The sequence below is a fragment of the Streptomyces sp. SID5643 genome, from assembly GCF_009872555.1.
Classification (GTDB): domain Bacteria; phylum Actinomycetota; class Actinomycetes; order Streptomycetales; family Streptomycetaceae; genus Streptomyces; species Streptomyces iakyrus.
In genome coordinates this window covers 1-55,925 of the sequence record NZ_WWIC01000286.1, presented here as the reverse complement: position 1 = coordinate 55,925, position 55,925 = coordinate 1, and the positions used below count along the sequence as shown (strand labels likewise).

The following is a 55,925-nucleotide window of genomic DNA, read 5'->3' as shown; positions in this document are numbered from 1 at the left end:
GCCGACAGCGCCACCGACGTCCTCCACCCGCTGATCACGATCGCGCGGGGTCTGCGCCGGCTGGCAGCGGCCGGACGGCGCAGATGGACCGAGACGCCCAAGGAGCGACGGGGGGCGCTGCTGTTCCTGGCGGCCTCCGTGGTCCTGGTCGTGGCACTGGTGCCGTACGGACCTCTGCTCGCCGCCATCACCCTGATGGCGGCGGCTGCCTGGCAGGGCCGGGACCGCTCCCCCTCGGCGTCCGACGGGCCCGACGAGTCGCAGACCCAGCGGCTGAAGTCGCTGTACGAGGCGCTCGTGCCGTACTTCTCCGCCGCCGAGGACCCCGAGCCGCTGTACTCCCACGGCGGCGCCTGGGACAAGGCCTTCCCCACCTACGCCTTCGACGGCGGCGGCCGGATCTCGCAGCTGGTGATCCGCTACCCGGCGTACTTCACCGACGGCGAGCCCGAGGCCCGCGCCCGGATCGAGCACCTCCTCGCGGCCAAGTCCGGCCGGGGCCGCGAATACCACTTCACGTGGGACGAGGAGGGCAACCAGTTGACGGTGGGCGTACTCCTGCCGCTGCCCGTCGACATCGCAGCCCAGCGTTTCGTCACCACCCCCGGCGAGACGGTGCTCGGCTTCACCGACCCCACCCGGGTCCAGCGCACGCTCCCCCTCACCCACGGGGAACGGCAGCGGGACGTACCGCCGGTCATCTGGCGCACGGGCCTGCGCTCCACCGAGCCGCACCTGCTGGCCCTCGGCCAGCCCGGCAGCGGCACCTCCACCCTGCTGCGGTCCATCGCCCTCCAGGCTCTGCTCCACGGCGACGTGGTGATCATCGACGGCGGCGGCACCGGCGAGTACGCCTGCCTGACCGGCCGGGACGGCGTCCTGGCGGTCGAGGCGGGGCTCGCCGGGGTCACCGCCAGCCTGGAGTGGGCGGCGACCGAGACGGAGCGCCGCCTCATCGCCGCCAACCGGGCCCACCAGGCCGGCGATCCGCCGCCGGACGACACCAAGCGCCCGCTGTGGATCCTCCTCGACCGTCCGACGGCCTTCACCCACCTGGCCGCGACGGAGGGCCGCAAGGATCCGCAGTCCCTCCTCCAGGTCCCCCTCCGGCACGGCCGCCCGGCGAACGTGACGGTGGTCGTGGCCGACCAGCTGGACAGCATGGACGCCCTGATCGACCCGGTGCGCCAGCACACCCGCGCCCGTGTGGTCCTGGGCCCGGCGACGGCGGAGCAACTGGAGTCGGTTCTGGGCGCGCCCCCGCACACCACCCCGATCGACGAGCTTCCGCCCGGCCGGGGCTACGCCCGCCTCGGCTCGGGGCCGGTCCACCGCCTCCAGGTTCCGGCCACCCCGAACCCCTACGACGACGCGACCCCCGACGCGCTCTGCGAGGCGGTCCTCAGCCTTCTGCCGCCGCGCACGGCCCCGGCGGACGGCGAGACGATCCCTGGGCAGGACCCTTCGGAAGACGTACCGGAGCCGGTTCCGGCGGCGCAGGAACCGGAGCTGGAGCCGGTTCCGGCGGCGCAGGAACCGGAGCCGGAGCACGGAGCCCCGAAGACGCCGGAAGCGACTCCGGCGGCGGTGCCCGTCCTGACCAAGGAGACATAGCCGGGGCTCCGGCTTTCGCCCCCCGGCGGTCACACCCGTCCGGCGCTACGCCACGAACGTACGCGGCGCCTCCGCGTTCCCCACCGCACCGCTCTCCACCAGCGCCGCCGCAGCGGCCAGCCGCACGGCGGCCTCCTCGGCCACCGCGCCGCCCACGGTGAACGGCAGCCGCACGTACCCCTCGAAGGCCCCGTCCACCCCGAACCGCGGTCCGGACGGCACCCGCACGCCCACGCGCTCCCCCGCCTCGGCGAGCCGTGACCCGGACAGGCCGCCCGTGCGCACCCACAGCGTCAATCCGCCTTGGGGCACCTCGAACTCCCAGCCGGGCAGCTCCCGCCGCACCGCGGCCACCAGCTCGTCCCGGTTCGACCGCGCCTGCTCACGGCGCACCTGGACGGCCTGCTCCCAGCCCTCGGTACCGAAGAGCCAGTTGACCGCCAGCTGCTCCAGCACCGGCGTGCCCAGATCGGCGTAGGCCCGGGCGGCGACCAGGCTGCGGATCACGTCCGGCGCGGCCCGCACCCATCCGATCCGCATCCCGGCCCAGAACGCCTTGCTGGCCGACCCCACCGTGATCACCGTCGACCCGGCGGGATCGAACGCGCACACCGGTCGCGGCATCCGCACCTCCGCGTCGAGCCACAGCTCGCTCATCGTCTCGTCCGCGATCAGCACCGTCCCCGCGGACCGTGCGGCGTCCACCAGCCGCCGCCGCTGGTCCTCGTCGGCGAGCGCCCCGGTCGGATTGTGGAAGTCGGCCACGACGTACGCGATGCGGGGCGCGGCGTCCCGCAGGACCTGCCGCCAGCGGTCCATGTCCCACCCGGTGAGCCCCTCGGCCATGGCCACGGGCACCAGCCGGGCCCCGGCCTCGCGCATCAGCTGGAGGATGTTGGCGTACGAGGGCGACTCGACGGCGACGCGCTCACCCCGTCCCGCGAACAGGTGGCAGATGGCGTCGATCGCGCCCATCGCCCCGGTCGTCACCATGATCTGCTCGGGCATGGTCGGAATCCCGCGCGCGGTGTACCGCTCGGCGATCATCGCCCGCAGCGCGGGCAGCCCGGCGGGGTAGTCGCCGTGCGTGTGCGCGTAGGGGGGCAGTTCCTCCAGCGCGCCCTGGACGGCCCGGGTGAGCCAGGGTTCAGGAGCGGGAAGGGCGGCGCAGCCGAGGTCGATCAGCGAGCCGAGTGCCTCCGGAGGCAGAGGCTCGAGACCGCGCGCGGGCAGCGGGTTCCCGGCCGGGACCGCGGTCCAGCTGCCGGCTCCGCGCCGGGACTCCAGGAACCCCTCGCTGCGCAGCGCCTCGTACGCGGCGGCGACCGTCGTGCGACTGACGGACAGGGAGAGGGCGAGTTCCCGTTCGGCGGGCAGCCGGGCTGCCACCGGGACCCTCCCTTCGAGGACCAGCAGCCGGATGCCGTCGGCGAGGGCACGGTAGGCCGGCGGCCGGCGCGTGCCGGGGCCCGCCGGGCGGTCCTGCTGGGAGCTGAGGAGCCGGGCAAGCTGCGCCGCACCCACGGCCGAAGTCCACTCCGCCATCGAAATCAGTCCACCTTCCCCGGATTGGCCATGGATGGCCTCTCCATCCAAGCCACAGGGTGTCATGCAGCAGTCCACCACCGCCATACAGGGGGCGCATCATGTTCACGCGGGATCGGCTCACCCGGCGACTCGTCCAGCTCTACAGCGGTCTCGCGCTGTACGGCGCCAGTTCGGCACTGCTCGTCCGGTCGGGGCTCGGCCTGGAGCCGTGGAACGTGCTGCACCAGGGGCTGTCCGAGCGGACCGGCCTGTCGATCGGTGTCGTCCTGACCCTCATGGGCGCAGCGGTGCTGCTCGTGTGGATCCCGCTGCGCCAGCGGCCCGGGCTGGGCACGATCTCCAACGTGCTGGTCATCGGCATGGTGATGGACGGGGTCCTGGTCCTGGTGCCCGAGGCGCACGGCCTCCTGCCGCGCGTCACGCTGATGCTGGCGGGGATCGTCCTGAACGGCGCGGCGACCGGCCTGTACATCGCGGCCCGCTTCGGACCGGGCCCCCGCGACGGCCTCATGACCGGACTGCACCGGCTCACCGGCGTCTCGATCCGGCTGGTGCGCACGGGCATCGAGCTCACCGTGGTCGCGACCGGCTTCGCCCTCGGCGGCACCGTCGGGACGGGCACCCTGCTGTACGCCCTGACGATCGGCCCCCTCACGCAGACGTTCCTGCGTGTGTTCGCCGTCCCTGCGGCATCCGGCGTCAGCACCACCGTTGCCACCGGTCAACCCCGAGGGGCGATACTGCGTCCGTGACCCCGCGGATACGCCATCCCTACCTCGACCATCCCGGCCCGATCGCCTTCGCCCACCGGGGCGGAGCGGCGGACGGCCTGGAGAACACCGTGCGGCAGTTCCGGTGCGCGGTCGAGGCCGGTTACCGGTACATCGAGACCGACGTGCACACCACCCGGGACGGACGGCTCGTCGCCTTCCACGACGCGACCCTGGACCGGATGACGGACGGCGCGGGCCGGATCGCCGACCTGCCGTGGCAGGAGGTACGGCAGGCGCGCGTGGCGGGCGGGGAACCGCTGCCCCTCTTCGAGGAGCTCCTGGAGACCTTCCCCGGCGTGCGCTGGAACGTGGACGTCAAGGCGGAGGCCGCCCTGCTGCCCTTCCTCGACCTGGTCGGCCGGACGGACTCCTGGGACCGGATCTGCCTCGGCTCGTTCTCCGAGGCACGGGTGGTCCGCGCCCAGCGACTGGCCGGCCCCCGCCTGGCCACGTCGTACGGCACACGCGGTGTGCTGGGCCTGCGGCTGCGCTCCTTGGGGCTGCCGGCCGCGGTCCGCCACTCTGCGGTGGCCGCCCAGGTCCCCGAGGTCCAGTCCGGCATCCAGGTCGTGGACCGGCGCTTCCTGCACGCCGCCCATGTACGCGGGCTCCAGGTGCACGTCTGGACCGTCAACGACGGCGAGAGCATGCACCGGCTTCTCGACCTGGGCGTGGATGGCATCATGACCGATCACATCGACACGTTGCGCGAGGTCATGGAGGACCGCGGCGTCTGGGCCTGAGGCCCACGTCCGACCCCTCTGCGCGTTCACGGGGAAAGCGAGGGCACGGGTGGGCAACGGCACCGTGCGGACACCGCCGGCCGACGGATCGGCGGAGCTGAGGCGCGAGCAGCGCGGCTGGTACTTCTACGACTGGGCCTGCTCCGTCTACTCGACGAGCGTGCTGACCGTGTTCCTCGGCCCCTATCTGACCTCGGTCGCCAAGTCGGCCGCGGACGCCGACGGGTACGTCCACCCCCTCGGCATCCCGGTGCGGGCCGGCTCCTTCTTCGCCTATTCGGTGTCCCTGTCGGTGGTCGTGGCCGTGCTGGTGATGCCGCTGGTGGGCGCCGCCGCCGACCGCACGGGCCGCAAGAAGCCCCTGCTCGCGGCCGCCGCCTACACCGGTGCCACGGCCACGGCGGCCATGTTCTTCCTGGACGGCGACCGCTACCTGCTGGGCGGGGCCCTCCTGATCATCGCGAACGCCGCGCAGTCCGTGGCGATGATGCTCTACAACTCCTATCTGCCGCAGATCGCCCCGCCCGAGCAGCGGGACGCCGTCTCCTCCCGCGGCTGGGCCTTCGGTTACGCGGCGGGTTCACTGGTCCTCGTCGCGAACCTGGTCCTCTACACGGGGCACGAGGGTTTCGGCCTCTCCGAGAGCACGGCGGTCCGCATCTGTCTGGCCTCGGCGGGCCTGTGGTGGGGCGCGTTCGCCCTCATCCCGCTGCGGCGGCTGCGCGATCGCCGGGCGGCGGGGCGGGAGGCGGCCCTGCCGGGCTTCAAGCAGCTCGCGGCGACGGTCCGCGACATGCGCCGCCACCGGCTGACGCTGGCCTTCCTGCTCGCTTACCTCGTCTACAACGACGGCATCCAGACGGTGATCTCCCAGGCCTCCGTCTACGGCTCCGAGGAGCTCGGCCTCGGGCAGTCCACCCTCATCGGTGCCGTGCTGCTGGTGCAGGTACTGGCGGTGGCGGGCGCGCTGACCATGGGCCGGCTGGCCCGGGTCTACGGGGCCAAGCGCACGATCCTCGGTTCGCTCGTCGCGTGGACGGTGACGCTGGCGGCCGGGTACTTCCTGCCGGCCGGGGCGCCGGTGTGGTTCTTCGTCCTGGCCGCCGGGATCGGCCTGGTCCTGGGCGGCAGCCAGGCGCTGTCCCGCTCGCTGTTCTCCCATCTGATCCCGCCGGGCAAGGAGGCCGAATACTTCTCGGCGTACGAGATGAGCGACCGCGGCATGAGCTGGCTCGGGCCGCTGCTGTTCGGGGTCACCTACCAGCTGACCGGGAGCTACCGGGACGCGATCATCTCGCTGGTGGCCTTCTTCGTTCTCGGGTTCGTCCTACTCGCGCGGGTGCCGGTGCGGCGTGCGATCGGCGAAGCAGGGAATCCGGTTCCAGACAGGATTTAGCACTCGGAGCGAAAGGGCTGTAGTGTACGCGTTTGGCCTGCCAGGCGGACCGTTACTGCGCGTCAAAGATGCCGAAACGCTGGGTTATATCTGCTATCAGATGTGACAAACCGGGCGCTGGTGGGTACAACAAGGGCGGCTACGACGGCGACGCACGACCCGGAACGGGACTCGGAACGGGAATCTTTACCGCCGACCGGACGTTGACCGGATGACGACGACAGCGACACCTGTCCTGTGGGCGACAAGCCCGGGAGGCACGATTCATGAGTGAGCGAGCTCTTCGCGGCACGCGCCTCGTGGTGACCAGCTACGAGACGGACCGCGGCATCGACCTGGCCCCGCGCCAGGCCGTGGAGTACGCATGCGAGAAAGGGCACCGCTTCGAGATGCCCTTCTCGGTCGAGGCGGAGATCCCGCCGGAGTGGGAGTGCAAGGTCTGCGGGGCCCAGGCACTCCTGGTGGACGGCGACGGCCCGGAAGAAAAGAAGGCCAAGCCCGCGCGTACCCATTGGGACATGCTGATGGAGCGGCGCACCCGCGAGGAACTCGAAGAGGTCCTCGAGGAGCGCCTGGCGGTACTGCGATCCGGTGCGATGAACATCGCTGTTCATCCCCGCGACAGCCGCAAGTCGGCATAGTCCGCGAGGGCCTGGCCGAAGTAAAGCGCATCAGAAGACCGCGGGCGCCGTACGAGTAGTACGGCGCCCGCGGTCTTCCGCGTGTTCGTTGCACGGGCTGCCGAGTGTCCGGTGCCCGGGCAGCGACGTGTCCGGTGCCCGGGTGTGTACGCCCGGGCGTCCGGTGCCCGGGTGTGTACGCCCGGGCGTCCGGTGCCCGGGTGTGTGCGCCCGGGCGGGGCTCAGTGCGTCAGCGGCGGGCGGGGCGGTTGCGGCGCGTCCCGGGGTTCGTCCCTGATGACCTCGCCCCGGACGACCTTGCCGTCGGGCTGGTGCATCCGGGCCTGCTGGAAGGCGCCGCCCAGGGTGCCCGGGCGGGCCTCCCTGAGCTTGCGCTCGAAGGTGCGCTCCGCCGAGCGGCTCACCGCCTTCTGGACCGGCGGCAGCAGCAGGAGCAGGCCCACCGCGTCCGACGCCAGGCCGGGGATGATCAGGAGCAGGCCGCCCAGCATCATCAGGCCGTTGCCCTCGCTGCCCGGGCGGGCCGCGTCGGGCATCACACCGCTCTGCTGCTGTTGCAGCGCCTCGGAGAGCTTGCGGAAGGCCCGCCGGCCGGCCCGCTTGATGACGACCGAGCCGAGGACGAGCCCCGCCAGCAGGACGAGGAAGACCACCAGCCCGCTGGTCGCCCCCGCGACCAGCGTGAGCAGCCAGATCTCCAGCACGAACCACGCGGCGACACCCAGCGGCAGGAACGTACGCAGCCGGGAGCGCCGGGGCCGGGCAGGGGGCAGCGGGGTCTGAGCGCCAGTCGTCATGCCTCCAGTGTGCCTGGCCCCGGCTCAGCACGGGATAAGGCCACCATCAGCCCTTCCTGTGAGCGGTTGCCCCGGACGGAGTGCGCGACTACGGCTTGGAGGGCTTGCCGCCGCGCCCCGTGACCTTGCCGACCCGCTCCCCCACGCCCCAGGCCGTGACGCGCCACAGCGCCTCCACGAGGATGTCGCGGCTCATCTTGGAGTCGCCGAGTTCGCGCTCGACGAAGGTGATGGGCACTTCGACCACGTGGTAGCCGGCCCGGACCGCGCGGCGGGCGAGGTCGACCTGGAAGCAGTACCCCTGCGAGGCGACCTCGTCGAGGCCGAGGCCCTCCAGGGTCTCGCGGCGGAAGGCGCGGTAGCCGCCGGTGATGTCGCGCAGCGGCAGGTCGAGCGCCAGCCTGGAGTAGAGGCTGCCGCCCCGGGAGATCACCTCACGGGACTTCGGCCAGTTCACCACCCGGCCGCCCGGCACCCAGCGCGAGCCCAGCACCAGGTCGGCGCTCTTGAGGGCGGTGAGCAGACGGGGCAGTTCCTCGGGCTGGTGGGAGCCGTCGGCGTCCATCTCGACCAGCACGCCGTAGTCGCGCTCCAGGCCCCAGTGGAAGCCCGCGAGGTAGGCGGCGCCCAGACCCTCCTTGCCCTTGCGGTGCAGCACGTGGACGTGGTCGTCCTCGACGGCCGCTTCGTCGGCCAGCTTGCCCGTGCCGTCCGGGCTGTTGTCGTCGGCCACGAGCACGTGCGCCTCGGGGACGGCCTTGCGTACCCGGCCGACGATGCTCTTGATGTTCTCCGCCTCGTTGTAGGTCGGGATGATCACCAAGGCCGTACCGAGCGGGCCGAACTTCCTCACCTGGGCTTCTGCCGGGAGGGTTCCGTCGCCGTCGTTCACTGCTGCCCCTTCATCTTCATACGCAGGGGTCCACCATAGTGGGCCCGGCCTGCGATGACATGACAGGGCGTTCGAATCGTGGTGTCGAATCCGCACGACGCGGGTAGGGGCGCGCCTCCCAATGTGCGCGTACGGCGGATGGGGGCCCGGCGCCCTTCGGGCCGGCCTGGGATCCGCCGGCTGCGGATCGACCGAGAGCCGTTGTCTACTGAGCGCCCGGGCCCCACCCGGGTCACACCTCCCCGACCGGCCGGAACGTTCCCTCGGCGCTGCGCCGGCCTGAGCCTGGCTCCCAGTGGCGGTGCCCCGGTGCGGCACACCGTCCCTGACCCGGCGGCGCCGCGGCGAGTGCTCGGACGTTCCCGGTCGGGCGTCCGGTGGTGGACTCGGACGAACCTACCGGCCTCCTGCGGCCGCCTGTCAACAGCCGTCCGACCTGCACGTCTTGTGGCAATGCCCTGGTCAGGGCCGAGGATGCGCAGGTCGCGCGCCGGGGGTGCGGCGCACGACTTCATGCCCGCCACCCCCGTAGATCACTCGCCCGGCCCTACGAAGACCGTGCGACCGCCCACGACGGTGCGCAGACAGACGGGCAGGTCGCGGCCCGGGGTGAGGTCGGGCAGTCCCGGGGTGCCGGAGCGGGGGTCCGTGGACCAGCGGGCGACACGGTCGTCCGGGGCCTGGACGACGAGTTCACCGGTGCGCCAGACGGCGTAGTCGGCGGGGGCGCCGGGGACCAGCACGCCCGCGTCGTCCCGTCCGACGGCCCGCCAGCCGCCGCGCGTGTGCGCCGTGAACGCGGCGCGCACGGAGACGCGGTGCTCCGGCGTGCGGTGGAAGGCGGCGGCCCGGACCGTGCCCCACGGGTCGAGCGGGGTGACCGGGCTGTCGGAGCCGAACGCGAGCGGGACACCGGCGCGCAGCAGGGCCGCGAAGGGGTTCAGGGCCCGAGCCCGCTCCTTCCCGAGCCGCTGCGCGTACATGCCCCCCTCGCCGCCCCACAGGGCGTCGAACGCGGGCTGCACGGAAGCGGTGAGGCCGAGTTCGGCGAAGGCGGCGACACTCTCCGGGGTGAGCATCTCGGCGTGCTCGACGCGGTGCCGGGCGGCCCGGATCCGGCCGAGCCCGAGCTTGTCGGCGGCAGCGCGCACGCCCTCCACCACGGCGTCCACGGCGGCGTCGCCGATGGCGTGGAAACCCGCCTGAAGACCCGCCTCCGTGCACGCCACGACGTGCGCCGCGACCGCGGCGGCGTCCAGGTGGGCGATGCCGGTGTGCCCGGCGTCGTCGTACGGCTGGTGCAGACAGGCCGTGTGCGAGCCGAGGGCACCGTCGACGAACAGATCCCCCGCGGCGCCGGCCGCGCCCAGCTCCCGCGCCTTGGCGACATCCTGCTCGGCCCAGTAGCCGACGACCCGCGGTCCGGGCTCTTCCCCCGCGAGGCGCAGCAAGCCGGTGAAGTCGTCCTCGGAGGAGATCTCGGGCCCGGCGCACTCGTGGACCGTGCCGATCCCGAGGGAGACGGCGTGCGCGAGGGCGGCGCGTTGCGCCTCCGTGCGCTGTTGCGGCGTCACGGCGGCGAACGCCGCGCGCCGCACGGCGTGATGGGCGTCCGCGGTGAGCGGACCGTCCGCACGGGCGACATCGGGAACCTGGTCGAGCAGGGCGGAGCTCACGACCGCCGAGTGGACGTCGATCCGGCTGAGGTAGAGAGGCCGGTGTCCGGTGACCTCGTCGAGTTCGGCCCGCGTCGGGGGCCGGCCTCCGGGCCAGCGGGCGGCGTCCCACCCGTGCCCGAGCAGGACGCGGTCGCCCGGACGCGCGGCGGCGAAGTCCCGTACGAGGGCGAGGGCGGCTTCGAGAGAGGGGGCGCCGGACAGATCGAGCCCGGTGAGGGCGAGCCCCGTGGCGGTGGTGTGCACATGCGCGTCCGTGAACGCCGGAGTGACCAGCGCCCCATCGAGATCGACGACCTCGTCGACCCCGTCAGCGAAGGCGTCTGCGGCCCCTTCGGACCCCACCCAGGCGATCTGCCCCCGCTCCACGACCATCGCGGTGGCGAAGGGGTCGGCGGGGCTGTGGACCTCTCCACGGCGGAGAAGAACGGTCTTGGGCGGGGCGGCGGACTCACTCATGGAGCACAGTCTCACAGGGGCGGGGGCGGCACCGGAATCAGGGGCGCGGGGAACTGAGCGATCAGCCCCACATGACCCGCGGTCGCCGGAGCACCGGTCAGATCCGCGGCGGTCGTGCCTCGTACGGCGTGGACAGCACCACCGTCGTCCGCGTGGACACCCCGGCCAAGGACCGCAGCCGGGCCAGCAGCTCCTCCAGCTCGTGCGGCGTCGCCACCCGCACCTTCAGGATGTAGTTCTCGTCGCCCGCGACACTGTGGCACGCCTCGATCTCGGGCACGCCGGCCAGCCGGTCCGCGATGTCGTCCGGCGCGCTGGGATCGAACGGTTTCACCGAGATGAACGCCGTCATCGGCAGCCCCACGGCCTCCGGGTCCACGACCGCGGCATAGCCCCGGATGACACCCCGCTGTTCCAGCCGCCGCACCCGCTGGTGCACGGCCGACGTGGACAGCCCCGTGGCCTTGCCCAGGTCGGTGTAGCTCATCCGCCCGTCCTTGACGAGCAGCTGCACGATCTGTCGGTCCAGCTCCTCCATGGCGCAAGAACCTACAGGGCGGTTGATCTCCTCGGATACCTGAGCAGCCCAGGTCATGCCCGGTTCGTGATGTGGCCGGAAGCCGACGGTCAGCCGTCCGGGGGACAAATGCGCCGCAGTGGACACCTGCACGGGGCATGTGACGAACGCCACAGGCCTCGAACGGTCTCCGTGATGTTCTCGTGATTACCGCCCAGGGGTGACGGGAAGTGCTTGCTGTGGCCGAGGCCGCAGTGCCTGTTACGGCCCAGTCCGAGGGGGAGAACCCAATGCAGAGTCTTAAGCGCCCTGGTCGCACCGCACCCAAGCGGCAGCAGCTCGTCATCGAGCCCGAGCCGGAGGGCGTCGAACCCGACGCATTCGACGACGAACTCGACGCCTACGACACGTTCGAGATGTTCCGGGTCGTCTGCCCGGACTGCGCGCAGCCCATCGCCCTGCTGGCGGACGAGGAGGTTCTGCCGGAGCACGCGCTGTGCGCCTCGCCGTGGAACCCCTTCGGGCTCACGGTCTGCGCCGGGACCGGCCGCAGGGCCGCGGACGCCCGCGCCGCGGACGAGTCCGCGGAACCGCAGGAGCAGGACACCGCACTGCTGTTGACGCTCCCTCAGGGGCTCGACTGGCGGACCCAGCCCTTCTCGCACGTCGGCGGCCCGGGCTCACGGCCCATCAGGGTTCCGGTCATGCGCCGCGCGGCCTGAGCACGGGCTCTCCTGGCCCGTTCGCTCCACACCCGTAGCTGAACCGCACCACGGCTCGGATCGCCGTAGTGCGGTTCGGTGTGCCCGGAGCCGTGTGCGGCATTGAACGAACGCCCGATTCCGTCATCCGGTGACCTGTCCGGGCTTCGCCGCGTTGCCCTGGTATGACCCCCATCTCCTCAGCGACCGGGCGTCAGCGCCTCCTGTACGTCCCGCCGCCCGCAGAATCGGTTCGGCCGGCCCCGCCCCGCTACCAGGACCCGCCGATCTACCGCGACTTGATGCGGACCTGGGCCGAGGGCGGCCGCACCCTTCCGGGCCGGCACGACCCGGAGTGGATGCGGCTCGCGGCCCCCTGGCGGGGCCTCGACCAGTTCAGCGTTCCTCTGGACCCACGAGATGGCGGGCGATGACCATCCGCTGGATCTGGTTGGTGCCCTCCACGATCTGCAGCACCTTGGCCTCGCGCATGTAGCGCTCGGCCGGGAAGTCGGCGGTGTAGCCGTAGCCGCCGAGGATCTGCACGGCGTCGGTGGTGACCCGCATCGCCGTGTCGGTGCAGTGCAGCTTGGCCATGGCCGCCTGCCTCGCGAACGGCCGGCCCGCGTCCTTCAGCCGCGCCGCCGCGAGATAGAGCGCGCGGCCCGCCTCGATCTGCGTCGCCATGTCGGCGAGCATGAACCGCAGCCCCTGGAAGTCGGCGATCGGCTTGCCGAACTGGCGCCTTTCGGCCGCGTAGGCGAGTGCCTCGTCGAGCGCGGCCTGGGCCACACCGATCGCGCACGCCGAGATGCCGAGCCGCCCCGAGTCGAGCGACGACAGGGCGATCGCGAAGCCCTGCCCCTCCTCGCCGATGCGGCGGTCGTCCGAGACGCGGACGCCGTCGAAGTGCACCTGCGCGGTGGGCGAGCCCTTCATGCCCATCTTCTTCTCGGGCACCGCGGCGCTCAGCCCTTCGGCGTCGCCGGGCACCAGGAACGCGCTGATCCCGCGCGGACCCTCCTCGCCGGTGCGCGCCATCACCGTGTAGAAGTCCGCGATGCCGCCGTGCGTGATCCAGGCCTTGGTGCCGGTGATCACCCAGTCGTCGCCGTCCCGGACGGCCTTGGTACGCAGGGCCGCCGCGTCCGAGCCGGAGTGCGGCTCGGAGAGGCAGTAGGCGCCGAGCAGGCCGCCGCCGAGCATCGCGGGCAGGTGCTCGACCTGCTGCTCCTTGGTGCCGTACGCGGCCAGCGCGTAGGAGGCCAGGGAGTGGACGCTGACGCCGAGGCCCACGGTGAGGCGGGCCGCGGCGAGCTCCTCCAGGACCTGGAGGTAGACCTCGTAGGGCTGGTCGCCGCCGCCGTACTCGGAGTCGTACGGCAGGCCCAGCAGCCCGGAACGGGAGAGCAGTGTGAACAGCTCGCGGGGGAAGCGGCCGGCGTCCTCCTCCTCGGCCGCCTTCGGGGTGATCTCCTGCTGCGCGATGTCACGCACGAGTGAGATCAGGTCCCGGGCCTCCTCCGTGGGCAGTTGTCGGTCCACCGGCTGCGGGGCGCGGTCGGGCATGGCGACGCTCTCCTCCCTGTCGGGCACTGGCGGACGGGCCCATGGGTGGGGGCGGCTCCGCCGGGTCGTTCTGGTGCCTGGCCGATGCTTGCAGTCCCGGGTCTCGAGAGCTGCTGACCAGCGGCAGTGCGCTGTGAGTATGCCCGATCGGAGGCATCCCGTCACCAGTTAACGACCGCTCACTTCAAGAATAAGCCGCGCGCCCCAGGAGCGGCGAAATTGGTCCGCACCATTGACCCAACTGGTCTAGTCCTCCTACTGTTTCGCTCCACCGATTCACCGCGTTCATGCCAATCGGCGCGCGTTCCCCTCTCCCCACGAGGAGACACCGGATGCACACCCCCCACCGTTTTGGCTTCCGGGCCATCGTGTCCGCGGCCTGCTGCGCCGTCCTCGGCGCCGGTCTGCTGGCCGGCGTGGGCACCTCCGCCACCGCGGCGACCTCGGCTCAGGAGGCCGCCGCCGGTTCGAAGGCCGCCCCCGGCGCCCGGGCCGCCGGATCCAAGGTCATCGGGTACTTCACCGAATGGGGCACCTACGACCGCAAGTACCACGTCAAGAACATCGAGACGTCCGGGTCGGGCAGCAGGCTCACCCACATCAACTACGCCTTCGGCAACGTCACCGGCGGCAAGTGCGTCATGGGCGACGGCTACGCCGCCACGGACCGGGCCTACACTGCCGCCGAGTCCGTCGACGGCAAGGCCGACACCTGGGACCAGCCGCTGCGCGGCAACTTCAACCAGTTGCGCAAGCTGAAGCAGAAGCACCCGGATCTCAAGGTCCTGTGGTCCTTCGGCGGCTGGACGTGGTCGGGCGGCTTCGGTGAGGCCGCGAAGAACCCGGCCGCCTTCGCCCAGTCCTGCTACGACCTCGTCGAGAACTCCAAGTGGGCGGACGTGTTCGACGGCATCGACATCGACTGGGAGTACCCGAACACCTGCGGCGCCACCTGCGACACCAGCGGCAAGGCCGCCTTCAGGAACCTGATGCAGGCACTGCGGGCCAAGTTCGGCCAGCGCAACCTCGTGACCGCGGCGATCACCGCCGACGCCACCCCGGGCGGCAAGATCGACGCGGCGGACTACGCGGGCGCGGCCCGGTACGTCGACTGGTACAACCCGATGACGTACGACTTCTTCGGCGCCTGGGACGCGGCCGGCCCGACGGCCCCGCACTCGCCGCTGACCTCGTACAGCGGCATCCCGAAGGCGGACAACCACAGCGCGGCGACCATCGCCAAGCTCAAGGGCCTCGGCATCCCCGCGTCCAAGCTGCTGCTCGGCATCGGCTTCTACGGCCGCGGCTGGACGGGCGTCACCCAGGCGGCTCCGGGCGGCACCGCGACCGGTCCGGCGGCGGGCACGTACGAGCAGGGCATCGAGGACTACAAGGTGCTCAGGAACACCTGCCCGGCGACGGGGACGGTGGCCGGCACGGCGTACGCCAAGTGCGGCGGCAACTGGTGGAGTTACGACACCCCGGCGACCATCGGCACCAAGATGAACTACAAGAACCAGCAGGGACTGGGCGGCACGTTCTTCTGGGAGCTGAGCGGCGACACCTCGAACGGTGAGCTGATCAAGGCCATCCGGTAGCGCGCCGAGCGAGGGGCGGAGGTCCGCGGCGGACCCTCCGCCCCTTCCTCATGCGCCTCGGCGGGCGGGCTGCGGTGCCGGGTGGGCGGGGTCGAGCTCCTCGATCGCACGCAGGACACCCCCGAGGGTCTTCACGAGCAGCTCGCACATGGTGTCGCGGGGGAGCTCGGGGCGGTCGATCCATTCGAGCGTGGCGCCCTCGACACCGCACACCCAGGACAGCAGGCCCATCCGCGTCAGCGCGGCGACGTCGGCCCGGCCGTACGCACCCTCGGCGATGGTCGTCACGACGGCCTCGCGCACTCCGTCACGGATGGCGTGCACCTCGGTGTCGAAGCCGACTCCGCCGCTCACGATCGTGCGGTACGCGGCCTGGTTGTGCTCGGCGTAGCGCAGATAGCTGTCGATGGTGCGCTGGACCCGGTCGACGGCGGGCAGTTCCAGACCGCTCGCGGCCAGGGTGAGCAGCTCGGTGACCGAGTCCTGGATGATGGCGAGGTAGTAGCCGCGCTTGGACTGGAAGTAGTAGTAGATCAACCCCTTGGCGACGTGCGCCTGCCGGGCGATGTCGTCCATCGACAGCGCGTCGTAGGACGTGTCGGCGAACAACCTGCGCCCGATGGCGATGAGTTCGGCACGGCGCGCCATCGAGCGCTCGGTGCCGCGGGCCCTGGGACGCGCGGCGGGCTGGGGGCTGATATTCAATTTCGACCCTGGTCTCAACGGGCGGGGTGGGACCTCCGCAGTATGGCAGGCCCCACTCCCGGTCCGTGGGTCAGGTCACAGCAGCCCCAGCTGGGTCACGAGCATCGCCACGACCACGACGAGGGCCCAGCCCATGAGGTGCTCGACGACTTTCGGACCGTCGTCCTGAGGGCCGCCGGTGCGGACGCGTGGGGCGGTCGCTGCGTGTGCGGTCATGGCTTCTCGCTCATTCGGTGGTACGGATGGACTCCCCCGGAGTTCCGTCCACCTTGCCACCGGAAGCGGCTTTTGCGGCCGAGAGCTTGCTCACACGCGTACGCCCACGGCCGCCAGCGCCTTGGTCTGGGCCGCGCTCGGGCGCGCCGGGAAGTAGAGGTAGCAGACGCCCCCCGTGCCCGAGACGACCTTGCCGGAGGCGTTGAACCGCTTGGTGCGGAGCCAGATGTTCTCGAACTCGCGCCGCCGGTACACGCGCCGTACGGCCTCGTTGCTCGCCGAGAAGGGGTCGTTGGCGATCACGTCGCCGTCGGCGGTGAAGCCGATGACGGTCATCAGATGCCCGGCGGTGCCGTAGCCGGCGCCCGTGAGCTCCTCCTTCAGGAACGACTGGGACGTTATGGCCGGGACGCCCGCGGCGATCAGCGTCTCCAGGTCGGTGAGCGATCCGAGCCGGGTGACCACGCCCTGGAGGTCCTTGAACGTGGCCGCGTAGGCGGCGTTGAACGGCCAGTTGCCGCAGCCCCCGTACTGGTAGTCGTAGGTGAAGCGGGCCGCGTGGCAGACCTGCGGGTCGGCGTAGGAGGGGTCGACCCAGGCCAGCTGCCCGTCGGTGAGCCGGCCGCCCCAGTACTCGATGATCATCTGGGAGGACGTCGGGCTGCACCAGGCCTCGCCGCCGTTGTCGTACTCGGGGTACTGGCCCTTGTGGATCTCCTGCGAGTAGCGCGGGACGGCCAGTTCCTTCGCGAGGCCGGGCACGGACGCCGGGACGGTGAACCGGTCGGGCACGTCGGAGCCCATGACGCCGAGCCGCCACACGGTCGGGGTCGCCTTGGTGCCGGGCTTGCGGTAGAGGGTCAGGCGCAGCCGGTACGACCTGAGGCGCAGACCGGTGGACGCGTCGTCGATCGCCAGGGTGTCGGTCCAGACGGTGCTCTTGCCGTCGCTCTGGTCGTCGACCGAGGTACGCCGGATGTCCTGGTCGCCGGCCGCCCAGCGGGCCATCACGTACCAGGGGGTGCTGGTGCCGTCGGTATAGGTGCCCTTGATCTCGATCTGGATCCAGGTGCCGGCCAGGGTGCGCGCGTTCCAGGAGACGATCGCCTCGGTGGCGGGGGCGGTGAGCCGGTGGACGGGGGACGTCCAGGTGCCGAACTCCCAGTCTGCGGTCTTGCCGGTGTGCGGATCCGTGTAGGCGGCGGTTCCGGCGGGCTTCGCGATCTTCAGGCCCGGGCGGGTGCCCGCGACGGCCCCGGTGCCCTTGGCGGTGCCGCCGCGCCAGTCGCCGTACGAGACCCAGCCCCGGTTGTCGACGGTACGGGCCGGGAGGGCCCGGGCGGGATCTGTGGCGTCGGTCGTCACGGGGGCCTCGGGGTCGGCGGCCGCCGGGCCCACGCCCGCGGTGACGGCGGCGGCGACCGCGGCGGCCAGGACGGTGCGACGGGAGGGCGGTTCGGCTCTGCGCATGGCGGGGACCCCCGGATGTCGGAGTCGGGCAGGGGCGGGGCAGGTCCGTGCACGGTCGGTCGTATCCGTACGTGCGCCACATATGAGCACAGCCCGCCGTCTCCTGCCAGCACTTCGACGCGCGCCGCGCCCACCAATATTGGCGTCGACCAGTGGCATCCGCGCCGGATCCCGTCGTTAGAGTGCTGAGCGAGATGAATCCCTCCTTCCGCCCCGCCCCTGGCCCCGCCGTCCGCGACCTGGCCGCCCGCGTCCGGCGCCTCTCCCCCTCCTGCGGCCCGGTCCGGCTCGTCGGCGTCGACGGACACGCCGGGTCCGGAAAGAGCACGTTCGCCGGGCAGTTGGCCGCGGCGCTGGACGGTGCGCCGGTGCTGCGCCTCGACGACATCGCCAGCCACGACGCGCTGTTCGACTGGACAGGCCGGCTGCTGAAGCAGGTGATCGAGCCGCTCTCCCAGGGCCGGGCGGCGCACTACGTCCCCTATGACTGGCGGGCCCGCCGCTTCGGTCCGCCGCGTCCGCTCCCGCCGGCCCCGGTGCTCCTCGTGGAGGGCGTCGGCGCCGGGCGCCGGGCCCTGCGCTCCCATCTGGCCCTGCTGCTGTGGATGGAGCTGCCGCGCGAGGAGGCCTGGGCGCGAGGAAGGTCGCGTGACGGGGAGGAACAGCGGGAGTTCTGGGACGGGTGGGTTCCGGCGGAGCGCCGACATTTCGCCGACGATCCCTCGCGGCCGTTCGCCGACCTGCTGGTACGGCAGCGGGATGAGGGATACGAGGTGCTCGCGGGGCCGGCTGGGACCGTTGGATCGGACCAGCCCCTCACGCACGGTGACGGGCCGCCCGCTGTGTGCTGAACTTGTGAAGGCGCTTGCGGGACAAGTTGCCGGAGTGCTCCAACTCGGCTTGACCGCTGGGCCGTACAGGTCTTACGTTCTCAATGTGCGGCATCGGAGCCGCCCACAGACGCGAAGCCCCCGGTTGTTCCCCCGTGATCGGGGGCTTCGTTCTGCCTTCTTCCGGTTTTGCGGCCGTCCCGGTGCGCCGGGCGCTCACCCTGGGTCACCGTACGCGGGTGCGCCGCGCCCGCTCCCACCTCGCCGAACGGCCCGTGCGGCACCCTACGGGCGCGCCGCCCCCGCAGGTACGATGCCCTCGTCGCGACCTGCGGACGGTTGCTTCGCGCACCGTGCAACTCCGGTCCGTGGCACAGCGGTTCGAGCAGGGCAGCGCCGGCTGGGGGACGGCTCGTTGGCATACCGACGGGGGCACGCTTTGTGGGGGACGTGATGGACTTCGGCACGCAGGGCCCTCAGGCCCCGGCCGACCTGGCCTGGCTGCGAGGCGTGGACGCCTACACCATGGGCGCGTATCCGCAGGCGGAGGAGGAGTTCCGCGCGGCCGTGCGCATGGACCCCGGGATGGCCGACGGGTGGCTGGGGCTGCACGCGCTGCGTGTCGACACGACGACCGCGCTGCTGCGGATGTTCCGGCACCGGGACCGTTTCGGGGAGCAGCGCTCCCGCTACCGCCGCACGCTCAACTCCTGGTACTGGCTGGGCTGGTGGGTGCAGCCCGTGCTCGAGAGCCCCCGCGATCTGCTGCTCGCGCACGCCTCCCACTGGCTGGACGGCCGCCACGTCCCCGAACTGGACCAGGCCCTCGCCGGGCTGCCGCCCGTCGACACCGACCACCAGGTCCGTTTTCTGCACTCCTGCCGCGCCTACCTGGTCAAGGACTGGGAGCAACTGGTCCGCCACACCGACCCGCTGCTCGGCGATCCGATGCTCGGCATCGAGGCCGGCCTGTTCGGCGGCATGGCCCGGGTCCGCCTGGAGATGTACGGCCAGGCCGAACCGCTGCTGTCCGCCGCGCTGATGCGCTGCCGCAGCGAGCAGCCGCAGCGCAAGGAGCTGCGCTACTGGCTGGCCCGGGCGCACGAGGGCACGGGCCGCAGCGCCGCCGCACTCCCCCTGTACCGGGCCGTGCACCGCGTCGACCCGGCCTTCATGGACACCTCCGCCCGGCTCGCCGCCATCGCGGAGGGCGACGGGTACGACGACGTCACGGACCTCGCGGCGATCACACTCACCGGCGCGGGCCAGGACGCCGTGGACGGACCGGACGGGTTCGATCCGCTCTTCGGCATCGAGGGACGCGACCTGAGACTGCCCGACCCCGAGCCGCCGGTCGGTCCCCTGCCGCCGGTGACCGGCCCGCCGGTGCGTGAGCGGACCGGCCCCGTCCCCTCCCTGCCCGCCGGGCCCACCGACCCGGCGTTACTGGAGGAGGCACTCGCCGAACTGGAGCGCATGGTGGGTCTGGAGCCGGTGAAGCGCCAGGTCAAGGCGCTGTCGGCGCAGCTGAACATGGCCCGGCTGCGGGCCGGGCAGGGCCTTCCGGTCCAGCCGCCGAAGCGCCACTTCGTCTTCTCCGGTCCCTCCGGCACCGGCAAGACCACCGTCGCCCGCATCCTCGGCCGCGTCTTCTACGCCCTCGGGCTACTCGGCGGCGACCATCTCGTGGAGGCCCAGCGGGCCGACCTGGTCGGCGAGTACCTCGGGCAGACGGCGGTGAAGGCGAACGACCTGATCGACTCGGCCCTCGGCGGCGTCCTCTTCGTCGACGAGGCCTACTCGCTGTCCAACTCGGGCTACGGCAAGGGGGACGCGTACGGCGACGAGGCCTTGCAGGTGCTGCTGAAGCGTGCGGAGGACAACCGCGACCACCTCGTGGTGATCCTGGCCGGCTACCCGGAGGGCATGGACCGCCTGCTCACCGCGAACCCCGGGCTGTCGTCCCGGTTCACCACCCGCGTCGACTTCCCCTCGTACCGGCCGCTCGAACTCACCGAGATCGGCAAGGTGCTCGCCGCGGAGAACGGCGACCTGTGGGACGACGAGTCCCTCGACGAGCTGCGGTCCATCGCGGGGCACGTGGTGGACCAGGGGTGGATCGACGAGCTGGGGAACGGGCGGTTCCTGCGGACGCTGTACGAGAAGAGCTGCGCGTACCGGGATCTTCGGCTGTCCGTCTACCCGGGCGTTTTGGGCAGGGAGGACCTGGCGACGTTGCGGCTGCCGGATCTGATGCAGGCGTACGGGGAGGTGTTGTCGGGGCGGGGGCCGCAGGATCCGTCGGCTGGGTGAGTTCGTCGGCCGCGGGCCGGTGGGGGCCGGCCGCGCAGTTCCCCGAGCCCCTGAGTGGGTGCCGTGAAGGCCGGTCGAACTGCGCGACCGGCCCCCACGCGCCCGGAGCTGCACTGCTAGGTCGCCAGCACCTCTTCGCCGGACCTCGGCTCGGTCAGCCTCACCTCGCGCACCTCACGATGCGCGGGATCCCGCACCTCCCCCACCAGCAGCTCCAGCACGTCCTCCAGGGCGACCAGGCCGAGCACCTTGCCGGAGGCGTCCGCCACCTGGGCCAGGTGGGTCGCCGCCCGCCGCATCACCGTCAGCGCGTCGTCGAGCGGCAGCTCGGACCGCAGCGTGGTCATGGGACGCCACAGGTGCTGCGGGACGGCCCGGTCCGAGTCCTCCACGTCGAGGACGTCCTTGACGTGCAGGTACCCCATGAACGCGCCGGTGTCCGCGGCGACCGGGAACCGGGAGTACCCCGTGCGGGCGGTGAGCTCGACGATGCGCCCGGGCGTGACCGACGGGCTGACCGTGACCAGGGATTCCCGCTTCAGCAGGACGTCCGTCACCGGGCGGGAGCCCAGCTCCAGGGCGTCCTCCAGGCGTTCGGCCTCCTCGGGGTCGAGCAGGCCCGCCTGGCCAGCGTCCTCCACCAGCCGGTTGAGCTGCTCGCTGGTGAAGACCGCCTCGACCTCGTCCTTGGGCTCGACGTGGAAGAGTCGCAGGATGCCCTGCGAGACCGCGCCGAGGGCGGCGGTGATGGGCTTGCAGAAGCGCGCGAACCAGACCAGGCCGGGGCTGAGCCACAGCGCGGCCTTCTCCGGCGCCGCCATCGCCAGGTTCTTCGGGACCATCTCACCGATGACGAGGTGGAAGAAGACCACCGCGGCCAGCGCGATGACGTAGGTGAGCGGGTGGATCATGCCGTGCGGCAGGTGGATCCACTCGAAGACCGGCTCCAGCAGGTGGGCGACCGTCGGTTCGGCGACCGCGCCGAGGGTGAGGGAGCAGATGGTGATGCCGAACTGCGCCGCCGCCATCATCTGCGGCAACCGCTCAAGGCCGTACAGGACCTGCCGGGCGCGGGCGGTGCCGAGCGGTTCGATCTGGCTGCGGCGTACGGAGACCAGCGCGAACTCGGCGCCGACGAAGAAGCCGTTGGCGAGCACGAGCAGCGCGGCGAACAGGAGTTGGAGCACGCTCATCGGACGGCCTCCGCCATGGAGACCACGGGGGCGGTCCGCACCAGCCGGACCCGTTCCGCGCGGTAGTGGCCGACCTGGCGCACCGCCAGCCGCCAGCCGGGCAGCTCCGCCTTGTCGCCGACGGCCGGGATACGGCCCAGCAGGTCGGCGATGAGGCCGGCGACGGTCTCGTACGGGCCCTCGGGCACGTGGAGGCCTATGCGTTGCAGGACGTCGACCCGGCAGCTGCCGTCGACGTCCCAGGCGGGCCTGCCGTCCTCGGGCGGCGCGGCGGCCAGCTCGGGCAGGTCGTGTCCGTCGTGCTCGTCGCGGACCTCGCCGACGATCTCCTCGACGATGTCCTCCAGCGTGACGACACCGGCGGTGCCGCCGTACTCGTCGACGACGACCGCGATCGGCTGCTCGCTGCGCAGGCGGGCCAGGAGCGGCCGTACGGGCAGCGTCTCGGGGACGAGGAGCGCCGGGCGGGCGATGTGGCCGACGGGGGTGCGCAGCCGGTCCTGGACCGGCACGGCCAGGGCGTCCTTGAGGTGGGCCATGCCGACGACCTCGTCGATCTTCTCCCGGTAGACCGGGAAGCGGGACAGGCCGGTGGCGCGGGTCAGGTTGACGACGTCCTCGGCGGTGGCCGAGGACTGCAGGGCGCTGACCTTCACGCGCGGCGTCATCACGTGCTGCGCGGTGAGCTCGCCCAGCGACAGGGTCCGCACGAACAGATCGGCCGTGTCCTGCTCCAGGGCGCCCGCGCGAGCCGAGTGGCGGGCCAGGGAGACGAGCTCTCCCGGGGTGCGGGCGGAGGCCAGCTCCTCGGTGGGTTCGATGCCCAGGGCGCGCACGAGCCGGTTGGCGACGGCGTTGAGGCCGGCGATGACCGGGCGGAACAGCCGGGCGAAGACGTGCTGCGGGCCCGCGACGAAACGCGCGACCTGCAACGGCCGGGACACCGCCCAGTTCTTGGGCAGCAGCTCGCCGATCACCATCTGCACGGCGGAGGCCAGCAGCATGCCGACGACGACGGTGACACCGGAGACGGCTCCCTCGGGGATGCCGACCGAGGTGAACGGGCCGTGCAGCAGCTCGGCGAGCGCCGGTTCGGCGAGCATGCCGACGACGAGCGAGGTGATGGTGATGCCGAGCTGGGTGCCGGAGAGCTGGAAGGACAGTTCCCTGAGTGATTCGACGACCCGGTGGGCGCGCCGGTCGCCTTCGGCGGCGGCCTTCTCGGCCTCCGCCCGCTCGACCGTCACGAGTCCGAACTCGGCCGCCACGAAGAATCCGTTGGCGAGAATCAGCAGGAACGCGGCTGCCAGGAGCAGCAGGGGGGTGGTCATGGTGCCGCCGCCTCCGCACGGTGGCGTACCTCGGCTACGAGGTCCGCGCTATGTCGGCAGGGGGCGGCGCAGGTACTGCAGGACGATCCGTCCATCGCCGGAGGGGGTCACTCCTCGGTTAGCAGGAGCCTCTGCGCACCGGTCGGGGCGACAGAAGCGGAGGCGCATCCATCACGCCTCCGCCAACAGATTAATCAAGACATGGCCCGGTTCGGCAGTGGCGGCCGCCCGGAGGATCCCGCGAGTCAGCTCTCGCGCCGGTCGGGGCCGGCTGTGGAACGGGCCTCGACAAGGGCCCGCAGCGCCCGGGCGTCGGCGATCGCACGCTGCTTGGCCAGGCCCGGCTGGATGCCCAGAGCAGGCAGGCTGGTGCCGTCGCTGAGGTTGAGGAACACCCAGGGGTCGCCCGGCCGGAGGGCCACCTGGAGGATCTCCGCCCACTCCAGCCGGCGCTTGTTCGTGAGATTGACGACAGTGACGCCGTCCTCCTCGACGACGACCTTGGGACGCGCCAGGAGCAGCAGCACGCCGTCCAGCAGGAGCGCCGTGACGATGAAGCTGACGCGTTCGCCGGGGCTGAGCTGCTTCAGCAGCATCGCGACCGCCGTGATCACCACGAAAATGGCGACGGCCGCGGTGAGCAGCACCACGCGGGTGCTGCCCGGCCGGAACGTGACGGGCAGGGTGGGCAGATCGGACATCTCGTGTACGCCCCTCAGAGACGGCAGGCGTGGATGGCCGTGGTCAGGATGGCCCGGGCGCCGATGTCGTACAGGTCGTCCATGATCCGCTGGGCTTCCTTGGCCGGCACCATGGCGCGGACGGCGACCCAGCCCTCGTTGTGCAGCGGCGAGACGGTCGGGGACTCCAGGCCGGGCGTGAGGGCGACGGCCTTCTCCAGCTGCTCGACGCGGCAGTCGTAGTCCATCATCACGTAGGTCCGCGCGACCAGGACGCCCTGGAGGCGGCGCAGGAACTGCTGCACCTTGAGGTCGTCGGCGTCCGCGCCGGTGCGGCGGATCACCACGGCCTCGGACTTCATGATCGGCTCGCCGGCGACCTCCAGGCCCGCGTTGCGCAGCGAGGTGCCCGTCTCGACGACGTCGGCGATGACCTGGGCGACGCCGAGCTGGATGGCGGTCTCGACGGCACCGTCGAGGTGGACGACGGAGGCGTCGATGCCGTGCTCGGCGAGGTGCGCCGCGACGATGCCCTCGTAGGAGGTGGCGACGGTCTTGCCGGACAGGTCGGCCAGGCCGCTGATCGTGCCGGGCTTGGCGGCGTAGTGGAAGGTGGAGCGGGCGAAGCCGAGGGCGAGGATCTCCTCGGCTTCGGCGCCGGAGTCGATGAGCAGGTCCCGGCCGGTGAGGCCGATGTCCAGCTGTCCGGAGGCGACGTAGATCGCGATGTCGCGGGGGCGGAGGTAGAAGAACTCGACCTCGTTCACCGGGTCGACGATCCGCAGTTCCTTGGACTCCCGGCGCTGCTGGTAGCCGGCCTCATGCAGCATCTCCGCCGCAGGGCCGGACAGGGAACCCTTGTTGGGGACGGCGATGCGCAGCATGAGGTCGGCTTCCTTTGCGTGGAGTCGTACGGGGACGGGTGCGGCTTACAGGTGGGCGTAGACGTCGTCGAGGGAGATGCCGCGGGCGACCATCATCACCTGGACGTGGTACAGCAGCTGCGAGATCTCCTCGGCGGCGGCTTCCTTGCCCTCGTACTCGGCGGCCATCCACACCTCGGCGGCCTCTTCGACGACCTTCTTGCCGATGGCGTGAACGCCCTTCTCGACCAGTTCTGCGGTGCGGGAAGTGGCGGGATCGCCCTGGGCGGCCTTGTGCTGGAGCTCGGTGAAGAGCTCCTCGAACGTCTTCTTGGACATGGTGACGCTCAGCCTATGCCACAGGTGGCTTCCGTCAGCGCCAGGGTTCGGATACTGAGCGGAGGGTGGCCGCGGTCGCCACCGCCGCCGTCACCGCCTCGTGTCCCTTGTCCTCGTTGGAGCCCTCGATGCCGGCGCGGTCCAGGGCCTGCTCCTCGGTGTCGCAGGTGAGCACGCCGAAGCCGACGGGAACGCCGGTGTCGACGGAGACCTGGGTGAGGCCCTGGGTCACGCCCTGGCACACGTACTCGAAGTGGGGGGTTCCGCCGCGGATGACGACGCCGAGGGCGACGATCGCGTCGTAGCCGCGGCCCGCGAGGACCTTGGCGACGACCGGGAGCTCCCAGCTGCCGGGAACCCGGAGCAGCGTCGGCTCGTCGATGCCCAGGTCGTGCAGGGCGCGCAGGGCGCCGTCCACCAGTCCGTCCATCACCTTCTCGTGCCACTGTGCCGCGATGACGGCGACCCGGAGGTCACCCACATTGCGCACGGACAGCTCCGGTGCACCCTTGCCGCTCACGTTGCTCCTCTAGTGCTCTGTTACTGGTTGCCGCAGGCCGGCACGGTGGTCGTGTCCAGCCAGGGCAGGTCGTGGCCCATCCGGTCCCGCTTGGTGCGCAGGTAGCGGAGGTTGTGCTCGCCGGCGTTCACGGGCATCGGCACCCGGGCCTTGACCACGATGCCGTGGCGGACGAGCGCGTCGGTCTTGTCGGGGTTGTTGGTCAGCAGCCGGACGCCGCGCACGCCGAGGTCGGCGAGGATCTGCGCGCCGGCGGCGTAGTCGCGGGCGTCGGCGGGCAGTCCCAGTTCCAGGTTGGCGTCGAGCGTGTCGCGGCCGCGTTCCTGGAGTTCGTAGGCGCGCAGCTTGGACATCAGGCCGATGCCGCGGCCCTCGTGTCCGCGCAGGTAGACCACGACGCCGCGGCCCTCTTCCTGGATGCGGGCGAGGGAGGCGTCCAGCTGGGGGCCGCAGTCGCAGCGGGCCGATCCGAAGACGTCGCCGGTGAGGCATTCGGAGTGGACGCGGACGAGGACGTCCTGGCCGTCTCCGATCTCGCCGTGCACCAGAGCGACGTGCTCGACGCCGTCGACCGTGGAGCGGTAGCCGTGTGCGGTGAAGGTGCCGTGGGTGGTGGGCAGCTGGGTCCTGGCCTCGCGGCGGACGGTGGGTTCGCTGCTGCGGCGGTAGGCGATCAGGTCCTCGATGGAGATGATCGTCAGGCCGTGCTTGCGGGCGAAGGGGATCAGCTCGGGCAGGCGCAGCATGGTGCCGTCCTCGCCGGCGATCTCGACGATCGCGCCGGCCGGGCGCAGGCCCGCGAGCCGGGCGAGGTCGACGGCGGCCTCGGTGTGGCCGTTGCGGGTGAGGACCCCGCCGGGCCGGGCGCGCAGCGGGAAGATGTGGCCGGGGCGGACGAAGTCGTCGGGGCCGGAGACGCCGTCGGCGAGCAGCCGGAGCGTGGTGGCGCGGTCGGAGGCGGAGATGCCGGTGCTCACGCCGTGCGCGGCGGAGGCGTCGACGGAGACCGTGAACGCGGTCTTCATCGACTCGGTGTTGTCCTCGACCATCTGCGGGAGCCTCAGCCGGTCCAGTTCGTCGCCCTCCATGGGGGCGCAGATCAGACCGCGGCACTCGCTCATCATGAAGGCGACGATCTCGGGGGTCGCCTTCTCGGCGGCGATGACGAGGTCGCCCTCGTTCTCCCGGTCCTCGTCGTCGACGACCACGACGGGGCGGCCGGCCGCGATGTCGGCGATGGCCTGCTCGACGGGGTCGAGCGCGAACGTCTCGATGTCGTCGGTGCTGTACAGGGCGGTTGTGGCGCTCATGCCGGCGCTCCTTCCAGGGTCGGCCGCGCGGCCTGACGCGAGCGCAGCCACCAGTCGCGCAGGCCCCACAGGACGAGCGCGCCGTAGATGACGTAGACGAAGCCGGAGAAGGCGTAGCCGTTGGCGAAGTTGAGGGGAACGCCGACGACGTCGACGAGCAGCCAGGCGAACCAGAACTCGACCATGCCGCGGGCCTGGGCGTACATGGCGACGATCGTGCCGACGAAGATGTACGCGTCCGGCCACGGGTCCCAGGAGAGGGTCGGGTACGCCTTGAACAGCAGCGCCACCGCGACCGTGCCGACGGCGGCCGCCGCGGCCATGGCCGCGCGCTCGCGCCAGGTGGCGAACCGGACGGCGATGTGGCCGTCGCCCCCCTGCTCCTTGCCGCGCTGCCACTGCCACCAGCCGTACAGGGCGACGACCATGACGACCGCCTGCTTGCCCGCGCTGCCGGTCAGATGCCCGAAGAAGGCGCCGAAGAGGATGAGGCCGGCCAGGAACTGCACGGGCCAGGTCCAGATGGAGCGCCGCCAGCCGAGGGCGAGGGCGGCCAGGCCGAAGAGGTTGCCGACCATGTCGGCCCACTTGATGTGCTGGCCGAAGAGGACGAACGCCTCGGAGTTCAGCGTGTTCACTCGGCCGCTCCCCGCGCGCGGTCGCCCAGCATCCGCTCGACGTACTTGGCGATGACGTCCACTTCGAGGTTGACCGGGTCGCCGGGCTGCTTGTGGCCGAGCGTGGTCAGATCGAGGGTGGTGGGGATGAGGCTGACCGTGAAGTGGTCGGGGCCGGCGTCGACGACCGTGAGGCTGATGCCGTCGACGGTGATGGAGCCCTTCTCGACGACGTAGCGGGTGAGGTCGGCGGGCAGGGAGATCTTGACGATCTCCCAGTGCTCGGAGGGCTTGCGCTCCAGGATTTCGCCGGTGCCGTCGACATGGCCCTGGACGATGTGCCCGCCGAGGCGGTCGCCGACGGCCATGGGGCGTTCGAGGTTGACCCGGGTGCCGGCCTTGAGGGCTCCGAGGCTGGAGCGGTTCAGCGTCTCGGCCATGACGTCGGCGGTGAATTCGTCGCCTTCGTGGTCGACGACCGTGAGGCAGACGCCGTTCACGGCGATCGAATCACCGTGCTTGGCGCCTTCGGTGACGACCGGGCCTCGCAGGCGGAAGCGACAGGCGTCGTCGAGGGTCTCGACGGCGGTGACCTCGCCCAGCTCTTCGACGATTCCGGTGAACACTTCCCGGGTCCTCCTGCCTCTTCGGGCACGGACTCCGGGGCTGTCGATGACGACAGAAGTACGAGCAAGGACACCGGGGACGACGCCGGACGGAGTCCGCCACGGGGACGGACTTCTCGGCGGCGCGCACGAATGCCCGCTCGCCGCGCACTGCCTCCCATCCGGACTTTAACCGTCGGTCCAGGAATTTCACCTGGTCAACCGGCCGCTGGAGGCGACCGGGTCGCGGACTGTAACCGCCGGTTCGGACTTTCACCGACCCCGGAGTGCGCTGCTACTGGTACACGGCCAGTGTGCCACGCCTGATCGCGGTTCAGAGGGGCCCGACGTGTGGGCTGTCTCACAGACTGTGTCGCACCCCTTCCCGAGCGCGACCGGCACCCCAACTCGCCCGTCGGACCGACCTCTTGCGATCTCGCACTGGTACATACCTATTGACGATGTGGTCTAGTCCTTTCTAGGGTCATCGCCAGGGTCGGCTCAACCCCCTGACCGGCCCGGCGGCGGTGACGACGGCCCTTGCCCGCCGTCGGGCCTTCCCACCCCGGGCCCCACGGCGGGCTCCCGGCGCCGGGCGGGCCGCCCTCTGGCAGGGTGAGTCGTATGACCACGACCGCCGCCGAGGAGTTCGAAGTCCACCGGCCCAGGCTGTTCTCGCTCGCCTACCGGCTGCTGGGCTCCGCCGAGGAGGCCGAGGACGCGGTCCAGGACGCCTACCTGCGCTACAGCGGCGCCGACCGGGCGGGGATCGAGCACCCGGCGGCCTGGCTGGCCAAGGTCGTCACCAACCTCTGCCTGAACCGGCTCACCTCCGCGCGGGCCCGGCACGAGCGGTACGTCGGTACCTGGCTGCCCGAGCCCGTGGTCACCTCGGACGGCACACTCGGCCCGCTGGAGTCCATGGAGCAGCGGGACGCCGTGTCGATGGCGATGCTGGTGCTGCTGGAGCGGCTGACGCCGACCGAACGGGCCGTGTACGTGCTGCGGGAGGCGTTCGGCTACGGGCACCGGGAGATCGCCGGCGTGCTGGACCTGAGCGAGGCCAACTGCCGTCAGCTGTACCGGCGTGCCGTGCGGCGGGTGGGCGAACCGCAGGCCCGGTTCGAGCCCGCCTCCGAGCGGCAGGAAGAGCTGGTCACATCGTTCATCACGGCGGCCCGTGACGGGGACCTGGCCGGACTGGAGAAGTTGCTCGCGGCCGACGCGACCTGGTGGAGCGACGGTGGTGGCAAGGTCACCGCCGCGCGGTGGCCCATCGAGGGCGGACCGGCGATCGCCCGCTTCCTGGCGGGCGGGGGGCCGAAGTTCGCGCGGGGCCTGGACTTCGTGCCGACGGAGGTCAACGGCCAGCCGGGGCTGGCCGGCTGGGCGGGCGACACGCTCGTCGGGCTGTCGGTGGTCGAGGTACGCGACGGGCTGGTCACGGGGGTGCGGGCCGTGGTCAACCCGGAGAAGCTGGCATTCGCACGCCGCCAGCTCACCCGGCCGTAGGACCGCAGGGCGCGCCTGTCACATTCGGCGGGGGCTGTTCGGTCTGAGTCGGCGAGGGGCGCTCCACCCGGGAGCGCCCGGTTCCCGAAGGGGCTGAACAGCATGACCACGATGCTGGTGACCGGCGGCACCGGAACGCTGGGGCGGCTCGTCGTCGAGCGGTTGCGCGCGGGCGGGCACGAGGTGCGGGTGCTCAGCCGGCACAGCGAGCCGTACGCGGCGGATCTGCGGGCGGGCGGAGCCGCGCTGGACGCGGCCGTCGCCGGTGTGGACACGATCGTGCACTGCGCGACGGCACAGAAGGGGGACGAGCAGGCGGCTCGGAACCTGATCAGGGCGGCGCGCGGTGCGGGCGTGCGTCATCTTGTCTACATCTCGATCGTGGGTGTCGACGAGGTGCCGTTCCCGTATTACCGGACAAAGCTCGCGGTGGAGAGGCTGGTCGAGGAGTCCGGGATCGGCTGGACCGTGCTGCGGGCGACGCAGTTCCACGATCTGCTGATCATGATGTTCCAGGGACTGTCGAAGCTGCCGGTGATGTTCCTCCCGGCGGGCGTGCGGGACCAGCCGGTGGAGGTGGCCGAGGTCGCGGACCGGCTGGCCGAGCTGGCGGCGGCCGGGCCGGCGGGGCGGGTCGCGGACATGGGCGGGCCGGAGGTACGGCCTCTGGACTCCTTCGCCCGTGCGTATCTGAAGGCGTCGGGCCGCCGGCGAGCGGTGGTGAACGTACCGCTGTGGGGGGCGGCCTACCGGGGCTTCCGGAGCGGGGGCCATCTGGCGCCGCGACGGGCGGTGGGCAAGGGGTCGTTCGAGGAGCACCTGAAGAGGCGGTTCGGGGGCGGTCGCGTCCGGTCGGGAAACGGGCGGTCCGGCGTCTGAGGGAGGAGGACGGAAGGGGGCGGTTCCGGGCCTGACGGCCTACCAGCCCGGGGCGGGCCGGGGTGGGGGCTCTCCAGGCGTGAACAGTTCCTCCTGGGCGCGGTCCCGGGCCGTCAGCAGTGCGCCGCGCAGGACTGCGCCACCGCCCAGGGTGGTCGCTCGTACCTCCGTCGGCAGGGGCGCCATCCGCGCGATGCGGTCCCGCACCCGTGAGGCGAGTTCCTCGCCACCGGCCTGACCGACCTCACCGCCGAGCACCACGCACCCGGGATCGAGGATCGCCACGACGGAGGCGACCCCGACGGCGAGACGATCGGCGAGGGCGTCCAGAAAGCGGGCGGCGGGGGCAGGGGCGGGAGGTGCGGGTGCCTCGGCTCCGAGGGCGCGGGACCCGGCCCCGGACCCGGGCGCGGCCCCTCCCGGCAGCAGCGGCGCCCCACGCCCGGATGTGGGCACGCGCCCTCCCGGCGCCGGCGTGGAGCCCACGGTTCCGCTCGCCGGCCCCGCTCCCCCCACGCTCGCGGCCGGCTCCTCCCCCGGCCTCCCGTCCGCCGCCGACCGCACCAGGGCGACGGCCGCCCGTACCACCGCCACCGCGGACGTCTGCTCCCCCGGCGTCGCCGGAATCCCGCACTCGGCCGCGAGGGACACGACCGCCGCCGCCGAGGCCAGCGAATGGAAGCCGCCCTCGCAGTCCGTGGCCGACGGCAGTGCGGTGGTACCCGGGACCGGGAGGAAGCCGATCTCTCCCGTGCCGCCGGAGGCGCCCCGCCGCAGGGCGCCGTCGAGGACGACGGCCGCCCCCGTTCCATGACCCAGCCACAGCAGGACGAACGTGTCCCGGTCCCGGGCCGCCCCGTCGCGCTGCTCGGCAAGCGCCGCAAGGTTGGTCTCGTTCTCGACGCTGACACGGGCCTCGGGCAGCCGCTCCTGGAGGGTGGCGACGAGCCGGCGGTGCCACTCCGGCAGCCCGGTGGAGTCGCGGAGTTCGCCGCTGGACGGGTCGATCAGACCGGGCGCCCCGATCCCCACGGTGTGCAGGCGGTCGGCGCCGGCCTCCTTCGCCACGCGCTCGACCAGGGTGACCGCCTGCTCCACGGCGGGACCCGTTCCGGTGTCTCCGCCGATCGGCACCGACGCCTCGGCCAGTACCCGCCCCACCAGGTCCGCGACGGCCACGGCGACACCTTCGGTGCGGACGTCGAGGGCGGCCAGGTGGGCCCGGTCGGCGACGATGCCGTAGACCTTCGCGTTGGGGCCGCGCCGCTGCTTCCCCGCCTCGCCGACCACCGCGATCAGTCCGGCGGCGGTGAGGCGTTCGACGAGGTCGGCGACGGTCGGCCGGGACAGGCCGGTCAGCTGCTTCAACTGCCCTGCCGTCAACGGGCCTTCCTGCTGGAGCAGACGCAGGGCGAGCCGGTCGTTGATGGCCCGGGCGGTGCTCGGGGATGCGGGCATGCCGGGATCCTTCCAGATCGGCGGAGCCGTTCAGCGGGGCCCGCCGGGAGACCCTCTTATTATCAGGCAGGGTTCCTGATAGTTTACGCCCGCACCGGACACGAGCACGGCAGAGACCTGGAGGGGGACCGCAGAATGGGCAAGGTGGTCGACGAACAGCGCGAGGTGAAGCGGTCCCGGTACGCCGTCGCCGCCGTCTTCGCCGTGCACGGCGCCGTGACCGGCTCGTTCGCGACCCGCGTGCCGTGGATCCAGGACCACGCGGGCGTGAGCGCGGGTCAGCTGGGCATCGCTCTCGCCTTCCCCGCGCTCGGCGCGTCCGTGGCGATGCCGGTCGCCGGCAGCATCAGTCACCGCTTCGGCGCCCGCAACGCGCTGCGCGGGCTGATCGCCCTGTGGACGCTGTCGCTGGTCCTGCCGTCCCTCGCCCCGAACCTCCTGACGCTGTGCCTGGCCCTGTTCACGTACGGCGCGACGGCGGGCATGGCGGATGTGGCGATGAACGCGCTGGGGGTCGAGGTGGAGAATCGCCTCGGCCGGTCGATCATGTCCGGGCTGCACGGTATGTGGAGCGCGGGCGCGCTGGTCGGCTCGGCGGCCGGCACCCTCGCCGCGCACCTCGGCTCGGACGCCCGGCTGCACCACGTCCTGGCCGCCGCGGTCCTCACCGTCGTCGGCGTGGCGTCCTGCCAGTGGGTGCTCGACCTCCAGCCCGCCGAGGACGAGGAGCCACCGCCGCGCTTCGCGCTGCCGCCCCGCTCTGCACTGCTCATCGGCGCCATCGGGTTCTGCGCGGTGTTCGCGGAGGGCGCGAGCCTGGACTGGTCGGCGGTCTACCTGCGCGAGCAGCTGGAGACCTCGGCCGGTCTCGCCGCGGCCTGCACGACGGGCTTCACGCTCACCATGGCCGTGGCCCGGCTGGCCGGTGACCGGATCGTGGACCGCTTCGGTGCCGTGCGGACGGTGCGGGCCAGCGGTGTGTTCGCCGTCCTCGGAGGCCTGCTGATCGTCGTCGCGGACCATCCGGCGGTGGCCATGAGCGGGTTCGCGCTGATGGGCCTGGGCATCGCCGTCGTAGTGCCGCTGTGCTTCGCTGCGGCCGGCCGCAGCGGATCCAACCCGAGCCTGGCGATCGCGGGCGTCGCCACCATCACCTACACCTCGGGGCTGATCGCGCCGAGCGCGATCGGCATGCTGGCGCAGGCGACGAGCCTGATGGTGTCCTTCTGCCTGGTGACGGCGCTGTCGTGCGGCCTGGTGGCGTTCGCGGGCGTACTGCGCCCCGGCGAGCGGACGAAGGTCGGCCGGACGGACGCGGTGGTTCCCGACCGGCGGCCCTGAAGCCGCTGCACGGCCGGAAAGAGGGCCGGGCGCCCCGATGCCCGCAGCGTCGGTGACACTCAGCCGGTCACCATGATCGGCGAGTCGGGTGGGCCGTCTCTCAGCAAGGGGGGCAGCAGCTCCGGCAGTTCGGTCGGCCGCAGCACATCCGAGGTCGTGACCAGCTCCGCCGCGGTCCACCAGCGGTGCCCTGTGATCGCGGCCTTCTCCACGTCCTCGAAGGACGAGGTATCGACCTCGAACGCAGGCACCCGGGCCATGTAGTAACGCTGGCGAACCTCGTAGGCCACGCCGCCCCGGACCGTTGTCCACGGACGCCCTCGCCATATCTCCGGCCCCAGCCGGACATGCGTCAGCCCGGTCTCCTCCCGCAACTCCCGCAGGGCTGCCTGTTCATGGCTTTCGCCTGGTGCGAGTCCGCCTCCAGGGGCGAACCAGCGGACGGAACCGTCCTCTTTGTTCCCGGCTGAGAAAAGCAACAGCCGATCGGCGTCGTCCAGCAGCACCACGCGCGCTCGGGCGCGGCACCAGCCTTCCCTCCGGCATCACCATCTCGTCAGGTTAGAGCCACGCCAGGCGACCGCCCGGAGGGGCGCCCGGGTCGGCAGTGACGGGTGCGGAGCACTTCCGGTCATCCCTGACAATGGTCCGGACATAAACAGTCCCACGATGAAAGCGACACCCGATGGATCTCGGCGTCCGCTGGAAACTGCACGGCGACGGACGCACCCCCGCGCCCGGCGCGGTGGTCCGCCCCGACGAGCGGCTCTCCTGGCCCCGTACGGCCGGGCTCGGCGCCCAGCACGTCGTGGCGATGTTCGGGGCGTCCTTCGTGGCGCCGGTCCTGATGGGGCTGGACCCGAACCTCGCGATCATGATGTCCGGCGTCGCGACCGTCGTGTTCCTGCTGGCCACCCGCGGCAGCGTGCCCAGCTACCTGGGATGCTCGCTCTCCTTCGTCGGTGTGGCGGCGGTGATCCGCGCGCAGGGCGGCAGCAGCGCGACCGTCACGGGAGCGGTGTTCGTCGTCGGGGTCGCGCTGTTCCTGGTGGGGCTGGCCGTGCGGCGCTTCGGGGCGCGGATCATCCACGCCGCCATGCCGCCCGTCGTGACCGGCGCGGTGGTGATGCTGATCGGCTTCAACCTGGCGCCGGTGACGGCCTCGACGTACTGGCCGCAGGACCAGTGGACGGCCCTGCTGGTGATGCTGTTCACCGGTCTGGCGGTGGTCTGCCTGCGCGGCTTCTGGTCCCGGATCGCGATCTTCCTCGGCCTGGTCTTCGGATACGGCATCTCCTGGGTGTTCGACCTGGTCTTCGGCAAGATCCACTCCGTGGACGCGAGCGGCAAGCCGACCGACCACTGGCGCCTCGACCTGTCCGGCGTCGGCCAGGCCGACTGGATCGGGCTGCCGACCCTGCACGCCCCGTCGTTCGAGTGGTCGGCGATCCTGGTCGCCCTGCCGGTCGTCATCGCGCTGGTCGCGGAGAACGCCGGGCACGTGAAGGCGGTCGGCGAGATGACCGGCGACTCGCTGGACGACAAGCTCGGCACGGCGATCGCGGCCGACGGCGTCGGGTCGATGCTGTCCACCGCGGTCGGTGGCCCGCCCAACACCACGTACTCCGAGAACATCGGCGTGATGGCCGCGACCCGCGTGTACTCGACGGCCGCCTACTGGGCCGCCGCCGGCTTCGCCCTGCTGTTCGGCCTCTGCCCGAAGTTCGGCGCGGTCGTGGCGGCGATCCCGGGCGGGGTGCTCGGCGGCATCACCGTCATCCTGTACGGCATGATCGGCCTGCTCGGGGCGCAGATCTGGATCAACGCCAAGGTGGATCTGCGCAATCCGCTGAACCTGGTCCCGGCCGCCGCGGGCATCATCATCGGGGTCGGCAACGTCTCCCTGACATTCTCGGACATGTTCTCGCTGAGCGGCATCGCGCTCGGCACGATCGTCGTCATCACCGGCTACCACGCCCTGCGGGCCTTCGCCCCGGCCCACTTGAAGACACAGGCGCCCCTGCTCGACGAGGGCACCTCCTCCTACGACGACGCCAAGTCGTAGGCGTACGAAGCCGTGAAGGTCCCCGGCCTGCCCTTGCAGCCGTCCGACTCCCCCGGCAGCTTCACCCACAGGTAGGCGTCGATCCGGGCCTCGCCCGTGCTCAGGGTCGGGGCCCGGCCCAGGGTGCGGCCCGCCGGGTCGCACCACTCGCCGTCGGCCGGGGCGCCGTTGCCGTTGCGGCTGGTGTCGATGACCGCGCCGAGGTCCGCCGGGCCGCCGAGCGCGTCGAGGACCCGCCGGTCGTGGGCGACTTCGTCGGCGGTGGTGTGGAAGTTGGAGACGTTGCTGAAGACGCCGTCGGACGACTCGGATGAGGCGGCGCCGGCCTGCCTGAGCCAGGCCGCCTGCTTGCCGGGTGCGTTCCAGCCCGAGTGCCCCGCGTCGAAGTAGACCCGGGCGCGGGGGTTGGCGTCCTTCAGGACACGGCCGGCCCGGGCCAGCGAGGCGAAGCGGTCCGCGCGTTCACCGGCGGAGAGGCACTCGGCCTGGGCGACGGAGTCGGGCTCCAGGACGACGATGACCTCGTCCGAGCCCAGCCCGGCCGCGAACCGGTCGATCCAGGCGTCGTAGGCGTCCAGGCCGGGCGCCCCGCCCTGGGAGTGACCGCCGCAGTCCCGGCCGGGGATCGTGTACGGCACGACGACGGGCACCCGGCCGAGCGCGGCCCCGCCCGCGGTCACGGCGGCGACCCGGGCGGTGACGGTGTCCGGGGAGTAGTCGGCGAACCAGACGGCCGCGGGCTGCTCGGCGATACGGGACGCGATGACCGCGTGCCGGGGGTCGCCGGAGTGGGAGCGGACCCAGTCCAGGACCTGGGATTCGGGATGACGGTAGAGCCGTCCGGCCGCAGTGGTGGTGCTCTCCTGCCTCTTCTTCTCGGGCTTCACCGGCGCGGGACTCCGGGTCCGGCGGGCCGACGGAGACGGCGAGGCGGAAGCGGACCCGGCGGCGGCGGTCGGGGACGGCGACGGCACGGCCGGCAGGGGGGCCAGACGGGGCGAGGCCGTCACCTCTGGGGGCCCGGCTTCGTCCGAGGGCCGCCGTCCTCCGTCGTCGAACGCGGCGAGGACCCCCGCGACCGCGCCGGCCACGACGACGAGCGAGGCCGCCACGACCATCGCGCCACGCCGGGCGGCGCGCCTGCGCCCGGCCCTGCGAGCGGCCAGGCGCTGGGCACGCGAGCCTGCCACGGTGGTGCTCCCCCCTCCCCCTGCGGCGGGCACTGTTTCCCCCGTTTCGGGGAAGCGCCGGGCCCGCCGGTGCTGCCGCCAGCCTAGAGCTGCGACTCTGCCCGCATGCCGCGATGCGAACAAGTCACCCCAGCCGTGGACACTCCGGTCGACGCCGTCATCTCCCGAATGCGCGCGCTCGACGCGGCCCTGCATCCGCGGGACGGGGTGGCGGTGTTCAACCGTGTCTACCTCGCCGTGACGGAGGCGGTGGACCGGTACGTCGACGCCGGGAGGTTCGCGGACGTCCATGCCGCGATCACGCTGGACGTACGGTTCGCGCAGCGGTACCTGGCGGCCGTCGGGACGGCGGCGGACGAGGGGCGCCCGCCGGCCTGCTGGCGGCCGCTGTTCCAGCTGCGCCGCCATCCCGGGGTACGTCCGGTGCAGTTCGCGCTGGCGGGCATCAACGCGCACATCGGGCACGATCTCGCGCTGGCCGTCGTGGACACCTGCCGTACGCTCGGCTGCGCTCCCGCCGATCTGGAGGACGAGTTCGACATGGTGGGCGACCTCCTCGTCTCGCTGGAGGAGCGCATCCGCGACGATCTGATGCCGGGCCCCGACCTGTTCCGGATCGCCGACCCGCTGACCCACCTGCTCGGCTCCTGGAGCCTGGACCGCGCCCGGGACGCCGCGTGGACGGCGGCCCGGGCCCTGTGGGCACTGCGTGAACTCCCCGATGTGGCCGACGAGTTCATGGAGCGCCTGGACACGGCGGTCGGCTTCGCGGGGCGCATGCTGCTCACGCCCCTGGCCGAGCCCGGGTGCCGCTAGTCGATGAGGGCTCGGCGCGAGAGGTACCCCATCTCAACGGCGACGTGGGGCATGGGTTGGGTCCGGCACAGCTTCACGGGCCGCCTACAGCCCTCGACGCTCAGGGACGCATTCGCGTGGGGTACTCGTCGTCCTCTCGAAGTCAGACGAGGGCAGGCGCGACACCTACCGTGGGCGCCTGCCGCAGTGCGGCCTTTCAGCCCCGCGGCGCGACGCGGATACGGTTCCCGTCAGGATCGGCTGCGAGGAAGGTCAGCCCGAACCCCGCATCATGGGGCCGGCGCAGGACCGTGACCCCCTTGGACTTCCACTGCTCGAAGATCGCGGTGAGCTCCTCGGGTCCACCGCCGATGGCCAGGCACACCTCGCTGGTACGCGGGACGTCCGGTGACAGATCCTCGAACTGGCCGGACCACAGAGCGAGGTCAGCGCCCGGCCCGAGGTCGAAGGTGATGTATCCCGCAGTCTCGAACGAGGGGCTCATGCCGAGGAGGTCGCCGTAGAAACGAGCTGCGGCGGGAGCGTCGTTCACGTAGACGATGGACACGACGGATCTGGTCATGGCTGTTCCTTTTCACGGGTGGCAGGTACGCAGCCACCAGCCTGACCGGGATTTGCGCCGCATCATGTCGCAATTCCCTGAAAAAATCGGTGGGTGACCCCGGACCGCTTCTTCACCCTGATGCTGCTCCTCACAGCGAGGGACGCCGTGACCACACAGGAACTCGCCTCGGCGCTCGGGGTGTCCCTTCGAACCATCACCCGGGATCTGAACTGGCTCCGCGACGCCGGTCTGCCGGTGACCGCACACCGGGGCCGCCTCGGAGGCGTGACCATGCTGCCCGGACCCGGACTCGACCTCACGCGACTCACACCGGGCGAGTGTGATCACCTGTCGCTCACTGGGCTGGATGAAAGGCAACGAGCGGAGCTCGACGCATCGGTCGAGAGCCGGCGTGCGCTCTCCAAGATCGCCGCTGCACAGCCTCGTCGAGGACATGAGCTCCTGCCGCTCACCGACGTAGTGCACGTGGACAGTCGCCCGTGGTGTCAGACACGAGCCTCCGGCACGACTCCGGCTTCGCTGATCGGCGTGGTGCGGCGAGGCCGCCGGCTACGGATCGAGTACGACAGCCCGCGTGAGTCAGGCCCACGCGACCTGGTCGTGGATCCCTACGGGCTCCTCGCCAAGGCCGGCATCTGGTACCTCGTCGCCGACCGTGCCCGGGAGCCCCGGATGTACCGACTCGAACGGATCACGACGTGGAAGGAAGTCGACCAGCCACGACGGATCCGCGAGCACCAGACCCTGGCCACCGTCGCCGCAGCGCTCGTCGACCAGTGGGAACACAACCACGCGACAGAGGTCAGCGCCACCATCGACCAGACCCAGATCGAGCGAGCGCAACGGATCTTCGGCCTACGACTCGTCCGGGACGACCATGAGGACTCCTCCACCGGCCACAAGGTGACGATCCGCTTCCAGCATCTGGAGGACGTGCGAGCGCTCCTGCCGTTCGGAAACGCCGTCACTGTGCACGGCCCCACCGAAGCCAGGGCTCACCTCCACGCACTCGCCACCCGTCTCGCCCACCACCATGCGCCGTCACCAACGTCCTGACCAGCAACAGCTAGTCCTCCGGCAGTTCCACGGGAGCGATCTCGTCGTAGACGTCGCCGGGGCCCGGGTTGGTCGGGTCGGTCGTGCCGCCGAGGTGGTGCATGACGCCCCAGACCGCGTTGAGGGCGGTCTGGATGGCACCCTCGGCCCAGCCGGCCGTCCAGGAGATGTCGTCGCCGGCGAGGAAGATGCCGCGCTTGTCCTCGGGCAGCCGGTCCTGCATGAAGTGCGTGAACAGGCGCCGCTGGTAGCGGTAGTGGCCGGGGAGGTTGGCCTTGAACGCGCCCATGAAGTAGGGCTCGTTCTCCCAGGAGACCGTCACCGGGTTGCCGATGATGTGCCCGCGGATGTCGACCTTGGGATAGATCTCGCCGAGCGACTTCAGCATGACCTCCATCCGCTCGTTCGCGGACAGCGGCAGCCACTTCAGGCTGTCGTCGCACCAGGTGTAGGAGAGGCAGATGACGGCGGGCTTGTCCGGGCCGTCGTCGAGCAGGTAAGTACCGCGCGTCATACGGTCGGTGAGCGTCATCGACATGACGTCACGGCCCGTCTCCTCGTCCTTGTCGAGCCAGAACGGCCGGTCCACCGGCACGAACAGCTTGGAGGACTCCATGTAGTGCGTGCGCTCGATCGCCGTCCAGTGGTCGATCGGGAAGAGCGAGTCGTCGCAGGCGATCTTCGACAGCAGCATCCAGGACTGGGCGGTGAAGATCGCCGCCTGGAAGGTGCGGATGTCGCCGTCCGCGTCGGTCACCGTGATGCGGTTGCCGGCGGTGCGGTGCAGCCGGGTCACGGCCGGTCGGGGCTCGCCGCCCGCGTGCAGCGTCGCGAGCGAGGTCCCGAGCGGCCAGTGGACGATCTTCTGCGGCTCGCGCTCCCACAGGCGCAGCGGCAGCTGCTGCGAGCCGCCGACGATGCCGCGGTGGTGGTCGTCGGCCTCGGTGTAGACGACGCGCAGGATCTCCAGGATGGAGTTGGGGAAGTCGGTGTCCCAGCCGCCCGTGCCGAAGCCGACCTGGCCGAAGATCTCGCGGTGCCGGAAGGACTTGAACGCCTCGGAGTCGCAGAGGAAGCCGTAGAACGTCTGGTTGTCGAGCTTCTCGACGAGCCGGGACCAGATCTCGCGGATGCGCGGGACGTCCCGCTCGCGCAGGGCGCGGTTCATGTCGGAGAAGTCGGCGCCCTCCTCCAGGCACCGGTTCCAGGCCTCGGCGACGTCCCGGTAGACCTGGGGCAGGTCGGCGATCGTCTCGGCGTAGTGCGACTCGCCCTTGAGGTCGACGACGGTCGACGGGGTCGCCTCGGAGAGGGGGTTGGGGAAGGCCCGGGTCTCCAGGCCGACGAGGTCGATGTAGTGCTGGAGGGCCGTGGAGGAGGGCGGGAAGCGCATCGCGCCCATCTCGGCGGTGAGGGAGTCGTCGCAGCCGTCGAAGCCGACCGTCCGCAGCCGGCCGCCGATCTGGTCGGCCTCGTACACGACCGGCTTGAGGCCCATCTTCATCAGCTCGTACGCGGCGACGATGCCGGACAGGCCCCCTCCGATGATCGCGACCTCCGTGCCGTGCCCGGTCGCGGGTATCTGCCCGAGGCCCGCCGGGTGGGCGAGGAAGTCGTCGTACGCGTACGGGAAGTCCGGGCCGAACATGGTGATCGGCGGCTGCTGCGCGTCTGCGTGCTCGACGGCGTTGGGCACGGTGGACGTCATGGGGTACGGACTCCTTGCACGGGTGTGAACGGGCGGTTCGGCGGGGGTGGTCAGACGAGCGGCGTGTAAAGGCCGGGCCGCCGGTCGAGCAGATACGGGTTGGCCTCGCGCGAGGCGGCGAGGAAGGCGGGGTCGACGTCGGCGAGGACGAGGTCCTCACCGCGGCCGGCCCGGGTGCGGGCGATCCCGTCGGGCCCGGCGAGCGTGGACAGGCCCACGAACTCGAACTCGCCCTCCTGGCCGGCCCGGTTGACGTACGCGACGTACATCTGGTTCTCGAAGGCCCGCACCGGGATCATCGACTCGGCCACGAACTGGAACGGGTGCATCTGCGCGGTCGGCACGACCAGCAGGTCGGTACCGGCGAGGGCGTGGGCGCGGACGTTCTCCGGGAACTCCACGTCGTAGCAGATGAGGATGCCGACGCGTACGCCGTCGATCTCGGCCTGGACCACCTGCTGGTCGCCGGGCGTGAAGTGGTCACGCTCGAAGCAGCCGAAGAGGTGGGTCTTGCGGTAGTTCGCGAGCCGGGTGCCGTCGGCGGAGATCAGCTGGGCGGAGTTGAACACGGCGTCGCCGTCGCGCTCGGGGTACGCGTAGGCGATCGCCAGGCCGTGGTGCGTCGCGATCTCGGCGATCGCGTCCGCGCACTCGCCGTCGGCGGGCTCGGCGAGGCGGCCGATGGCGTCGCCGATCGCGTACCCGGTCAGGAACATCTCCGGCGTCACGAGCAGCCCCGCCCCCGCGGCGGCGGCCCGGCCCGCGGCCTCGTCGAGGACCTTGAGGTTCTCGACGGTGGAGCCGGGTCGGCCGGAGCTCTGGAGCAGGGCGGTGCGCATGCGTGTTCCTCACCGGGCGGAAGAGTCGTTGGAGGGGCCACGTAGACGGTACGGGCGGCTGACCAGGGCGGACAAGAAGGAGCCGTTGCGCGTCGGTGAACGGTTCGTTGCGTGCGTCCGGGGGCGGGCGGCGATTCGTTGCGCGCCCTGAGTCGTAGCCCGGCTCCTCCTCGGAGCCCGGGGGCGTCCCCCTCTCCCCCGCCTCGCGGCGGAGACGGAGTCCCGCCCTGCGCGCGATGGCCTGGACGCACCGGGCCGGGAGAGTAGGGGCTGTCCAGTCGACCTGCGGAAAGGCCCGAAAATGAAGCGCCGTACGAAGATCGTCGTGCTCGGCTCCGCGCTGCTGCTCACCGCCGGGGCGGCCTCGGCCGCGACCGCGTCGGACGCGCCCCGGCCGCGGGAGGCCGCGGCCCTCACCGGCACCGCCAAGCTGTACCGCTCGGCCGGGGACGACATCACGTTCTCGTTCGACGCGCATCTGGCCGCGAAGGACAAGGCCGATCCGATGAAAGCCACCGGCACCTTCCGGTTCAGCCACTACCTGAACGGCTCCGGCGCCCGGGCGGAGGTCGCGGTCGACTGTCTGCTCACCGGCGGCAAGGTGGCCGTCGTCTCCGGTGTGATCACCGAGTCGGACCTGCCGGGCGCCGAGGGCGAGCGCGTCGGCGTCACCGTCCACGACCTGGGCCGTCATGACCGGCTCGGCTACAGCTGGGCCTCGACGGGCCGTCCCGGCGAGGGCGACGAACCGCCCGAGTGCGTGAGCTCCGCCCCCTTCGAGAAGGTGAAGAAGGGGACGGGCGACTTCACGGTCGTCCCGTGGCAGCCCGAGCTCTAGCCAGCGCCAGGGCTGTCACGAGGTAGGGCAACGCCAGCACCGCGAAGACCGTGCCGTGCGGCAGGTCCGTGCCGAGCAGCGCGTACACCCCGAACGTGGCGACGGTGGCCAGCTCGGTGCCCAGGTTCGCCACGGACGTCAGCGTGGCCCGGCGGGACTCGTCAATGCGGTGCTGGAGACGGACGTCGGCGAGTACCTCCGCCAGCTGGAACCCGGCGAAGGCGAGGCTCACGAGGGCGATTCCGGCCAGGGAGCGGGACACGGCTCCCACCGCCAGGGCGAGGGCGGCGCCCGCGAGCAGCATCGCGAGCCCGCTCGTGCCGAGGCGTTCGGCCGGTCCGGCCAGGAGGCTGCCGAGGGTGACGCCGGCCCAGATCAGCATGATCAGGTAGGGCACCGTCGCCTCGGCGACGCCGATGTCGCGGACCAGCAGGGGGGTGTACTCGTCGAGCGCGCCCCACACCGCCGCCACGGCCGGGACCAGCAGCAGGGCGCCGCGCACCGAACGGTCCCCGCGGACCTCGGCCAGTCCGGTCCGCAGGGTCGTCGCCCAGGTGTCACCCGCCGCGTCGTCCGCCCGCACCCGGTGCTCGGGGAACCGGGTCGCGGTGACCGCGGTCAGCACACAGGCCAGGAAGCTCGCGGCTCCGACGGCCGCGTAGCCGCCCTGCGCGAAGACCGGCCCTGCCAGGCCGATGGACGCCACGGTGCCCAGCAGTCGCGCGGCCCGGGCCCGGCCCATGATCCGCGCGTACCGGCCGGCGGCCCCGAGCCGGTCCAGCTCGTCGTAGACCAGCGCCTCCAGAGCGCCGGAGCCGAGGGCACCGCCCGCGCCCCACAGGATGAAGCCCACCGCGAAGGCCCCGTACGACGGCACGGCCACCCACAGCGCGAAGCCGGCGGCCGTGAGCAGGGGACCGATCCACAGGAGCCTTCGACGCGACACGGCGTCGGCCCAGGCGCCGGAGGGCACTTCGAGCACCACACCGGTGATCGACCACAGGGCGAACAGGGAGGAGATCTGCCAGAGCGACATGCCGGTGTCGGCGAACAGCAGCGCGTACACCGGATAGAGCAGGACGAAGTCGTCGAGGAACGCGTAGCCGTACAGCGTGCGGGTCAGACGGCGGACGCCGATGGCGGGCACGCGCGCGGGTGAGAGTGTCATGAGGCCTTCCCGGAAGGACGGATCGGACGCCGGAGGTACGGCGTCCGAGGCGGTCCTCGGGAGGCGCGGCTGGTGGATCAATGTCGCCAGGTCATGACACCCAGGCTAGAGAGGTCGCGCGGAGCGGGCCACGGAGTTACGTGGGCGACCCGGACGAGAAGCGCCGCAGCAGCGGCGAGAGCACGAGCACGGACTTGGTCCGCTCGACGAACGGCTCCCCGGCGATCCGCTCCAGGACCCGTTCGAAGTGGCGCATGTCGGAGGCGAAGACCTGGACGATCGCGTCCGCGTCCCCGGTGACGGTGGACGCGGCCACGACCTCCTGGTAGCGCTCCAGACCCCGCTGGATGGTCTCCGGGGAGGTGTTCCCGCGGCAGTAGATCTCGACGAACCCCTCGGTCTCCCAGCCGAGGGCACCCGGGTCCACCCGTACGGTGAAGCCGGTGATGGCTCCGGTGGCCCGCAGCCGGTCCACGCGCCGTTTCACGGCGGGCGCGGACAGGCCGACGAGCGAGCCGATGTCGGCGTAGGAGCGGCGGGCGTCCTCGGCGAGGGCGTGCACGATGCGTTCGTCGAGATCGTTCAGCACAGTGGGTCGATCACTTCTCGGATGGTGCCAGTCGGGAGCGGCGGAAGCCGTACACGAAGTAGAACACGAGCCCGGCGGCCATCCAGACACCGAAGACGACCCAGGTCACGGTCGACAGGCTGCCCATCATCCAGATGCAGAAGGCGAAGCCCAGCGCGGGCAGGACCGGGGAGAGCGGCACCCGGAAGGTGCGGGGCATGTCCGGCTTGGTCCGGCGCAGTACGACGACGGCCACGTTGACGAGGGCGAAGGCGAACAGGGTGCCGATGCTGGTGGCGTCGGCGAGCTGGCCGAGCGGGATCGCCGCGGCCAGGACACCGCAGAACAGCGACACGATCAGGGTGTTGGCGCGCGGGGCACCGGTCTTCGGGTGGACCCTGGCGAATACCTTGGGCACGAGCCCGTCGCGGGACATGGCGAACAGGATGCGGGTCTGGCCGTACAGCACGGTCAGGACGACGCTCGCGATGGCGATGACGGCGCAGAAGGCGAGCAGCGTGCCCCAGAAGGTCTGGCCGGTGACCTCGCGCATGATCTGGGCGAGGGCGGCCTCGGAGTCGGTGAAGTTCTCCCAGGGCTTGGCGCCGACGGCGACGGCGGCGACGAGGACGTACAGCGCGGTGACGACGACCAGCGAGAGCATGATCGCGCGGGGCAGGTCGCGCTGGGCGTTCTTCGCCTCCTCACCGGCGGTGGAGGCGGCGTCGAAGCCGATGTAGGAGAAGAACAGGGTGGCACCGGCGGCGCTGACGCCCGCCATGCCGAGCGGCATGAAGTTCTCGTAGTTGCCGGAGCGGAAGCCCTGTACGCCGATGGCGCAGAACATCACCAGCGCGGCGATCTTCACGATGACCATGACGGTGTTGGCGCGGGCCGACTCGCGGGCGCCGCCCAGCAGGAACGCCATCGCGAGCAGCACGACGATCAGGGCCGGCAGGTTGAACACGCCGCCGTCGCCGGGCGGGGCGGACAGCGCGGCCGGGATGGTGACGCCGATGGTGCCGTCGAGCAGTTCGTTGAGGTACTCGCCCCAGCCGACGGCGACGGCGGCCACCGACACGCCGTACTCCAGAACCAGGCACCAGCCGCATATCCAGGCGATCAGCTCGCCCATCGTTGCGTACGCATACGAGTACGAGGAGCCGGAGACCGGGATGGAGCCGGCCAGCTCGGCGTAGGACAGCGCCGAGAAGAGGGCGGTGAGGCCGGCGATGACGAAGGCGAGCGTGACGGCCGGGCCCGCCTTGGGGACGGCCTCGCCGAGCACGACGAAGATGCCGGTGCCGAGGGTGGCACCGATGCTGATCATGGTGAGCTGCCACAGCCCGAGGGTGCGGCGCAGCGAGCCTCCCTCGCCCTGGCCACCCTCTGCCACCAGGCGTTCCACCGGCTTGCGGCGCATGAGGCGCGCACCGATGCCGGGGGACGCGGATGCGGCTGTCTGGCCTGGGTTCTGCGGGGGTGCGCCTTGGTCGAGCACGCGCTGGCTCCTTTTCGCTGCCGGTCAGGGCGGCAGGGACCGCGGGCACCCTTGAGCAGGGACCCACCGAGCGGAGTCCCCGCCACGCCACGTACGAGGCGACAGCCTATGAGCAACGGCGTTGCTGGTGAAATGCAGCAACCTTGCGCGTGACCGAAAGATCATTGCGTTCCTCGCGGTCGGCCGGAGGTTCGTTGCGCTGCTGCTTCGGTCCGTTGCGCACGGCTCGTTCAGGGGAGCTCTTTCACGAGGAACGTCAGCTTCTCGACACATTCGTGCGTGACGCCCTCGTGGTCCTCGAACGACCAGCGGCCGATGTACGAGGCGACGGCCCGGTAGCCGAGCCGGGCGTACAGGGCGGCGGCGCGCGGATTGTCGTCGGCGACACCGAGGCCGACGGCCGTGCACCCCCGCGCACGGGCACGTTCCTCGGCCGCCCGGACCAGGGCGCTGCCGATGCCGCGCGAGCGCAGCGCCTCGGGCCACACGGTCAGCGCGTTGATCTCGGGGCAGCCGGGCCACGCCGCCCGCACCTTCGCGTCGTCGCAGCCGTCCCAGCGCACCTCCGTATGACCGACGGGCCGTCGGCCGTGCCAGGCGACGAGATAGGTGCTCGAACCCCCTTCCTGGCGCTCGAAGCGGCGGGCGTGGAACGAGGTGGCGCCCGGGGAGCCGAGGCACCGGTCGAGCACGGCGACATCGGCGGCTCGGCATACGGTGATCTCCATGGCGTACGACGGTAGGCCGTCCGCATGCGCAAAGCCCCCGATTTTCATCGGGGGCTCCAGGCAAGGGCGTTGGGCGCGTCAGCTCCAGCTGGCGTGCAGCGGCTTGCCCTCGGCGTAGCCGGCCGCGCTCTGGATGCCGACGATGGCCTTCTCGGCGAACTCCTCCAGGGAGCCCGCGCCGGCGTAGGTGCAGGAGGAGCGGACGCCCGCGATGATCGAGTCGATCAGGTCCTCGACGCCGGGGCGGGCCGGGTCGAGGAACATGCGGGAGGTGGAGATGCCCTCCTCGAACAGCGCCTTGCGGGCACGGTCGTACGCCGACTCCTCCGAGGTGCGGTTGCGGACGGCACGCGCGGAGGCCATGCCGAAGGACTCCTTGTAGGGGCGGCCCTGGGCGTCGTGCTGGAGGTCGCCCGGGGACTCGTAGGTGCCCGCGAACCAGGAGCCGACCATCACGTTGGACGCGCCGGCCGCGAGGGCCATGGCCACGTCGCGCGGGTGGCGGACACCGCCGTCGGCCCACACGTGCTTGCCGTACTTCTTCGCCTCGGCTGCGCACTCCAGGACGGCGGAGAACTGCGGCCGGCCGACGCCGGTCATCATGCGCGTGGTGCACATGGCGCCGGGGCCGACACCCACCTTGACGATGTCCGCGCCGGCTTCGATCAGGTCGCGCACGCCCGCGGCGGCGACCACGTTGCCCGCGACGACCGGCACCTGCGGGTCGAGGTCGCGCACCAGCTTCAGGGCGCTGATCATCGACTCCTGGTGGCCGTGCGCCGTGTCGATGACGAGCGCGTCGACGCCCGCGTCCAGCAGCTGCTGCGCCTTGCCCGCGACGTCGCCGTTGATGCCGACGGCGGCGGCGATGCGCAGCCGCCCCTGCGCGTCGGTGGCCGGCGTGTAGAGCGTGGCCCGCAGGGCGCCCTTGCGGGTCAGGATGCCGGCGAGCGTGCCGTCCTGGTTCACCGCGGGGGCGTAGCGGCGGTTGGCGTGGTCCAGGGTGTTGAAGGCCTGGCCCGGGTCCATGTCCGCGTCGATGAGCAGCAGGTCCCGGGACATGACCTCGGCGAGCTGCGTGAAGCGGTCCACGCCGGACAGGTCGGCGTCGGTGACCACGCCGACCGGCTTGTGGTCCCCGTCGACGACGACGCCGGCGTTGTGCGCACGCTTGGGCAGCAGGGCCAGCGCGTCCGCGACGGTCTGGTGCGGGGACAGGACGATCGGGGTGTCCAGCACCAGATGCCGGCTCTTCACCCACGAGACGACGTCGGTGACCACGTCGTTCGGAATGTCCTGCGGTATCACCACGAGGCCGCCGCGGCGGGCCACGGTCTCGGCCATGCGGCGGCCGGCGATGGCGGTCATGTTGGCGACGACGAGCGGGATGGTGGTGCCCGTGCCGTCCGGGGAGCTGAGGTCGACGGCCTGCCGCGAGCCCACCGAGGAGCGGCTGGGCACCATGAAGACGTCGTCGTACGTCAGGTCGTACCCGGGCTGGATGTCATTGAGGAAACGCACGTGCTGCACATCCCAGTCGATCAGAGGTGACCCCCGGACCGGCCGGCCAGGGGGAAAGAGCACGTACTTCATTCTCCCATGACCGACGCCCGAACCGCCCCCAGCGGATCATCCAGGCTGGTCAGGGGCGCTCTCGGAGGATTATCCAAGGCCGAGGGTCACGAACAGCCCAGGGCCCCGGTCCGTCGCCTCGGCGAAGATCTCCTCGGCGACCTGCCACTCCTCGGGCCGCGTCTCGGCGTACGTCCGCCAGCCCTGGACGACGACCAGCAGGCCCCGCTCGCCGGCCCCGTCGGGCCAGAGGGCGGGGTCGGCCATGGAGTCGGCGAGGGCGTCCCAGTTGCGGCCGAACCAGTCGGGCAGGGCCAGGTCACGGGCGCAGCGGTCCATGAAGGCCGCCTTGTCCGTGACCCCGCCCAGATCCAGGACGATCACGATCCGGCCCGCCGGGTCGTCCGGGACGCCCCGCGGCTCCCCCGCCATCGGTCAGGCCCCGTCCGGGTCGGACCGGTTGAGCGCGGACTTCGGCGCCGGGCCGGCCGTCATCAGGTAGTCCGCGGCCGAGGTGTCCGTCACCAGGCTGGTGACGAGCCCGGACCGCAGCACGGCGTCGATCGCGGGTCCCTTGCGCTGCCCGCCCGCGATGGCGACGACCTCGGGGATCCGGCGGAGCTGGTCGGCCTTCACCGTGATGCACCGCTCGCCCAGATCCCGGCCGACCCGGCGGCCCTCGGCGTCGAAGAGGTGCGCGGACATCTCGGCGGCGACCCCGAGGGACGCGTAGTGCGCCCGCTCCTCGTCACTGAGCATGTCGTGCACCGTGGAGATGCCCGGCTCCCAGGACCCGATGGAGACACAGGCGACGGTGACCTTGTCGAAGTGCTCGAAGGCCCGGGCGATGCCCGTCTGGTTGCGCAGCGCCGCGGCCGTGGCCGCGTCGGGCAGCAGCATCGGGGCGTAGATGGGGTGGGCGTCCCCGCCGGCCACCTGGGCGGCGCGGCGCACGGCCTCGACCGAGCCGCGTTCGGCGGTCCCGGCGTCGTACACGCCCGTCAGCTGCACCACCGTGCACGGTGGCAGCCGGTCGAGCGCCGCCGCCATGTGGATGGTGGAACGGCCCCAGGCCAGGCCCAGCACATCCCCTTCGTTGACCAGTTCGCCGAGCAGGTCGGCGGCCACCTCTCCCAGGTTCTCGGGGTCGGGCGTCTCCTCGGCCTCGGCCGGGGACTCGACCACGACGGCGTGCCTGAGGCCGTAGCGGGCGCGGAGCGCGTCCGAGCGCTCGGCGTCCAGCTCCGCAGGCACACGGATCTCGATACGTACGAGATCCCGTTCGAGGGCGGTCTCCAGGACCCGGGCCACCTTGAAGCGGCTGACGCCGAACTCCTCCGCGATCTGGATCTTGGACTTGCCCTCGAGGTAGAAGCGGCGGGCCATGGCCGCCGCCTGCACCAGCTCAGCGGGTCCCATCCGCATGGCTGACCGGCCCGCCGACATACCCGACACGGCGATCTCCTCACTGCTGTTCACACTCTGGATTCGCCGTTCATCCTTGCAGATCCGGCGCGGATGATCAGCCCTGATGAAGGCCGTTCACTTTGCTGTGGCTCAGTGGTCGCAGGCCCAGGAGGCCTTGGCCGTCGCCGCCTCGGCCCGGGTGCGTAGTGCACGTACCGCTTCTGCCGGGTCGTTTGCCCCGTAGACCGCCGATCCGGCCACGAAGACGTCGGCTCCGGCGTCGGCGCAGCGCTCGATGGTGGACGCGGAAACTCCGCCGTCGACCTGGAGCCAGAGCTCCAGTCCGTGCTTGCTGATCAACTCGCGGGTGCGGCGAATCTTCGGAAGCATGATGTCGAGGAAGGCCTGTCCCCCGAAGCCCGGTTCGACCGTCATGATCAGCAGCATGTCGAGCTCGGGGAGCAGGTCCTCGTACGGCTCGATGGGGGTCGCGGGCTTCAGCGCCATGGAGGCGCGGGCGCCCTTGGCCCGGATCTCCCGCGCGAGCCGGACGGGAGCGGCGGCGGCCTCGACGTGGAAGGTGACGGAACCGGCCCCCGCTTCCACGTACTGGGGCGCCCAGCGATCGGGGGCCTCGATCATCAGGTGGCAGTCCAGCGGGGTGTCCGTCGCACGGGCGAGAGACTCTACGACCGGCACGCCGAGCGTGAGGTTCGGGACGAAATGGTTGTCCATGACGTCGACGTGGAGCCAGTCGGCTCCTTCCACGGCCTTCGCCTCGTCCGCGAGGCGGGCGAAGTCTGCGGACAGGATGCTGGGGTTGATCTGCGCGGCCATGTCCTAAGACTGCCATGCCCTCCGGGGGTTGTGGGCATCGGTCCCGGGTGGTCATGGTTGTCCGCCGGCTGCGGGCCGCCTGTGGCTGGTCGCGCCGTTCCCCGCGCCCCCTATCGGGTGGCCCCGCGGAGGGGGTGGTCATGAAACAGGGTGTTGCGCATCTCGTGTGCGGGCGGCGGGCCAAGTGGCTCGTGCTGGTCTTCTGGGTGGTCGTGCTGTTCGTCGCCGCGCCGTTCGCCATGAAGCTCACCGACGCCCAGGACAACGACGCCGCGTCCTGGCTGCCGGGGTCCGCGGAGTCGACGCAGGTGCTGGAGATCTCCCAGGACTTCCGGCCGGAGCAGATCCCGGCGGTGGTGATCTACGCGCGGGAGAGCGGCCTGACGGCGCAGGACCGTGCCGAGATCACCGAGGACGTCGCGCAGCTCAAGCAGCTGCGCGACCACGGCATCATCGGTGAGCGGACACGGGGGCCGGTGTTCGACCGGCAGACCGATCCGCGGGCCGCGCAGGTCTTCGTGCCGATCATGATGGACGAGGAGGGCTGGGAGCGGATCTCCCCGGCCGTGGAGTCCATCCGCGACGACGTCGGCACGGGCGGCGGCGGACTGAGCGTGCACATCACCGGCCCGGGCGGCACGTCGGCGGACTTCGCAGAGGCCTTCGAGGGCATCGACTCCACGCTGCTGTTCGCGGCGATGACCGTCGTCATCGTCATGCTGCTCATCACCTACCGCAGCCTGACCCTGCTGCTGGTCCCCCTGATCGCGGTGGTCTGCGCGCTGTTCGCCTCCCAGGCGCTGATCTACGTGCTGGCGGAGCACGCGGGCCTGACGGTCAACGGGCAGAGCGCCGGCATCCTCACGGTGCTCGTCTTCGGTGCCGGTACGGACTACGCCCTGCTGCTGGTCGCCCGCTACCGGGAGGAGTTGCGCCGCCACGAGGACCGGCACGAGGCGATGGCCCTGGCCCTGCACCGCGCCGGTCCGGCCGTGCTCGCCTCGGGCGCGACGGTCGTCCTGAGCATGCTGGTGCTGCTGACCGCGGAGATGAACTCGACCAGCGGCCTGGGCCCGGTCGCCGCCATCGGTGTCGCCGTCGCCCTGCTCGCGATGATGAGCCTGTTCCCGGCACTGCTGGTGATCTTCGGCCGGTGGATCTTCTGGCCGGTGATCCCGCACCTGGGCTCCCCCGAACCGACCGAGCGCGGTGTCTGGGCGCGCACGGGCCGCCGCATCGCCCGCCGCCCGCGCATGATCTGGGCCGTCACGGCGCTCGCCCTGGCGGTCTGCTCCCTGGGCCTGATCCAGTTGCGCGCGGAGGGCATCGGCAACGCGGACGCCTTCACCGGGAAGCCGGACTCGATCACCGGCCAGGAGGTGTCCGCACGCTACTTCCCGGCGGGCAGCGGTGATCCGCTGGTCGTCGTCAGCAACCAGGCGCAGGCCGTGCAGGTGGGCCGCGCTGTCGCCGGGACCGCGGGCGTGGTCCCCCAGTCCCTCGGTCTGCCGCCCGGCACGAAACCGGCCTTCGAGGGCAAGGTCCTCTTCGAGGCCACCATGACCGCCCCGGCGGACAGCGAGGCGGCCAAGCAGACGGTGGAGCGGGTGCGGGACGCCGTGCACGCGGTGCCGGACGCCGACGCCAAGGTGGGCGGCGGCACGGCGGCCCTGCTCGACATGGACAAGGCGACCACGCACGACAACGTGCTGATCATCCCACTGGTACTGGTGGTCGTCCTGCTGATCCTCTGCGTCCTGCTCCGGGCCCTGATCGCCCCGCTGCTGCTGATCGGCACGGTGATCCTGTCGTTCACCGCCGCACTCGGCATCAGCGCGCTCGCGTTCCGGTACGTCTTCGACTACGCGGGCGAGGCGACCGACTTCCCGTTGTTCGTGTTCGTGTTCCTGGTCGCCCTGGGCATCGACTACAACATCTTCCTGACCACCCGCATCCGCGAGGAGGCGGCCCGCCAGGGCACCAGACCGGGCGTGGTCACCGGCCTGGCCGCCACCGGCGCGGTCATCACCTCGGCGGGCCTGGTCCTGGCCGGCACGTTCGCGGCCCTCGGCACCCTCCCGATGGTCGCCTTCGCCGAGATCGGCTTCGCGGTGGCCCTCGGCGTCCTCATCGACACCTTCATCGTGCGCTCGGTGCTGGTGACGGCCCTGTTCATGGACGTCGGCCCGAAGGTGTGGTGGCCGCACCGGCTGGCCCGTGAGGACGGCGGTGCGTCGGCCCGGGAGAGCGCCGGGGCGGGGGTCAGCCGGTCCGGCGGATGAGCGCCAGGTACATCGCGTCGGTCCCGTGCAGATGCGGCCACAGCTGTACGTCGGGCCCCTCGCCGAGGTCCGGTACGCCGGGCAGCAGGGGCCGGGCGTCGACGAGTTCGGTGTCCGGGTGCTGCTTGAGCACGTCGGCGACGACGGCCCGGGTCTCGGCCAGGTGCGGCGAGCAGGTCGCGTAGCCCACGACGCCGCCGACCCGCACGGACTCCAGGGCGGTGCGCAGCAGCCCGCGCTGGAGCGGCGCGAAGCCCTCCAGGTCCTTGGGGCGGCGCCGCCAGCGGGCCTCCGGGCGGCGGCGCAGGGCACCCAGGCCCGTGCACGGCACGTCGACCAGCACCCGGTCGAAACTGCCGGGCCGCCACGCCGGACGGGTCCCGTCGGCGGCGATCACCTGGTACGGCCCGGGGTTGCCGTCCAGGGCGCGGGCCACCAGACCGGCGCGATGGGTCTGCTTCTCGGAGGCGATCAGCAGCGCGCCCCGCTCGGCGGCCAGCGCGCCGAGCAGCGCCGCCTTGCCTCCGGGCCCCGCGCAGCCGTCCAGCCAGCGTCGGTCGGGCCCGTCCAGGGGCGCGCCCGCGAGGGCGATCGCCACGAGCTGGCTGCCCTCGTCCTGCACGCCCGCGCGCCCGTCCCGCACGGCGGCGATGGCACCCGGTTCCCCGCCCTCGGTCAGCCGCACGGCGTAGGGCGACCAGCGCCCCTGCACGGCGGCGTCCTCGTGGAGCAGTTCCTCGGCGGTGGCCCGTCCGGGCCGCGCCACCAGCGTCACCTCGGGCCGCTCGTTGTCGGCGCGCAGCAGCTCCTCGATGCCGTCGCGCCCGCCGCCGAGGGAGTCCCACAGCGCGGACACGACCCACCGGGGGTGGGAGTGCACGACGGCGAGATGGTCTTCGGGGTCGTCGTCGTAGGGCGGCGCGACCCGCTCCAGCCAGCCGTCCAGATCGTCCTGCGCGACCTTGCGCAGCACGGCGTTGACGAACTTGGCACGCCCGTCGCCGAGCACGACCCGGGCGAGTTCGACGGTGGCGGACACGGCGGCGTGCGTCGGGATCCGCGTGCCGAGCAGCTGGTGGGCGCCGAGGCTCAGCACGTCCAGCACCGGCGGATCGACCTCCCCGAGCGGCCGGTCCACGCAATGGGAGAGGATCGCGTCGTACGTCCCCTGGCGGCGCAGCGTCCCGTACACCAGCTCGGTGGCGAGCGCCGCGTCCCGGGCGTCGAACGACTCGGGTCCCTCCTTCTCCCGCGCCTTGCGCAGCAGCGGCGGGAGGACGAGATTGGCGTAGGCGTCCCGCTCGTCCACGGCCCTCAGGGCCTCGAAGGCGAGGATGCGGACGGGGTCCTTCTTGGGCCGGCGGTAGGGCTTGCCTGACGTGCGGGCTCGGCGGGGCTGTTCGCTCACGAAAAAGGTGCTCCGGGGGTGAGAAGAAGTGCGCCGTCCAGCCTACGCCGCCGGGATCCGGGCGTGACCGGCAGCGGGGGGCGGCGAGCCGGGTTGCCGGCGCTGTTCCGGCCTCAGTCCCCCAGCCGCTCGCCCTCCCCGATGCGCACCCCGCGGGCCCAGTCCGCCGCCCGCATCGGCTTCTTGCCCTGGGCCTGCACCCACAGCAGCTCGACGCCGTAGGAGCCGGTGCCGACGTGGACGTTGTTCTTCCCCGCGGCGATCCGGCCGGGGGTGAGGTCCGTGCGGTCGGGCGCGGGGGCGACCTGGATGAGCTTGAGCCGCTCACCGCGGAAGGTGGTCCAGGCGCCGGGGGCCGGGGTGCAGCCCCGCACCATCCGGTCGACGCGCAGCGCGGGTGCGTTCCAGTCGAGGTGCGCGTCCTCGACGTTGACCTTCGGGGCGAGGCTGATCCCGTCGGCCGGCTGCGGAACGGCCTTCAGGGTGCCGTCCTCGATGCCGTCCATGGTCGCCGCGAGCAGCCCGGCACCGGCGAACGCCAGCCGGGTCAGCAGGTCCCCGCTGGTGTCGGTGGCCCGGATCTCCTCGGTCACCGTGCCGTAGACCGGCCCGGAGTCGAGCCCCTCCTCGATCAGGAACGTCGACGCCCCGGTGATCTCGTCGCCGGCCATGATGGCGTGCTGCACTGGCGCGGCACCGCGCCAGGCCGGGAGCAGGGAGAAGTGCAGATTGACCCAGCCGTGCGCGGGGATGTCGAGCGCGACCCGGGGCAGCAGCGCCCCGTAGGCGACGACAGGGCAGCAGTCCGGTCCGATCTCCCGCAGCCGCTCCAGGAACTCGGGGTCCTTCGGCTTCGCGGGCTTCAGCACCTCGATCCCGGCCTCCTCCGCCCGCTCGGCGACGGGCGACGCGACGAGCCTGCGTCCGCGCCCGGCCGGCGCGTCGGGCCGCGTGACGACGGCGGCCACCTCGTGTCGTCCGGAGGCGAGCAGAGCGTCCAGAGCGGGAACGGCGACCTCGGGTGTACCGGCGAAGACGAGCTTCATGGGGTGGTGGGGGCCTCTCGGGCGGGGGTCGATGCGGGCAACGCCCAAGTCTATGAGCCGGAAACAGAAAGCCGCCGACGGCGCCCAGTCCCGCAGGGAGGGCTCGGCCTCTTGGTCCGCTGCCGCCTGCTGCTCCGGGCAGTACGCGGGCGGGAGACGAGCGGCGAAGGCCGCAGGCCGAGGCGCACACCCCGCGCAAACGGGCGCACGTATATGCTCCCGCGCCCCCACACCGTGACCCGCGGAGCGAATCCGCGTTGGTCAAGACAGAGTTGACCACACCGGGCCGCGATCGCGGCCCATTCCTTTCATTTCATCGCCGGTTCGAGAGGCTTGTTCATGGCCGACCACGCAACCCACGACGCCCAGGCTCGGGCCAGCCTGCACTTGCTGGTGCGGGACATCGAGCGGGTCCGCCGGCAGGTGGACGCACTGCGCACCCTCACCGCCCAGTTGGGCAACGTCTACCGCCCGCGCCGCTCCGGTCCCTCCACGGGCTTCGTCGTCTACGGGCGCGCCCCCGCCCCGACGGTACGTCTCGCCCAGGAGCTGCGGGACAGCGTCGAAACCCTGGTCACCGCGGCCGTGGACTTCGACCGCTCGCTCGGCTTCTCGTGGGACGCGGTGGGTTCCGCACTCGGAGTCACCAAGCAGGCGGTCCACCGCCGTTACGGCTCCCGCCGTGCCACGGCGCCGGCGGTCACGCCCGAGCCGGAGCGCACGCCGGAGCCGACGCCGGCGGCCGGGCGCGCGGTCCATGTGACCACCGGCCTGCCCACGGTCCCGACGGTCCCCGCGGCCCGCTCCATGCCCACGCAGCCGACCGCCGGCAGCCCGGCCCTCCGCGACGAGGCGAGGCCCACGGCTTTCCCCGGCCCGCGCAACGGCTGACACCCCTCCGCCCTGCCCTCCCGGAACACCCCGGGAGGGCAGTCGCATGTCCGGCCATGAGCAGGCACCCATCTCCAGCGCGCCCCCGCGATCACAGGCCGCGCACCACCGCCCGATGGCCACGCGTCACCCGATGACCGCGGATCACCCGATGTCGGGCGGATCGACCCGCACCCAGACAGCTCCGCCACTCCCCCGGGCCATCCGAGCGGCCTGCGCGTTCTTGAGCGCGGTGGCCAGCGCGGCGCCCCTGCCCGGCGGCACTCGCAGCAGCGCCCGCTCCCACTGCTCCCCGGGCGGCGGCGCCCCCGCCCGCCGCGGCCGCCCGGCGGCG

General features: G+C 71.9%; 54 protein-coding genes and 1 riboswitch (1 of these 55 running past the window's edge). Of the genes, 19 read left to right on the top strand and 35 right to left on the bottom strand.

Translation table 11 applies throughout. The features are described 5' to 3' along the window. Positions 1-1,614, top strand: partial view of a hypothetical protein gene (locus GTY56_RS31700; protein WP_346345628.1) — the 3' portion only. The gene continues 81 nt to the left of window position 1, outside the view; the window shows 1,614 of its 1,695 coding nt (coding positions 82-1,695); its start codon lies beyond the left edge, outside the window; it ends in the stop codon at positions 1,612-1,614. A 45-nt stretch (positions 1,615-1,659) separates the two neighbouring features. Here the strand turns inward: GTY56_RS31700 and GTY56_RS31695 are convergent, their stop codons facing one another. Then, complete coding sequence (locus GTY56_RS31695; RefSeq protein ID WP_161368727.1) at positions 1,660-3,159, bottom strand: SCO1417 family PLP biosynthesis transcription factor; 1,500 nt, start codon at positions 3,157-3,159, stop codon at positions 1,660-1,662. A 101-nt stretch (positions 3,160-3,260) separates the two neighbouring features. Between GTY56_RS31695 and yczE the strand changes: the two genes are divergently transcribed. From yczE to GTY56_RS31675, 4 genes are all read left to right on the top strand, one after another. After that, positions 3,261-3,914, top strand: a complete 654-nt coding sequence (gene yczE / locus GTY56_RS31690) for a membrane protein YczE (RefSeq protein ID WP_161368726.1) — start codon at positions 3,261-3,263, stop codon at positions 3,912-3,914. Next, on the top strand, positions 3,911-4,678 hold the full coding sequence (locus GTY56_RS31685; RefSeq protein ID WP_161368725.1) for a glycerophosphodiester phosphodiesterase family protein: 768 nt from the start codon (positions 3,911-3,913) through the stop codon (positions 4,676-4,678). The genes yczE and GTY56_RS31685 overlap by 4 nt, the downstream gene beginning before the upstream one ends. Positions 4,679-4,727: 49 nt before the next feature. Further along, positions 4,728-6,074: an MFS transporter gene (locus tag GTY56_RS31680; RefSeq protein ID WP_161368724.1), complete on the top strand. Its 1,347-nt coding sequence runs from the start codon at positions 4,728-4,730 to the stop codon at positions 6,072-6,074. 266 nt (positions 6,075-6,340) lie between these two features. Further along, positions 6,341-6,715 carry an RNA polymerase-binding protein RbpA gene (locus GTY56_RS31675; RefSeq protein ID WP_003977404.1) on the top strand — a complete coding sequence of 125 codons (375 nt, stop codon included), beginning with the start codon at positions 6,341-6,343 and terminating at the stop codon, positions 6,713-6,715. A gap of 221 nt (positions 6,716-6,936) precedes the next feature. Here the strand turns inward: GTY56_RS31675 and fxsA are convergent, their stop codons facing one another. The 4 genes from fxsA to GTY56_RS31655 form a co-directional block, all read right to left on the bottom strand. Continuing rightward, complete coding sequence (fxsA, locus tag GTY56_RS31670; RefSeq protein ID WP_161368723.1) at positions 6,937-7,512, bottom strand: FxsA family membrane protein; 576 nt, start codon at positions 7,510-7,512, stop codon at positions 6,937-6,939. 88 nt (positions 7,513-7,600) lie between these two features. Then, entirely contained in the window at positions 7,601-8,404 is an 804-nt protein-coding gene (locus GTY56_RS31665; RefSeq protein WP_161368722.1) for a glycosyltransferase, read from the bottom strand. Positions 8,405-8,937: 533 nt separating this feature from the next. After that, positions 8,938-10,539 (bottom strand): amidohydrolase, encoded by a 1,602-nt coding sequence (locus GTY56_RS31660; RefSeq protein ID WP_161368721.1) that lies wholly within the window; start codon positions 10,537-10,539, stop codon positions 8,938-8,940. Between the two features lie 97 nt (positions 10,540-10,636). Continuing rightward, entirely contained in the window at positions 10,637-11,077 is a 441-nt protein-coding gene (locus tag GTY56_RS31655; RefSeq protein WP_004002750.1) for an Lrp/AsnC family transcriptional regulator, read from the bottom strand. Between the two features lie 269 nt (positions 11,078-11,346). Here GTY56_RS31655 and GTY56_RS31650 point away from each other — a divergent pair, with 269 nt between their 5' ends. After that, positions 11,347-11,778 carry a hypothetical protein gene (locus GTY56_RS31650; protein WP_161368720.1) on the top strand — a complete coding sequence of 144 codons (432 nt, stop codon included), beginning with the start codon at positions 11,347-11,349 and terminating at the stop codon, positions 11,776-11,778. Positions 11,779-11,942: 164 nt separating this feature from the next. After that, the gene (locus GTY56_RS41670; RefSeq protein WP_078615159.1) at positions 11,943-12,191 is read left to right on the top strand and encodes a hypothetical protein; all 249 of its coding nucleotides are present in this window, start codon (positions 11,943-11,945) and stop codon (positions 12,189-12,191) included. Here GTY56_RS41670 and GTY56_RS31645 read toward each other — a convergent pair. Continuing rightward, positions 12,154-13,326: an acyl-CoA dehydrogenase family protein gene (locus tag GTY56_RS31645; RefSeq protein ID WP_161368719.1), complete on the bottom strand. Its 1,173-nt coding sequence runs from the start codon at positions 13,324-13,326 to the stop codon at positions 12,154-12,156. The two genes, GTY56_RS41670 and GTY56_RS31645, sit on opposite strands and share 38 nt — an antisense overlap. 332 nt (positions 13,327-13,658) lie before the next feature. On the opposite strand from GTY56_RS31645, the gene GTY56_RS31640 reads away from it, so the two are divergent. Next, a complete protein-coding gene (locus GTY56_RS31640) occupies positions 13,659-14,924 on the top strand; it encodes a glycoside hydrolase family 18 protein (protein WP_161368718.1) in 1,266 nt (421 codons plus the stop codon). A 48-nt stretch (positions 14,925-14,972) separates the two neighbouring features. Here the strand turns inward: GTY56_RS31640 and GTY56_RS31635 are convergent, their stop codons facing one another. The 3 genes from GTY56_RS31635 to GTY56_RS31625 form a co-directional block, all read right to left on the bottom strand. Beyond that, positions 14,973-15,629 carry a TetR/AcrR family transcriptional regulator gene (locus GTY56_RS31635; protein ID WP_202510994.1) on the bottom strand — a complete coding sequence of 219 codons (657 nt, stop codon included), beginning with the start codon at positions 15,627-15,629 and terminating at the stop codon, positions 14,973-14,975. Between the two features lie 75 nt (positions 15,630-15,704). Then, positions 15,705-15,845, bottom strand: coding sequence for an SCO1431 family membrane protein (locus tag GTY56_RS31630; protein WP_161368716.1), 141 nt, complete (start codon positions 15,843-15,845; stop codon positions 15,705-15,707). A 90-nt stretch (positions 15,846-15,935) separates the two neighbouring features. Further along, entirely contained in the window at positions 15,936-17,315 is a 1,380-nt protein-coding gene (locus tag GTY56_RS31625) for a C39 family peptidase (RefSeq protein WP_161368715.1), read from the bottom strand. Between the two features lie 194 nt (positions 17,316-17,509). Between GTY56_RS31625 and GTY56_RS31620 the strand changes: the two genes are divergently transcribed. Continuing rightward, positions 17,510-18,166 (top strand): uridine kinase family protein, encoded by a 657-nt coding sequence (locus GTY56_RS31620; RefSeq protein ID WP_161368714.1) that lies wholly within the window; start codon positions 17,510-17,512, stop codon positions 18,164-18,166. A 432-nt stretch (positions 18,167-18,598) separates the two neighbouring features. Continuing rightward, positions 18,599-20,458: an AAA family ATPase gene (locus tag GTY56_RS31615; protein WP_161368713.1), complete on the top strand. Its 1,860-nt coding sequence runs from the start codon at positions 18,599-18,601 to the stop codon at positions 20,456-20,458. 116 nt (positions 20,459-20,574) lie between these two features. On the opposite strand, the gene GTY56_RS31610 is transcribed toward GTY56_RS31615, so the two are convergent. The 9 genes from GTY56_RS31610 to GTY56_RS31570 all read right to left on the bottom strand — a co-directional run bounded on the left by GTY56_RS31610 (position 20,575) and on the right by GTY56_RS31570 (position 27,937). Further along, the gene (locus GTY56_RS31610) at positions 20,575-21,651 is read right to left on the bottom strand and encodes a hemolysin family protein (RefSeq protein ID WP_161368712.1); all 1,077 of its coding nucleotides are present in this window, start codon (positions 21,649-21,651) and stop codon (positions 20,575-20,577) included. Next, positions 21,648-22,982, bottom strand: coding sequence for a hemolysin family protein (locus tag GTY56_RS31605; RefSeq protein ID WP_161368711.1), 1,335 nt, complete (start codon positions 22,980-22,982; stop codon positions 21,648-21,650). Before GTY56_RS31605 ends, GTY56_RS31610 begins: the two co-directional genes overlap by 4 nt. 245 nt (positions 22,983-23,227) lie before the next feature. Then, on the bottom strand, positions 23,228-23,683 hold the full coding sequence (locus GTY56_RS31600; protein WP_161368710.1) for a PH domain-containing protein: 456 nt from the start codon (positions 23,681-23,683) through the stop codon (positions 23,228-23,230). A 14-nt stretch (positions 23,684-23,697) separates the two neighbouring features. Next, positions 23,698-24,546 (bottom strand): ATP phosphoribosyltransferase, encoded by an 849-nt coding sequence (hisG, locus tag GTY56_RS31595; RefSeq protein ID WP_107458360.1) that lies wholly within the window; start codon positions 24,544-24,546, stop codon positions 23,698-23,700. 45 nt (positions 24,547-24,591) lie between these two features. Further along, complete coding sequence (locus GTY56_RS31590; protein WP_003988914.1) at positions 24,592-24,864, bottom strand: phosphoribosyl-ATP diphosphatase; 273 nt, start codon at positions 24,862-24,864, stop codon at positions 24,592-24,594. 34 nt (positions 24,865-24,898) lie between these two features. Next, positions 24,899-25,384, bottom strand: coding sequence for a 6,7-dimethyl-8-ribityllumazine synthase (gene ribH / locus GTY56_RS31585; RefSeq protein ID WP_030038615.1), 486 nt, complete (start codon positions 25,382-25,384; stop codon positions 24,899-24,901). Positions 25,385-25,404: 20 nt separating this feature from the next. Continuing rightward, a complete protein-coding gene (locus GTY56_RS31580) occupies positions 25,405-26,694 on the bottom strand; it encodes a bifunctional 3,4-dihydroxy-2-butanone-4-phosphate synthase/GTP cyclohydrolase II (protein ID WP_161368709.1) in 1,290 nt (429 codons plus the stop codon). Further along, entirely contained in the window at positions 26,691-27,332 is a 642-nt protein-coding gene (gene pnuC / locus GTY56_RS31575; RefSeq protein WP_161368708.1) for a nicotinamide riboside transporter PnuC, read from the bottom strand. Before pnuC ends, GTY56_RS31580 begins: the two co-directional genes overlap by 4 nt. Further along, a complete protein-coding gene (locus GTY56_RS31570) occupies positions 27,329-27,937 on the bottom strand; it encodes a riboflavin synthase (RefSeq protein WP_161368707.1) in 609 nt (202 codons plus the stop codon). Before GTY56_RS31570 ends, pnuC begins: the two co-directional genes overlap by 4 nt. 143 nt (positions 27,938-28,080) lie before the next feature. Beyond that, a riboswitch (FMN riboswitch) is annotated at positions 28,081-28,211 on the bottom strand. A 329-nt stretch (positions 28,212-28,540) separates the two neighbouring features. Here GTY56_RS31570 and GTY56_RS31565 point away from each other — a divergent pair. Together GTY56_RS31565 and GTY56_RS31560 are read left to right on the top strand one after the other, a co-directional pair. After that, the gene (locus GTY56_RS31565; protein ID WP_161368706.1) at positions 28,541-29,428 is read left to right on the top strand and encodes an RNA polymerase sigma-70 factor; all 888 of its coding nucleotides are present in this window, start codon (positions 28,541-28,543) and stop codon (positions 29,426-29,428) included. 102 nt (positions 29,429-29,530) lie between these two features. Further along, positions 29,531-30,307, top strand: coding sequence for an SDR family oxidoreductase (locus tag GTY56_RS31560; RefSeq protein ID WP_161368705.1), 777 nt, complete (start codon positions 29,531-29,533; stop codon positions 30,305-30,307). A 39-nt stretch (positions 30,308-30,346) separates the two neighbouring features. Here GTY56_RS31560 and GTY56_RS31555 read toward each other — a convergent pair whose 3' ends face one another. Beyond that, positions 30,347-31,765 carry an ROK family transcriptional regulator gene (locus tag GTY56_RS31555; protein WP_161368704.1) on the bottom strand — a complete coding sequence of 473 codons (1,419 nt, stop codon included), beginning with the start codon at positions 31,763-31,765 and terminating at the stop codon, positions 30,347-30,349. A gap of 135 nt (positions 31,766-31,900) precedes the next feature. Here GTY56_RS31555 and GTY56_RS31550 point away from each other — a divergent pair, with 135 nt between their 5' ends. After that, on the top strand, positions 31,901-33,106 hold the full coding sequence (locus GTY56_RS31550; protein ID WP_161368703.1) for an MFS transporter: 1,206 nt from the start codon (positions 31,901-31,903) through the stop codon (positions 33,104-33,106). Between the two features lie 59 nt (positions 33,107-33,165). On the opposite strand, the gene GTY56_RS31545 is transcribed toward GTY56_RS31550, so the two are convergent. Then, positions 33,166-33,615 carry an NUDIX domain-containing protein gene (locus GTY56_RS31545; protein WP_161368702.1) on the bottom strand — a complete coding sequence of 150 codons (450 nt, stop codon included), beginning with the start codon at positions 33,613-33,615 and terminating at the stop codon, positions 33,166-33,168. A 176-nt stretch (positions 33,616-33,791) separates the two neighbouring features. Here GTY56_RS31545 and GTY56_RS31540 point away from each other — a divergent pair, with 176 nt between their 5' ends. Continuing rightward, the gene (locus GTY56_RS31540) at positions 33,792-35,171 is read left to right on the top strand and encodes a uracil-xanthine permease family protein (protein WP_161368701.1); all 1,380 of its coding nucleotides are present in this window, start codon (positions 33,792-33,794) and stop codon (positions 35,169-35,171) included. On the opposite strand, the gene GTY56_RS31535 is transcribed toward GTY56_RS31540, so the two are convergent. Continuing rightward, positions 35,150-36,289, bottom strand: a complete 1,140-nt coding sequence (locus tag GTY56_RS31535) for a glycoside hydrolase family 6 protein (RefSeq protein WP_161368740.1) — start codon at positions 36,287-36,289, stop codon at positions 35,150-35,152. The two genes, GTY56_RS31540 and GTY56_RS31535, sit on opposite strands and share 22 nt — an antisense overlap. Before the next feature lie 177 nt (positions 36,290-36,466). Between GTY56_RS31535 and GTY56_RS31530 the strand changes: the two genes are divergently transcribed. Further along, positions 36,467-37,177 carry a DUF5995 family protein gene (locus tag GTY56_RS31530; protein ID WP_161368700.1) on the top strand — a complete coding sequence of 237 codons (711 nt, stop codon included), beginning with the start codon at positions 36,467-36,469 and terminating at the stop codon, positions 37,175-37,177. Between the two features lie 196 nt (positions 37,178-37,373). On the opposite strand, the gene GTY56_RS31525 is transcribed toward GTY56_RS31530, so the two are convergent. Next, entirely contained in the window at positions 37,374-37,739 is a 366-nt protein-coding gene (locus tag GTY56_RS31525; protein ID WP_161368699.1) for a VOC family protein, read from the bottom strand. A 93-nt stretch (positions 37,740-37,832) separates the two neighbouring features. Between GTY56_RS31525 and GTY56_RS31520 the strand changes: the two genes are divergently transcribed. Then, positions 37,833-38,798 (top strand): WYL domain-containing protein, encoded by a 966-nt coding sequence (locus GTY56_RS31520; protein WP_161368698.1) that lies wholly within the window; start codon positions 37,833-37,835, stop codon positions 38,796-38,798. A 10-nt stretch (positions 38,799-38,808) separates the two neighbouring features. Here GTY56_RS31520 and GTY56_RS31515 read toward each other — a convergent pair whose 3' ends face one another. Together GTY56_RS31515 and GTY56_RS31510 are read right to left on the bottom strand one after the other, a co-directional pair. Further along, complete coding sequence (locus tag GTY56_RS31515) at positions 38,809-40,506, bottom strand: flavin monoamine oxidase family protein (protein ID WP_161368697.1); 1,698 nt, start codon at positions 40,504-40,506, stop codon at positions 38,809-38,811. Positions 40,507-40,556: 50 nt separating this feature from the next. Continuing rightward, positions 40,557-41,345 (bottom strand): carbon-nitrogen hydrolase family protein, encoded by a 789-nt coding sequence (locus GTY56_RS31510; protein WP_161368696.1) that lies wholly within the window; start codon positions 41,343-41,345, stop codon positions 40,557-40,559. A 301-nt stretch (positions 41,346-41,646) separates the two neighbouring features. On the opposite strand from GTY56_RS31510, the gene GTY56_RS31505 reads away from it, so the two are divergent. Then, positions 41,647-42,183, top strand: coding sequence for a Repetin (locus GTY56_RS31505; RefSeq protein ID WP_161368695.1), 537 nt, complete (start codon positions 41,647-41,649; stop codon positions 42,181-42,183). Here the strand turns inward: GTY56_RS31505 and GTY56_RS31500 are convergent. The 8 genes from GTY56_RS31500 to rpe all read right to left on the bottom strand — a co-directional run bounded on the left by GTY56_RS31500 (position 42,152) and on the right by rpe (position 49,964). Beyond that, positions 42,152-43,351, bottom strand: a complete 1,200-nt coding sequence (locus GTY56_RS31500; protein WP_161368694.1) for an MFS transporter — start codon at positions 43,349-43,351, stop codon at positions 42,152-42,154. The two genes, GTY56_RS31505 and GTY56_RS31500, sit on opposite strands and share 32 nt — an antisense overlap. Positions 43,352-43,487: 136 nt before the next feature. Next, entirely contained in the window at positions 43,488-43,940 is a 453-nt protein-coding gene (locus GTY56_RS31495; protein ID WP_033309687.1) for an Lrp/AsnC family transcriptional regulator, read from the bottom strand. Positions 43,941-43,950: 10 nt separating this feature from the next. Continuing rightward, positions 43,951-45,420, bottom strand: a complete 1,470-nt coding sequence (locus GTY56_RS31490; protein ID WP_161368693.1) for an amino acid transporter — start codon at positions 45,418-45,420, stop codon at positions 43,951-43,953. A 230-nt stretch (positions 45,421-45,650) separates the two neighbouring features. After that, a complete protein-coding gene (locus GTY56_RS31485; RefSeq protein WP_161368692.1) occupies positions 45,651-46,148 on the bottom strand; it encodes a GNAT family N-acetyltransferase in 498 nt (165 codons plus the stop codon). A gap of 78 nt (positions 46,149-46,226) precedes the next feature. Then, the gene (locus tag GTY56_RS31480) at positions 46,227-47,669 is read right to left on the bottom strand and encodes a GuaB1 family IMP dehydrogenase-related protein (protein WP_161368691.1); all 1,443 of its coding nucleotides are present in this window, start codon (positions 47,667-47,669) and stop codon (positions 46,227-46,229) included. A gap of 141 nt (positions 47,670-47,810) precedes the next feature. After that, complete coding sequence (locus GTY56_RS31475; protein ID WP_161368690.1) at positions 47,811-48,152, bottom strand: barstar family protein; 342 nt, start codon at positions 48,150-48,152, stop codon at positions 47,811-47,813. Positions 48,153-48,155: 3 nt separating this feature from the next. Further along, positions 48,156-49,199 (bottom strand): sugar-binding domain-containing protein, encoded by a 1,044-nt coding sequence (locus GTY56_RS31470; RefSeq protein WP_161368689.1) that lies wholly within the window; start codon positions 49,197-49,199, stop codon positions 48,156-48,158. A 78-nt stretch (positions 49,200-49,277) separates the two neighbouring features. Next, a complete protein-coding gene (gene rpe / locus GTY56_RS31465; RefSeq protein ID WP_161368688.1) occupies positions 49,278-49,964 on the bottom strand; it encodes a ribulose-phosphate 3-epimerase in 687 nt (228 codons plus the stop codon). Positions 49,965-50,104: 140 nt separating this feature from the next. Between rpe and GTY56_RS31460 the strand changes: the two genes are divergently transcribed. Then, complete coding sequence (locus GTY56_RS31460) at positions 50,105-52,246, top strand: MMPL family transporter (protein ID WP_161368687.1); 2,142 nt, start codon at positions 50,105-50,107, stop codon at positions 52,244-52,246. Here GTY56_RS31460 and GTY56_RS31455 read toward each other — a convergent pair. Together GTY56_RS31455 and fmt are read right to left on the bottom strand one after the other, a co-directional pair. Beyond that, positions 52,227-53,654, bottom strand: coding sequence for a transcription antitermination factor NusB (locus GTY56_RS31455; RefSeq protein ID WP_161368686.1), 1,428 nt, complete (start codon positions 53,652-53,654; stop codon positions 52,227-52,229). The two genes, GTY56_RS31460 and GTY56_RS31455, sit on opposite strands and share 20 nt — an antisense overlap. A gap of 113 nt (positions 53,655-53,767) precedes the next feature. Next, a complete protein-coding gene (fmt, locus tag GTY56_RS31450) occupies positions 53,768-54,700 on the bottom strand; it encodes a methionyl-tRNA formyltransferase (RefSeq protein ID WP_161368685.1) in 933 nt (310 codons plus the stop codon). 339 nt (positions 54,701-55,039) lie between these two features. Between fmt and GTY56_RS31445 the strand changes: the two genes are divergently transcribed. Beyond that, positions 55,040-55,591 (top strand): hypothetical protein, encoded by a 552-nt coding sequence (locus GTY56_RS31445; RefSeq protein WP_161368684.1) that lies wholly within the window; start codon positions 55,040-55,042, stop codon positions 55,589-55,591. A 144-nt stretch (positions 55,592-55,735) separates the two neighbouring features. On the opposite strand, the gene GTY56_RS31440 is transcribed toward GTY56_RS31445, so the two are convergent. Beyond that, positions 55,736-55,925: hypothetical protein (locus GTY56_RS31440; protein WP_161368683.1), on the bottom strand; the 190-nt coding region annotated here is incomplete at its 5' end.

Coding starts and splice junctions, on each gene's coding strand:
- GTY56_RS31475 (WP_161368690.1), bottom strand. CDS start 48,152: ATGGCGGGGGAGCCGCGGGGCGTCCCGGACGACCCGGCGGGCCGGATC.
- GTY56_RS31660 (WP_161368721.1), bottom strand. CDS start 10,539: ATGAGTGAGTCCGCCGCCCCGCCCAAGACCGTTCTTCTCCGCCGTGGA.
- GTY56_RS31650 (WP_161368720.1), top strand. CDS start 11,347: ATGCAGAGTCTTAAGCGCCCTGGTCGCACCGCACCCAAGCGGCAGCAG.
- GTY56_RS31695 (WP_161368727.1), bottom strand. CDS start 3,159: ATGGCGGAGTGGACTTCGGCCGTGGGTGCGGCGCAGCTTGCCCGGCTC.
- GTY56_RS31615 (WP_161368713.1), top strand. CDS start 18,599: ATGGACTTCGGCACGCAGGGCCCTCAGGCCCCGGCCGACCTGGCCTGG.
- GTY56_RS31625 (WP_161368715.1), bottom strand. CDS start 17,315: ATGCGCAGAGCCGAACCGCCCTCCCGTCGCACCGTCCTGGCCGCCGCG.
- hisG (WP_107458360.1), bottom strand. CDS start 24,546: ATGCTGCGCATCGCCGTCCCCAACAAGGGTTCCCTGTCCGGCCCTGCG.
- GTY56_RS31610 (WP_161368712.1), bottom strand. CDS start 21,651: ATGAGCGTGCTCCAACTCCTGTTCGCCGCGCTGCTCGTGCTCGCCAAC.
- fmt (WP_161368685.1), bottom strand. CDS start 54,700: ATGAAGCTCGTCTTCGCCGGTACACCCGAGGTCGCCGTTCCCGCTCTG.
- GTY56_RS31550 (WP_161368703.1), top strand. CDS start 31,901: ATGGGCAAGGTGGTCGACGAACAGCGCGAGGTGAAGCGGTCCCGGTAC.
- GTY56_RS31640 (WP_161368718.1), top strand. CDS start 13,659: ATGCACACCCCCCACCGTTTTGGCTTCCGGGCCATCGTGTCCGCGGCC.
- GTY56_RS31590 (WP_003988914.1), bottom strand. CDS start 24,864: ATGTCCAAGAAGACGTTCGAGGAGCTCTTCACCGAGCTCCAGCACAAG.
- GTY56_RS31500 (WP_161368694.1), bottom strand. CDS start 43,351: ATGACACTCTCACCCGCGCGCGTGCCCGCCATCGGCGTCCGCCGTCTG.
- GTY56_RS31445 (WP_161368684.1), top strand. CDS start 55,040: ATGGCCGACCACGCAACCCACGACGCCCAGGCTCGGGCCAGCCTGCAC.
- yczE (WP_161368726.1), top strand. CDS start 3,261: ATGTTCACGCGGGATCGGCTCACCCGGCGACTCGTCCAGCTCTACAGC.
- GTY56_RS31535 (WP_161368740.1), bottom strand. CDS start 36,289: ATGGTCGTGGCGGCCTCGCTCGTCGTCGTGGCCGGCGCGGTCGCGGGG.
- fxsA (WP_161368723.1), bottom strand. CDS start 7,512: ATGACGACTGGCGCTCAGACCCCGCTGCCCCCTGCCCGGCCCCGGCGC.
- GTY56_RS31525 (WP_161368699.1), bottom strand. CDS start 37,739: ATGACCAGATCCGTCGTGTCCATCGTCTACGTGAACGACGCTCCCGCC.
- GTY56_RS31560 (WP_161368705.1), top strand. CDS start 29,531: ATGACCACGATGCTGGTGACCGGCGGCACCGGAACGCTGGGGCGGCTC.
- rpe (WP_161368688.1), bottom strand. CDS start 49,964: ATGGCCGCGCAGATCAACCCCAGCATCCTGTCCGCAGACTTCGCCCGC.
- GTY56_RS31505 (WP_161368695.1), top strand. CDS start 41,647: ATGAAGCGCCGTACGAAGATCGTCGTGCTCGGCTCCGCGCTGCTGCTC.
- GTY56_RS31460 (WP_161368687.1), top strand. CDS start 50,105: ATGAAACAGGGTGTTGCGCATCTCGTGTGCGGGCGGCGGGCCAAGTGG.
- GTY56_RS31515 (WP_161368697.1), bottom strand. CDS start 40,506: ATGACGTCCACCGTGCCCAACGCCGTCGAGCACGCAGACGCGCAGCAG.
- GTY56_RS31565 (WP_161368706.1), top strand. CDS start 28,541: ATGACCACGACCGCCGCCGAGGAGTTCGAAGTCCACCGGCCCAGGCTG.
- GTY56_RS31655 (WP_004002750.1), bottom strand. CDS start 11,077: ATGGAGGAGCTGGACCGACAGATCGTGCAGCTGCTCGTCAAGGACGGG.
- GTY56_RS31530 (WP_161368700.1), top strand. CDS start 36,467: ATGCCGCGATGCGAACAAGTCACCCCAGCCGTGGACACTCCGGTCGAC.
- GTY56_RS31600 (WP_161368710.1), bottom strand. CDS start 23,683: ATGTCCGATCTGCCCACCCTGCCCGTCACGTTCCGGCCGGGCAGCACC.
- GTY56_RS31605 (WP_161368711.1), bottom strand. CDS start 22,982: ATGACCACCCCCCTGCTGCTCCTGGCAGCCGCGTTCCTGCTGATTCTC.
- GTY56_RS31675 (WP_003977404.1), top strand. CDS start 6,341: ATGAGTGAGCGAGCTCTTCGCGGCACGCGCCTCGTGGTGACCAGCTAC.
- GTY56_RS31485 (WP_161368692.1), bottom strand. CDS start 46,148: ATGGAGATCACCGTATGCCGAGCCGCCGATGTCGCCGTGCTCGACCGG.
- GTY56_RS31510 (WP_161368696.1), bottom strand. CDS start 41,345: ATGCGCACCGCCCTGCTCCAGAGCTCCGGCCGACCCGGCTCCACCGTC.
- GTY56_RS31645 (WP_161368719.1), bottom strand. CDS start 13,326: ATGCCCGACCGCGCCCCGCAGCCGGTGGACCGACAACTGCCCACGGAG.
- GTY56_RS41670 (WP_078615159.1), top strand. CDS start 11,943: ATGACCCCCATCTCCTCAGCGACCGGGCGTCAGCGCCTCCTGTACGTC.
- GTY56_RS31620 (WP_161368714.1), top strand. CDS start 17,510: ATGAATCCCTCCTTCCGCCCCGCCCCTGGCCCCGCCGTCCGCGACCTG.
- GTY56_RS31580 (WP_161368709.1), bottom strand. CDS start 26,694: ATGAGCGCCACAACCGCCCTGTACAGCACCGACGACATCGAGACGTTC.
- GTY56_RS31555 (WP_161368704.1), bottom strand. CDS start 31,765: ATGCCCGCATCCCCGAGCACCGCCCGGGCCATCAACGACCGGCTCGCC.
- GTY56_RS31630 (WP_161368716.1), bottom strand. CDS start 15,845: ATGACCGCACACGCAGCGACCGCCCCACGCGTCCGCACCGGCGGCCCT.
- GTY56_RS31540 (WP_161368701.1), top strand. CDS start 33,792: ATGGATCTCGGCGTCCGCTGGAAACTGCACGGCGACGGACGCACCCCC.